Genomic DNA, 55,518 nt, shown 5'->3' with positions numbered 1-55,518 from the left:
ATCTCGACGGCACACTGCGCGGCGCTGCACGTCCGCGTTCCTTCCCCGACCTCGACAAGACCGAGTTCGGCTTGATGCCACTCGATCTGGAAGTCTGGATGGGCTTCATCTTCATCCGCTTCCGCAATGGCGGGCCGCAGCCCTCGGTCGCCGAGCTGATGAAGCCGATCGAGCCCGAATTCGCGCATTACAACGCCGCCGACATGGTGCCCTCCTGGGGCATCTGGAACCAGAAGACCCCGGTGAACTGGAAGTCGGTGCGCGACGTCGACAATGAGGGCTATCACGTCGCCATGGCGCATCCTGCCTTGCAGGATCTTTATGGCGCGACCTATTTCGACGAGCCCTTCATCAACGGCGTGTCGCGCTCATTCGCCACCTACAACCCGCATGCCGGCCGGCGCTGGAGCGTCAAGAACTACGTCAAGATCGCACCCGAGCCGACACATCTGCCCGGCTATCTGAAGAAGGCCTGGGTCTATTACGGCATCTTCCCCAATGCGGTCATTTCGGTGATGCCGGAATCGGTGCAGTTCTATCAGGAGTTTCCGCTGTCGACGGGTGAGACGCTGCTGCGCGGCGCCATCTACCGCTACCGCGACGAAAGCCGCGAACAGGCCGCCGCCCGCTACCTCTCCTTCCGCATCGACCGCGACACCATGTCGGAAGATGTGCAGCTCTCGGTATGGTCGAACGAATCCATGCTGTCCGAAGCCTTCGAGGGCTTTTATCTCTCCGACCTCGAATATGGCGTGCGCACCCACCACGATCATCTGCGCAAGATGCTGCCAGTGCTGGGCCTGGAGACCGCGCCCGAGGAGAAGGACATGTGGAATTTGAACGACGCGCTCAGGTCGCGGTCTTAGAAGGCTTGGTTCAAAACAGATGCGGGTGTGGTGCCAGGCGGACACCACTAGCTTCAGGGTTTTGTTCGGCGAGCTAGATGTTCATATGTGATTTTCCAAGGGTCGCTCTCGGAAGATCTTTCCTCGCCGATCCAATGGAAGCTGTTGGCGGTGATCTCAGTGAAACGCCATCGCGTTTTCAGACCGCGCGAGTCATTGCCGAGCTGGACGATGTCCTTGCCTTCGGCCCGCCCTATCTGGCGCGAGTGGTCCTGGTTGAGCGGGTCGTTCCATATGATGTGCCAGCCATCGATCTCAGGATCGAAGATGCGCAAGGTCGTACCATACATCGTCGACGGCGCGGGGCGTTTGGGCCTGATCCAAATATCCTGAATCGCGCGGCCTTCGAGCACCCAGCCAAAATGGCATTCTCCATCCCATTTCTGGATTGTGCCGTCGTCGAGGTGGTGGACCGAATCCATTTCCCAGTTTCCAATCAGCCATCCATAAAGGGCCATGTCTTTCGCCCGATCGGCTGGCGGACCTTCGGATCCGAGAGCGGTGAGAAACGAAGAAATCGTCATCGTCATTACTGCCCTTCGTTTCCAGGCAGATGAACTCAACTGCCTAGCGCAGCCCCGGCGGTCCATGTCGCGTCCGGCAAGCGCGCCTTGTGGAACTTTGCGACGGAAGCCCCTTTCGGCGTCGGAACATCGCCGCCACAACCTGCAGCATTGCGATGTCCCGGGCTTGGGGAAAATTGCTATAATCGCTGGCTTCAACGTCGTTCTGAGGGACAACATTCTTGACTCGATCTATGAGATCGTGCCGCCGGCACCGATGTCGGGTCGCTCCGAAATGGCCTACAACCCGGCGATCCTGAAGGCGGACCTGCACCGCCGGCCGCTCGCCAGGCGAGCAGCTGGCTGATCGGACGGAATCGCCCGCCGCCGCCCCTCATCCGCCTGCCGGCACCTTCTCCCCGTGAAACGGGGAGAAGGGAGAAAATCACCCCCGCCACACGCCCTCTTTCCTCAAATCATCCATCGTCCTTGAAATGCCTTCGTGCAGGATGCCAACCATGTCGTCGATCTGCTCGCGGGTGATGACCAGCGGCGGCGACATCACGCACATGTTGATCAGTGGCCGCACCAGCAGGCCGAGTTCATGGCAATGGGCGTCGATGCGTTTTCCGACATCCTTGTCGAGCTGCAGCGGGTCCTTGCTTTCGCGGTCCGCCACACATTCGACGCAGCCCATCAACCCCATCCCGCGCACCTCGCCGACGAGCGGCAATTCTTCCAGCGTCTTCAGCTGCGCCTGGAAATAGGGCGCGACCGCCTGCGTGTGGGCAAGCACGCCCTCTTCCAGCAGGTCGAGGTTTTTCAGCGCCACCGCGCAGCCGACGGGATGGCTGGTGTAGGTCAGGCCATGGCCGAACATCGCGTCGGGATGGTTCGACCTGCGCAGCTCTTCCAGCAGCCGTTCCGAAATGATGACGCCGCCGAGCGGGAAATAGCCCGAGGTGACGCCCTTGGCGAAGGTGATCATATCCGGATCGATGCCGAACACATCGCCGGAGGCAAAGACATGGCCAAGCCGGCCGAACGCCGTGACCACCTCGTCGGATACATAGAGGATGTCGTTGTCGCGGCAGATCTCGCGGATACGCTTGAGGTAGCCATCGGGCGGCACGACGACGCCACCTGATGCCTGCACCGGTTCGCCGACGAATGCACCGATCTTGTCGGCGCCGACACGAGCGATCATGTCGCGGAACTGATCGACGAGGAAATCGGTGAAGGCTGTAAGGCTCATGCCGCGCGGGCGGCGGAACGGATCGGGCGAAGACAGCTTGATGACCAGCTCGTCGGCACCGTCCATCCAGTCGCGGTCGCGCGGGCGGCCGTTGAGCGAGGCCGACAGGTAGGTCGAGCCGTGATAGGCGCCTCCGCGGCTCAGGATCAGCTTCTTTTCCGGTCGGCCGCGCACATTGTTATAGAACTGCATGAAGCGCAGCGCCGTCTCGACGGCCGAAGAGCCGCCGGTGGTATAGAAGACATGGCTGAGGTCGCCCGGCGCGTGGCCGGCGATGCGCATGGCGAGTTCCGCCGACGGCGCGTTCATCGTGTACCACGGCGTGTTGTAGGACAGCGCCATCGCCTGGTCGTACATCACCTTGGCGAGCTCCTCGCGGCGGTGGCCGACATTGACGCACCACATGCCGGCCGGCCCGTCGATCAGCCGCTTGCCGGTGCTGTCGGTGATGTAGATGCCGTCGCCTTCGCCGATCAGCGCGCGTGCTTCCGCGCCGACCGAACCGGCGAACGGCCAAGGCTGGATAAGATGGCGCTTGGCCAGTTCGATGGCATCGTCACCGGGTTCCGCGCCAGCCATCTCGGTCGCCTTCAGGTCTCTTGCCGCAGCCATCATCGCCTCACATTGCTTCACAGAATTTCATCGGACATGAAGTGAGATGCCAAGCATTGGAAACAGCGGCTTTCTTCACTTCATTTTGAATGTCCGTTCAATCAATATTGCAGAAATAGCGCTTGATTTCAATCCAAGGATGCGCGCATGATGAAAGAAAGCCGGCAAGGGGAACAAGCAGCCGGCGCCAGCACAATGGGATGCCGCATGGCGGGACAGTCCAGGCCAGCAACCGAGATCACACCCGGAGCCCTGCCCCCCGGAGTCTGGCAATGACGGCGGCCGCGGAAGGGTCGCCCCCGTTGCGGATGACGCGGGCCAGACGAAATGCCCTTCTGCAGTCAGAACCCGTACAGGGCCTCGCCCTGATCAGCCCGACCTTCATCTACGCGCTCATCCTTCTGGTGCTGCCGATCCTGGTGGTCATCGCGCATTCCTTCTGGACGCAGCACTACCTGACCATCGACCGCACCTTCACGCTGGAAAACTACCGCGTCGCGCTGACCGAGCCGATCTACCGTGATCTGTTGTGGCGCTCACTCTACATTTCGCTGACGGTCAGCCTGCTCACCGTCCTTCTGGCCTATCCGATCGCCTATTTCATTTCTTTCCACGGCGGCCGCCACAAGAGCCTGTGGCTGTTCCTCATCACCATCCCGTTCTGGACCAGCTACCTGCTGCGGGTGATGTCGTGGAAGGTCATCCTCGGCTATAACGGCGTCCTCAATTCCGGCCTGATGGGCCTCGGCATCATCGACGAACCGTCGACCGCGCTGCTCTACAATTCGAGCGCCGTCATCATCACGCTCACCCATGCCTGGGCGGCCTTCGCCATCCTGCCGATCTTCGTCTCGCTGGAAAAGGTCGACCGCACGCTGGTCGAAGCAGCCACCGATCTCGGTGATGGTCCGCTGCGCTCGTTCCTGCGCGTGACCTTGCCGCTGTCGGCGCCTGGCGTCATCTCGGCAGCACTGATCGTGATGATCCCGACCGTCGGCGACTACGTCACGCCGAAGCTGGTCGGCGGCAAGGACGGCGTCATGATCGCCAACGCCATCCAGGCGCAGTTCGGCAAGGCCTCCAACTGGCCGCTGGGTGCCGCCCTTTCCGTCACCACCATGCTGATCGTTACGCTGATGGCGGGCGCCACGGTGCTGATCATCCGCGCCGTGCAGAGGCTGGCGCGATGATGGCGGTGCGGCGTTTCCTGTCCGGCGGCTGGCTGGCGACCTATGCGTTTCTCTACGTCGTGTTCCTCTATCTGCCGGTGATCTTCCTGCCGATCTTCTCGGTCAACACAGCGGCGACACCAAAATTTCCGCTCACTGGCTTCACTTTGCATTGGTATGAGGATCTGCCCCGCACGCCGGCCCTGCTCGACGCCGCCTGGAACAGCATGATCGTCGGCGTGTCGGCCGCGGTCCTGTCAACTGTGCTCGGCATCCTCGCCGCCCGCTCGATCACCCGCTATCGCTATCCCGGCCGCAGCACCATCCACGGGCTGATCATGGCGCCGCTGGTACTGCCGGAGGTGATCGTCGCCATCTCCATGCTGTTGGTGATGCTGCAGCTGGGTCTCAGCCTGTCGCTGTTCACCGTCGTGCTCGGCCATGTGCTGGTCTGCATTCCCTATTCGATGACGGTGCTGACTTCCGGCTTCGAGGGCTTCGACCGCAGCCTGGAAGAGGCCTCCGCCGACCTCGGCGAAAGCGCCTTCGGCACCTTCCGGCGGGTGACGCTGCCGATGGTGGCGCCGGCCATCATCTCCAGCCTGCTGGTCTGCTTCACCATTTCGCTCGACGAATTCATCATCGCCTTCTTCCTGACCGGCACTGAAGCGACGCTGCCTATCTACATCTGGGGCCAATTGCGCTTCGCGGCCAAGCTGCCCGGCGTGCTGGCGCTGGGCACGCTGCTTCTGGTTGCCTCCTTCCTGCTGATGACCGTCGCTGAAATCCTGCGTCGCCGCGCCGCCAGACGCACCCAGAACGAGGGAGGCCTCTATGCCTGAGCAGCAGCAACGATCCATGATCGAGATCAAGAACGTTACCCGCAGCTATGGGGCGTTCAAGGCGCTCGATGACGCCTCGCTGACCATCCGGGAAGGCGAGTTCTTCTCGTTGCTCGGCCCATCCGGTTGCGGCAAGACCACGCTGTTGCGCATGATCGCCGGTTTCGACAATCCGACCAGCGGGTCGATCTCTGTCGGCGGTCAGCCGATGGAGGGCATCCCTGCCAACCGCCGGCCGACCAACATGGTCTTCCAGAGCTATGCGATCTTCCCGCACCTCAATGTCGAACAAAACGTCGCCTATGGGCTGAAGCGGCTGAAGCTGCAGGGCGGCGAGGAGAAGCGCCGGGTCGAGGAGGCGCTGGCGCAGGTCTCGCTGACCGGCCTCGGCAAGCGCCTGGCGACAGAACTTTCCGGCGGCCAACGGCAGCGCGTGGCGCTGGCACGCGCACTGGTGATGCGGCCCAAGGTGCTGCTGCTCGACGAACCGCTGTCGGCGCTCGACAAGAAGCTGCGTGAGCAGATGCAGGTCGAACTGCGCCGCCTGCAGCAGGCGGTCGGCATCACCTTCGTGCTCGTCACCCACGACCAATATGAGGCGCTGGCCATGTCCGACCGCATCGCCGTGATGTTCGGCGGCAGGATTGCGCAGGTCGCCTCGCCCAAGGAAATCTACCAGCGGCCGGTCACCCGCCAGGTCGCCGACTTCCTTGGCGGCATGAACTTCGTCAAGGCGCAGATCGTCGAGGAGAGTGGCGCCTCACTGGTTGTCGACACGCTGGGCTTTGGTCGCATCAAGACCGACAAGCCCAAGGCCTTTGTCCGCAATGGTGGCGGCGCGACACTCGGCATCCGGCCGGAGCGGCTGCGCGTGCTGTGGGACAATGCGACGGCCAAGTTCGAGGTCGCCGGCAAGGTGGTCGAACGCCATTATTTTGGCGAGATCACCCATCTGATCGTCGAGATACCGGGACTGGAAAAGCCGCTGTCGGTGACCGAGACCAACGATTTCGGCGCCGACGACATCCCTGTCGGCACCTCGATCCGCCTCGCCTACGATCCCGAGGCTTTGGTGGCGATGGCCGATTGAAGCTCGGCGATCATCTTGCGCGCCGCGATGCGCCCGGCGACGATGGCGCCTTCGACATAGCCCGGAAATGACGGCGACAGTTCCGAACTGGCGAAATGCAGGGATGGTGAGCCAGCCAGGATTGTCGACTCGGCATCGACAGCCGTCACATCGACGATGAGGTCGCTGTAAGCGCCGCCACTCCAGCGATCATCCGTCCAGTCCCGATAGCTGAAATCCAGGACGTCCGCCGCCTCCTGGCCAAGGGCGTCCTTCAGCCTTGCCGTCACTTCGGTGCGCAGCGCCGTTTCGCCGAGCGTATGCCAACGCAGCGCCAGCGGCCCGCCGACGAAGACGACAAGCGCGGCATGGTCCGCATCCTTGCTGGCATCGCAGGCAAACAGGCCAGGCAGATCGCGCCACATCACCATGCCGCACAAGTCGCGATCACGCCAGAACGGCCTGGCATAGCGCACCTGGATCTTGATCACCGCTCCGCTTTCCCACACGCCAAGTGCTTTCCTAAGCAACTCCGGCAAGGCAGGTGCGAAATCGAGTTTCGCGGCCGTTGCCGGTGGCACGGCAATCAACGCCGCCCGTGCTTCGACAATGCCGTTGGGCGAGACGGTGCGAACACCATACAGTCCATGTTCGATGCGCGTGACCGGTTCGTTCGGCCGCACCCGGCCAACGAGATCCCCGGCCAGATCCTCGGCCAGCGACTGCATGGTGTCGCGCAGGAAGTATTGCAGCTCCGGCACCTCGTTGGTGATGCGCCGGTCATTGTCGATCAGGTGCCACAGCGGCACCTTGTCGAGCGCCAGGCACCACAGGCCCTCGATCATCGACCGGAACGCCGCCTTGGCATCGGTTGCGTCCTTCTGACGATCGAGCCAGACGTTGACGGTCAGCCCTGCTATCGAGGGATCGTTCGGCTCAATCCTGTTCATGCGCTCGCGGATTGCCATCGCGCCATGATAGGTCCGCTCGGCCTGTTCGACCGACATCGATGGATGGGTGATGAAATCGCCATTCACATAGGTCTCAACGAAGGTCTTGCCTCGCGCCTCGGCCAGCGCCATCACCTCGAGCATGTCTTCGCAGAAGAACTGACCGCCGCTATCGAGCCGCTTACCAAGCCCGTCGAGAACGGCTTCCACTCGCCCGCCGACGCGGTCGCGCGCTTCGAGCAACAGAAAGCCGATGCCGGCTGCCTTCAGCTCAAGCGCCGCCGACAGGCCGGTGAAGCCGGCGCCGACGATAACGACATCGGTTCTTTCCGGTTCGCCCGTCAATAGCCGGCCTTGATCTTCTCGAATTCGGCGACCATGCGCTGCTTGAGCTCTGGCGCCACCGGCTGCTGGAACAGCGTCTTGTCGAGGAACTTGTCGAGATTGTCGAAGCCGCGATCGACCAGCACCTTGTGGTCGATCGCTGCCATGCCGGCGCCATTGCCATGGCCATAGCCGAAGGTCTTGACCATGTAGTCCGACACGCCGGGTGCGTTGACGGCGCTGAGGAATTCATAGGCTTCATCGAGCTTACCAGGCGCGTCCTTCATCAGCACATAGCCGCACACCCAGGTCGAAATCCCTTCCCTGGTGTCGCGGTTCATGGCGATCGGCATGCCTTGCCCCTTGAGCGTGACAAAGGTCTCGTTCCAGCCCCAGACCAGATCGACCTCATTGCCGATAAAGGCCTGGTTGAGGTCAGTGTCGTCGGTCCAGTAGAAGCGGATGTTCTTGTGCACGTCGCGCAGGAAGGCGGACGCCTCCTGGAACTGCGCGTCAGTCATCTTGGTCCAGTCCTTGAGACCGATCACCAGGCTCGCCAGCGCATAGGCGTCATCGACATTGTCGCCGATCGTGACACGGCCCTTGTATTTCGGATCGGCGAAGACCCTTAGCGACTGCGCCTCCTCAGCCGTCACCTTGTCGGTGCGGTAGAGCAGCGAGGTGTTGCCCCAGTCGAACGGCATGAACCAGGCCTTGCCGTCGGCGGTGACGGCGAGATCCTTCATCGCCATGATGCCGGGATTGAGGTCCTTCCAGCCTGATATCCTGGAGGTGTCGAGCGGCTGCAGCATGCCGGCCTCGCGCCATTTGACCACGCTTTGCGAGCAGGGGTGGGCGATGTCGGCCTTGAAGCCGGCCCGCATCTTCTCGAACGCTTCGTCCTCGTCGCCGAAGAAGGCGAAGGTCGGCTCGGCGCCGTATTTGGCGGTGTAGGCTGGGTGCAGCAGCGGATCCTCATAGCCCGACCAGTCGAACACGACGAGATCGCCGCCGCCTTCGGCGAGGGCATAGACCGCACCGGCGCCAATCATGCACGCGGAGGCAAGGGCAAGGCGGCGTAGCATCGATTTCATGGCTGAGAATCCCCCCGGGATCGCGCAAACGTCCCCTAAAGGTTAGGAGAATTCCCAGACTTTGGCGAGCCCGTCTGCCGCCCTATCGACGCGCAGACAGGACGCCCGGAACAAGGGCTCAGTACCCGGCTTTGATCTTCTCGAATTCGGCGATCATCTTGAGCTTGAGGTCGGAAGGCACCGGCGACTGGAACAGCGTCTTGTCGATGAATTTCTGCACGTCGTCATAGCCCTTTTCCTTCAAGACCGCCTGGTCGACGCCGGCCATGCCCTTGGCATTGGCCTGGCCGTAGCCCCAGTCCTTGACCAGCACCTTGGCGGTCTCCGGGTCGTTGACGGCGTTCAGATAGTCATAGGCCTTGTCGACATTGCCGGGCGCTTCCTTGAACAGCACATAGCCGCAGACCCAGGTCGAGATGCCTTCGTCGGTGTCCTTCTTCGCCATGATCGGCACGCCGGCGGCGACCGACTGCACTGTTGCGTCATTCCAGGCCCAGGCGAGATCGACCTCGCCGCCGCTCAGCAGCTGCACGACGTCGGTCGTGTCGGTCCAGTAGGAGCGGACGTTCTTGTGCACCTGGCGTAGGAAATCCGATGCCTGCTTGAACTGGTCGTCGGTCATCTTGGTCCAGTCCTTGAGGCCTATGGCGAGGCTCGCCAGCGCATAGGCATCGTCGACATTGTCGCCGATGGACACCCTGCCCTTGAACTTGGGATCGGCAAAAGCCTTCAGCGACTGCACGTCCTTGGCATCGATCTTGGAGGTGTTGTAGGTGAGCTGGGTATTGCCCCAGTCCCAGGGCATGAACCAGGCCTTGCCGTCCGATGTCGTGGCAAGATCCTTCATCGCCATGATGCCGGGATTGAGGTCTTTCCAGCCCGTGATCTTAGACGGGTCGAGCGGCTGCAGCAGGCCGGCCTCGCGCCATTTTACCACGCTCTGCGAGCAGGGGTGGCCGAGATCGGCCTTGAAGCCGGAGCGCACCTTCTCGAACGCCTCGTCCTCGTCGCCGAAGAAGGCGAAGGTCGGCGAGTCGCCGTTCTTCTCGACATATTTCGGGTGGAAGCTGGGGTCTTCATAACCTGACCAGTCGAACACGATCAGGTCCTTGTCGGCGGCGACCGCAAGTGCCGCGGCCGAAGCCGCCAGCGCACCAGTCAGCGCCAGGGTCAATGTCAGGCGTCGGGTTAGTTTCTTCATTGTTCCATCCTCTGTCTGTTCTGGTGTTCTTATGGTTTTGTCGCGCCGGCGGCCTTCGACGGATAGTGCTTCGGGAAGGCCACCGACAGGAATTCATTGGCCGCCTGCAAGGCGGTCTCGCGCGTGGTGTCCTCGGTCCCCATCATCAACCGCAGCCACAACCCTTCCAGCATCGCACTAAGCGCCAGCGCCATGACCTGCGGCTCATAGGCATAGGAGCCGCTTTGCTTCAGCGTCGCGCACAGGTCGATGAAGATGGTCTGGTAGACGGCATCGCGCGCACTGCTCAGCGCCTGGTAGGTCGGCCGCGACTTGGCCTCGCCCCAGAAGGCACACCAGGCGGCGAGCTTGCGCTTGTTGCAGATCGACCGGTCGAAATCGGCGGAGACCAACGCGTGAAGCTGATCGGCGGGGTCATCGCCCGCCTTCTGCAGGGCGTTGCGCCAATGCGACGAATACTCGTCATACATATGCTGCAAGGTCGCGATGAGCAGCTTTTCCTTGCTCTCGAAATGGAAATTGACGATGCCGCGCGACAGGCCCGCGCCGTCGGCAACATCGGCCATCGTCGTTTCCGAATAGCCGCGCTTGGCCAGCGAATCGATCGTCGCCTCGATGAGCTGAAGCTGCCTGACCTCCTTCGAGGCCTTGCGTCCGCGCTTTTCGGCCTCGCTTTTCCGCGCCGATTCAAGGAGGGCTTCCCTGGCGACTGAAGTCTTCATGGGTCTGATGGTCTCCAGCATCGCCGGCTATCCAACCGGCTTTCGACCGCGAAGATGAGTGGGACGGTGCTCACCACTGTCAAGCACCTTCTGCATGGCTTCCCAGGTTCGTATGTTCTTGTCGACATAGGCTGCGCCAACCTCGGCGGCGACCATCGGGTAGAGCGGCCCTTTCAGCTTTTCCAGCTCACCGCGCGCGACGTCGCGATACCAGGGATTGCGATCCCTGGCAGTGACATCGGCAAAGCCGGCGCTACGCATCGCCTGCGCATAGCGCGCCGGCGATGCCATGGCGAAGGACAGCCCTTCCGCCGCGATATAGGCCCTCATCTCGGGTGACGGTTCGCCGTCATGTGAGATCATCCAGTTGGAGGCGGCAAAGACGCCGCCCGGCCTGAGAACCCGGAAGATTTCTGCAAACAGCGCGTCCTTGTCTAGCACGTGCAGCAACGCATCCTTGGAGAAGACGACATCGAAGGAGCAATCGGCGAAAGGCAGCGGTCCCGGTGGCGCCTGGATAAAGCTGACACGATCCGCGAGCCCACGCGCGGCGGCTCGCTGCCTCGCCGTTTCGATCACCGGCTGTTCGACATCGAAGCCGGTAGCGTGAGCGGCGCCGTGGCGCTCGACCAGATGCAGCGTGATGCCGCCGGAGCCGCAGCCGATATCGAGGATCGTCTTGTCCTTGAGCGAAAGCCCTTCAACCACCCGGTCGACCTCGTCCGGGCCTCCCGGCGACAGATAGCCGTCGCCCCACAGCAACTCGAGGAAGCGGATGGTAGTGTCGTCATACTCCGGCTCGGCATCTGCCGTCTCAATCATCGGATGTCGTCCCCGTCAGCCGATTTAAGCACTTTGGAAAGCCCGCAAAGCGTATCTCAAGGCTGAGAAAACGCAACACCATTTGTTGAACATTCATTCAGTATGACTGGACAGAATGGCTGATACCGTGCCAAATTCCGCGCATTCGGGAACAGATCACGCAAAAATGAAGAGCGGGTCGCGCGGGAAGACTGGGCCAAAATGAAAGCTTGGGATGCGATCATCATCGGCGGCGGGCACAACGGACTGGTCAACGCCTGCTACCTGCAGCGCGCCGGCCTCGACGTGCTGGTGGTCGAGAAGAACGACTGGGTCGGCGGTGCCGCCACGAGCAGGGAACTGACACCGGGCTTCCTCTACTCCAACTGCTCCTATGTCTGCTCGCTGTTTCGCCCTGAGATCATGCGCGACCTCGAACTGCCTCGCTTCGGCCTGCAGGTCATCTCATACGAGGGCGGCGCGGTGTTCACCCGGGATGGCGACTACCTCGCCAACTACCGCGACCGCGATGCGCACCGGCGCGAATTCGCCCGCTTCTCCAAGCGCGATGCGGAAGCCTATGACCGCTATGCCCGCGACGTGACGCGGCAGTGCCGCTTCATCCAGCCGCTGTTGATGCGTACCGCGCCCGACCCGACCAGCCTGCGGCCGCGCGACCTCGGCGAACTGCTCTATCTCGGCAAGAAATTCGCCGGCCTGTCGGCGCAGGAAATGGCGCTGACGCTGCGCTTCTGGACCATGTCGATCTCGGAGTTCCTCGACGAGTATTTCGAGACCGATGTCATCAAGGCGAACTTCGCTTTGTCCGGCATCATCGGCACCGCGCTCGGGCCGATGTCGCCCGGCACGGCTTACGTGCTTTTGCACCACTATATGGGCGAGGTCGACGGCTCGGTCGGTGCCTGGGGCTATGCGCGCGGCGGCATGGGCGCCGTCACCAAGGCACTCGCGGCATCCTTCAAGGCGTCGGGCGGAACCATCCGCACCGGCGCCGAGGTCGACCGTGTGCTGGTCAAGCGCGGCAAGGTCAAAGGCGTGGTGCTGGCCGGCGGCGAGGAGATTTACGGCAAGCTCGTCGTCTCCAACGCCGACGTGAAGCGCACCTTCCTCAAGCTGGTCGAGGAAAAGGAACTGCCCGAGATCTTCCTGCGCCGGGTGAGGAACTTCAAGATCCGCGGCTCGTCCGGCAAGGTCAACATCGCGCTCGATTCGCTGCCGGAATTCCCAGCGCTGCCGAAGGATTCGCCGGTCTATCGCGGCGACATGCATTTCACCGATTCGATGGAGCGAATGGAGCGCGCCTATGACGACTGGAAGGCCGGGCGCTGGTCGGTCGATCCCTTCCTCGACATGGTCATCCCGACGACACTCGACCCGACCATGGCGCCGCCCGGCAAGCATTTCATGAGCTGCTTCGTGCAATACGCCCCGCCCAAGATCGGCGGCCGCGAGTGGACCGATGCCGATCGCGACGGCTTCGCCGAAAGCGTGATTGCCCAGATCGCTGAATACTCGCCTAGCTTCCGCGACCGCATCGTCCACATGGAGGTGCGCACGCCGCGCGAGATCGAGGCGGAAGTCGGCCTCACCGAGGGCAACATCTTCCAGGGCGAATTGACCTTCGACCAGCTTTTGTTCAACCGTCCGGTTCCGGGCTACGCGCAGTACCGTTCGCCGGTCGATGGGCTCTATATGTGCGGCTCCTCGACCCATCCCGGCGGCGGCGTCATGGGTGCGCCCGGCCGCAATGCCGCGGCGGAAATCCTGCGCGATCTCGCCAAGTCGACCTCCCACATGAGCCCGGCCCATGACGTCATTTGACGCAATCATCATTGGCGGCGGCCACAATGGCCTCGTCGCTGCTGCCACGCTGGCCAAAGCCGGCCGCAAGGTGCTGGTGCTGGAAGCCGGAAGCGAAGTCGGCGGCGCCGCGCGCACCGAAGAATTCGCGCCCGGCTTTCGCGCATCCTCCATTGCCCATCTGCTGAACCGGCTGCATCCCGACGTGGTGAAGACGCTGGAGCTGGAAAAGCACGGGCTGCAATTTGGTCGCGCCGACTTCATGCCGTCGGTGGCGCTGTCGAAAGACGGCCCGCCGCTTGTCCTGCATGGCGCCTATGGCGAGGTGCTGACTGGCGCCAGTTCGTCCGAGCAATCGGCCTGGAAGGGACTGCGCGCGCAGCTGCTGCGCTATGCCGGCATCCTGAAGCCGTTCCTCTACCGCCGGCCGCCCGATCTCGCCGGCATGTCGCTGCTGGAAACCGTTTCACTCGGCCAGACCGCGCTGGCGTTGAAGAAACTTGGCAAGGAAGACATGCGCGACTTCCTGCGCGTGCTGTTGATGAACGTTGCCGACCTGCTGGATGAACAGCTCACCGACATCAGGCTGAAGGGCCTGCTGGCTTTCGACGCAACGCTGGGCAGCCATCTCGGTCCGCGCTCGCCAACCTCATTGCTCGGCCTCTACTATCGGCTGGCCGGCGAGACCGATGGTGCGGCCGGCGCGCAGGTCCTGCCGCAAGGCGGCATGGGCGCGGTCGTCACTGCCATCCGTGCCTCGGCGGAGAAGGCCGGCGTCGAAATCCGCACATTGGCGCCCGTGGCAAAAATCATCGTCGAGAAAGGCCGCGCCGCCGGTGTCGCGCTCGACAATGGCGAGGTGATGCACGCGAGCACGATCGTCTCCGCCATCAATCCGGCGACGACTTTCCTCGACCTCGTCGGACCGCGCGAGATCGACACTGGTTTCGTGCGCAAGGTGAAGAACATTCGCATGAAGGGCGATACGGCCAAGCTCAATCTGGCGCTCGACCGGCCGCCGCAATTCACCGGTGTCGATGCCGCCGGCCACAAGGGCCGGCTGGTCATCGCCCCCTCGCCCGATCACGTGGAGCGCGCCTTCAATCCCTCCAAATATGGCGAGTTCTCGCCGGAGCCGGTGATGGAGATCACGCTGCCAAGCCTCGCCGACCCGTCACTCGCACCCAGCGGCGCCTGCGTGCTGTCGGCGGTCCTGCAATACGCTCCCTATGCGCTGAAGGAGGGTTGGGATGCCGGCAAGCCGAAATTCCTCAAGGCTGTTATGGCGCAGCTCGAGTCCTACGCGCCCGGCATCGGCAAGAGCGTGATCCACGCCGAGCTTTTGACGCCGGCCGATATCGAGACGCGCTATCGCATGCCGGGCGGCCATTGGCATCATGGCGAATTGCAGGCTGACCAGATGCTGGTCTCGCGCCCCGTCTCCGGCTGGTCCGGCTACGACACGCCGATCGATGGGCTGTTCCTGGCCGGCGCTGGCTCGCATCCCGGCGGCGGCGTCTCCGGCGCACCTGGCCTCAACGCCGCACGACGCATCATCGCGATGAAGGGATAGGCCATGGCCCAGGCAACCAAGAAGAAACCCGTCGCAAAGGCAGCCGGCGCGCCCGTTTCCGCCCGCATCGCAGCACAGGCTCATTTCCACACGCTGCGTCTGGGCACGCCATTCCAGCCGCGCATCGACGCGCTGGCCAGAACCCAGGACTGGTACAATTGGGCCGGTTACCGCGCCCCCCACTCGCTGTGGGACGAGGAGCTTGAATACTTCGCCATCCGCAGCCAGGCGGCCCTGTTCGACATTTCGCCGATGACCAAATACCGGATCGAGGGGCCGGAGGCCGAAGCCTTGCTCAACCGCGTGACGCTGCGCGATGTCACCAAGCTCAGGCCCGGCCGCGTCCACTACACAGCCTGGTGCGACGACGAGGGTTTCGTCCTCGATGACGGCACACTGTTCCGTCTGTCGCCGACCCGCTTCCGGCTGTGTTCGCAAGAGCGGCATCTGCCTTGGCTGCTCGACAGCGCCGTCGGTTTCGATGTGATCGTTGAGGAAGAGACTGAGGCGGTGGCCGGCCTCGCCTTGCAAGGCCCGACCTCCTTTGCGGTGCTGCGCGATGCTGGCTTTGCCGGCGTCGAGAGGCTGAAAATATTCGACCTCGCCGACTTCCCGCATGATGGCGGCCCCCAAGGAAACACCCAGGTCACCATCTCGCGCACCGGCTTCACCGGCGATCTCGGCTACGAGCTGTTCGTTTCAGCCGACATGGCGCTGAGCCTGTGGGACCGGCTGATGACATCGGGCGACCTGCGCGGCATCCGCGCCATCGGCTACACCGCGCTCAACCGCGCCCGTCTGGAGGCAGGGCTGATCGTTGCCAATGCGGATTTCACAACCGCCGAGCACGCCATCCGCGCCGACCGCCTGCGCATGCCCGACGAGATCGGGCTCGGCTTCATGATCGATCTGGAAAAGGGCCATTTCAATGGCCGCCGTGCCATCCTCGAGGCGAGAGCGAAACGCAAATTGCGCTATGTGCTGGTCGGGCTGGAGATCGAAGGCAACATCCCTGCCGAACACGCCATCGTCTACCACAAGAAAGCCCACGAGGTTGGCCTGGTCAGCGCCGCCATGTGGTCGCCGATGGCCAAGCGCAACATCGCCATCGCCTCGCTGGCGCGGCCATACGGTGATACCATGGTCGAGGACCTCTGGGTCGAGATCTACGCCATGCGCGAGCTGCAGTATCAGAAGCTGATGAAGCGAGCCAAGGTGGTGGCGCGTCCGTTCATCAAGCTCGACCGCCGCACTGCCAATCCGCCGGCGGACTTCTGATCATGACCGACGAAGCCGACAAGCAGCAAGAAGATGGGGAAGCCGCCGAACAGTGGGAGCTGGTCAACACACCGCTCGGCGAGAAGTGGTCCGGCCGCACGCGCTATGCCGCCGCCATGTTCTTCTACAAGCGCGACGAGATGACCTCCGAGACGCTCGAAGTCTACCGCATCTGCGCGCGGCTCGATTCGGAAGATCCGCTGCCGATCATCCGCGATCGCGGTGTCGGCAAGGACTGGCTGAAGCGCATGGGCTTCCAATAAGTCGTTCTAACCTATCGTTTTCTCGAGCATGCCAAGCCAGTTGCGATAGGCGATCTTTTCGATCAGCGCGCGGCCGAAGCCACGTGCCGCCAAGGCATCGATCAGCTTCGGCAGGCCGGCGACGTCGCCGATGACGGCCGGGATCATGGCGCCGTCGAAATCGGAGCCGAGGCCGACGCCGTCTTCACCCAGAGCCTGCAGCAACGAATCGACATGGCGCACCATGATGTCGAGGCTGGTGTCGGCATTCATGCGCCCGTCCTCGCGCAGGAAGCCTGTGGCGAAGTTCAGTCCGACCATGCCGCCGGACTCGCGGATCGCGCCGAGCTGCCAGTCGGTGAGATTGCGCGAATGGCCGCAGATCGCATGCACGTTGGAATGGGTGGCGACCAGCGGCGCATCGCTGAGCGCGGCGACATCGCGAAAACCCTTCTCGTTGAGATGCGAGAGGTCGATCATGATCTTCAGCTGGTTGCAGGCCTTGACCAGCGCCTTGCCCGCATCGGTCAGGCCGGGCCCGGTGTCGGGCGAGGACGGAAAGCGGAACGGCACGCCGTGGCCGAAAGCATTCGGCCGGCTCCAGACGATGCCAAGCGAGCGCAGGCCGGCTGCGTGCAGCACGTCGAGCATGGTGAGCTCGGGATCGATCGCCTCGACCCCTTCGATGTGGAACACCGCAGCGATCGAACCCTGCGTCATGGCATTGCGCACATCGCCGGCACTGCGGCAGACGGTGAGCGCTCCGGCCCGTTCCAGCCTAAACAGGATCGAGGCCATCGCGATCGTCGAGGCCAGCGCATCATTGCGCGGAACCTCGGGCGGCAGCGGCTCGGCAGCGCTCGGCGCCAGGGGAACGGCGCTGCGCCTGGATTTCTCGACTGGCGGCGGGAAGATGGCGAACATGCCGCCGGCAAAGCCACCGGCCTTGGCACGCGGCAGGTCGATATGACCGCCCGATTTCCCCTCGATGAACAGCTTTTCGACGTCCGTGTCTTTCGACTGGTAGAGTCTGAGCAACGTATCGTTGTGGCCGTCGAAGACGGGAACGAGGTCGGTTTCGGTCATACGGGGATCATTCGGTTCGTTTGTCGGCAAGGGGGCTGAGATACACCATATCTACTTAGGCAGGATGTGCCACCCGCGCAAATGCCAAAGCCATCCCGGTGGGATGGCAGCCACTTGCCGCGCCGTTTCCCGGTGACGAAAATCCTACCGCTTCAGCACGTCGGCCCACTCCTGATGGCGGCGGAACTGGGCGTTGGCGAAGGGGCAGAGCGGGATGATCTTCTTGCCTGCCGCCCGCGCATCCTCGACGGCGCGGGTGACGAGCCGAAGCCCGGCACCCTGGCCACGAAATGCGTCCGGCACCTCGGTATGGTCGATGATGATCTGGTGCTCGCCGATCTTGGTGAAGGTCATCTCGGCCTCGGCGCCACCGGGCCCGCGCAGGACATAGCGACCCTTGGAACCGCGATCCTCAAGCTCGATCTCAGGCAGTTGGTCAGGCATCGCTATACTCCTTGGGCAGCATCGGCAAAGAACCGCCGCGCCGCCTCGATCTCGTTTGGCCGCACCTCGTGCCCGCCTTCATGCCACTCCACTGTGACATCGGCGCCGTCGGCACGCAAATAGGCTTCGAGCCGCGTCGTCAGGTTCGGCGGGCAGATCGGATCGCGCTTGCCGGCGGTCAGCAGAATATGGCGGCCGGCGAGACTGCCCTTCACCTCCGGTTCGAACGGGATCAGCGGATGCATCAGCACCGCGGCGTCGAACAGCGCCGGTGCCGCAAACACCACCGAGGCCAGGACGTTGGCGCCGTTGGAGTAGCCGAGACCAAGCACGATCGACGGCTTTGCCGCCCCGACATGGGCCGCCTCGACATGCGCCTTGACGAAGCCCGCCATCTTGTCCGTCGCCCGTGCCAGATCGTCCATGTCGTAGACGCCCTCGCCGGTACGGCGAAAGAAGCGCGCAGCACCTTGTTCGGACACATCGCCGCGCGGCGAGATGATGGTTGCCTGGGGCGCGAGATCGCGCCCCAGCGACAGAAGCTGGTTCTCATCGGCTCCCGTGCCATGGAAGACGAACAGCAGTGGACCGCCCGGCGAACCGGGCAGCAACTTGTGGATGTAAGCGTCCTTGCTCATGACCTCAGCCTTCCAGCTTCTGCAGATGCTGTTCGAGATAGGGCCGCAGGTGCTGGTGCTGCGTCGGCAGCTTCAGCGCCTCGCCGAGATGAGCGGTGTCCTCATCGCGATCGAAACCCGGCTCGTTGGTGGCCACTTCGAACAGCACGCCACCCGGCGTGCGAAAATAGATCGCCCAGAAATAGTCGCGGTCGATCACCGGCGTCACGCCATAGCCGGTATCCATCAACGCCTTGCGCACTTCGAGCTGCTTGGCGCGATTCTCGACGGCGAAGGCGACGTGATGGACGGAGCCGGCGCCGAGATCGGCGAAGGCAGCAGCCGGCAGCGATTCGATATCGACGACATCGGCGCCATTGCCGTTCTTCACCGCCAGCCGCCTGACGTTGCCGGACCTGTCGACTTCCTCATAGCCCATGAACTTCAGCAGCTCCTCAGTGGCGTCGCCATCCTTCAACCGGAGCGACACCGAGTGGAAGCCTCTGATGGCCTCGTCCGTGGGAACACCACCTTTCGCCCATGGCGCTCTGCTGTCAGCCTTGTCCTCGACCAGCGCGAAGCCGTCGCCGTCCGGTCCGGCAAAGGCCAGACGCTTCTCGCCGAATGTCTCTTCGTGCGACAGGCCGGTGACGCCCTCATCGGCAAAACGCTTTTCCCAGTAGGTGAGCGTGCCTTCCGGCACCGAGTAGACCGTGGTGCCGACTTCGCCGACGCCATGCCGGCCCTTGCCGATGTCGGGGAACGGAAAATAGGTCATCACCGAACCGGGCGTCCCGGCCTCGTCGCCGTAATAAAGGTGGTAGACATCAGGCGCGTCGAAATTGACGGTCTTCTTGACCCGGCGCTGGCCGAGCTTTTTGGTGAAGAACTCATTGTTCTGGCGGGCATCCCTGGCCATCGATGTGACGTGATGCAGGCCTTTGATCTGGTCGAGCATTGTCTTGCTCCTTCCCTTGGTGCTTGTGCGGCCCTCGCCGCTGTCCACGCCAATATGAGGACGCGGCCGCTCTGGGCAAAGGCGGCAAACACAGAATGGACTGTGCTGTAAAAGTGAACAATACAAAGAGTTCTGTTCACCAATTGACTCACGTGACAGGCTTGCGCCAGCGCCAGAATTCGGTTCCATGAGCGGCGTTCGACCATCCCAGGACAGAGTATCGCGCGTGATTGGAAAAACCAGGCGGCCTAACATTCTGCTGATCACATGCGACCAGTGGCGCGGCGATTGTCTGTCGTCTGCGGGCCATCCGGTTGTGAAGACGCCGAATGCCGACGCACTGGCCGCAGAGGGTGTGCTGTTCAAGCGGCACTATGGCGGTGCGGCGCCCTGCTCGCCGGCCCGCGCCTGCCTCTACACCGGCCTCTACCAGATGAACAACCGCGTCTGCCGCAACGGCACGCCGCTCGACGCCCGACACGGCAACATAGCGCTGCATGCGCGCGCCCTCGGCTATGATCCGACGCTGTTCGGCTACACCGATGTCTCGCTCGATCCGCGCCTGCTGGCGCCGGGCGACCCGGGGCTGCAAAGTTATGAAGGCGTGCTGCCAGGCTTTACGGTGCGCCAGTTGCTGCCCGAACATCAGAAACAGTGGCTGTCCTGGCTGAAGCAGCGGGGTATCGACACCAGCGCCGGGTCTCCCGACATCCATCGACCGGTGAACGGCGACAAGACCGGCGCTGTCAGCAACGCCCCGCCCGTCTACTCAAGGGACGAAACCCCGGCCGCCTTCCTGACCGGCGAATTCACGCGCTGGCTTGGCGAGCAGGACGACGCCGCGCCGTGGTTCGCGCATCTTTCCTTCATCAGCCCGCACCCGCCCTTCATCGTGCCGGAACCCTACAACACGATGTATCAACCTGCCGATGGCCCGGCCTTCCGGCGCGCGGCAAGCTGGCAGGAAGAGGCGCAGAGCCATCCCTACCTCGCCTATGACATTGGCCGACAGAAGCAGGCCAGGTTCCGTGCCGACGCCAATGGCAAGGTGCACGACTGGAGCGATGACGACTTCCGCCGCATCCGGGCGATCTATTACGGCATGATCTCGGAGGTCGACGCGCAGCTCGGCCGCATCTGGCAAGCAGTCAAGGCCGCAGGCGCGTGGGACGACACCATCATCGTGCTCACCTCAGATCATGCCGAGATGATGGGCGACCATTTCATGCTGGGCAAGGGAGGCTACTTCGACGGCAGCTACCACATTCCGCTGATCATCCGCGATCCGCGCCACGGCCAGGCGGGCGGCGACAGCGTCGATCGCTTCACCGAGGCGGTGGACGTTGGGCCGACGCTCCTCGACCTGCTCGGCGAGGATCCCGCGCCGCACCTCGACGGCACCTCGCTGAAGCCGTTCCTGAGCGGCGGGAGCCCAGCAGCCTGGCGCGATGCGGCGCATTGGGAGTTCGATTTCCGCTCGATTGCCGAAGGCGAGGCCGAACGCCATTTCGGCATCGCCTCACGTCAATGCAACCTCGCCGTCATCCGCACCGAAAAATTCAAATATGTGCATTTCGGCGGCGGCTTGCCGCCGCTGCTATTCGACCTGGAAACAGATCCGGGTGAATTGAACAATCTGGCCAAGCACCCGGCTTATCTGGCCGTGCGGCTGGAGTTCGCCGAACGGCTTCTCGCCTGGCGGGCTGAACATCTTGACCAGTCGCTAGCGCTGGCTGAACTGACGGAACACGGCGTTGTCGGCCACGTCGCCCGGGGCAGTACGCGAATAAGGCAGTAGGGAACCGAACCGGTACGACGACGGTCCTGCCCTACTGCCCTACTGCCCTACTGCCTATTCCTATTTCACAATCATCCGCTGCTGATCCCGCTTCTCGGCATAACTGCCCTTGTCATAGGCGGTTTGCGCCTTGAGCTGTTCCTTGGTGAAGGTCGTGTACAGATACTTCTTGCCGTCCTTGTCGGTCATGAGTTTGAGGTTGTCCACGCCGACCGCAACCTCCTTCTCGCCGATGCCGAGGAAGCCGCCGACATCGACGATCACCGCGTCGGTCTTGTTGTCGGGCGCGAGCACGACATCGCCGATTTCGCCGACCTTGGCGTCGTTGGCGCCGTAGACGGTGGTGCCCTTCAGATCGTCGGCGCGGATCTCACCAACCGGCAGTTCCGTCAGCGTGGTCTTGTCGATGGCCGCCGTCTGCGTCTGGTCGGGAGTCGAAGCATCAGGGGTGGTCGTTGCCGGAGCCTCGGCCGTCTTGTCTGCGGGGGCGGCAGCAGGAGCCGTGGCGTCGGACGGCACAGCGGCCGGGGCGGTTGCAGCCGGCTCGTTGGATGCCGTGGTCGCGGGTACCGGATCATAGGCCTTGCGGTTGAAATCCGGCTGCGCCTGCAACTCTTCCTTGGTGGTCTGGGCCACCAGCCAGCGGTCGCCATTCTTCTCGGCCCACTGCGCCTTGGAGAAATCATAGGTGACATTCTTGGCGCCGAGGCCAAGGAAACCACCGACGCCGATGACAAGCGACTCGGCCTTGCCTTCCCTGGTCAGAACGATGTCGTTGACGCTGCCGATGTTCTGCGCGTCATCGCCGGTGCCGTTGTAAACGGTTTCGCCGATGATGTTGGTGGCAAGGTTGCCGTCGGCCCGCTTCACGGGTTCCGCCGGAGCCGCATTCAGGTCGACAGGCTTCTGCGCCGTATCCGTCGTCGCGGGTGCCGTCGGTGCTGTTGCGTCAGTCGATGCAGCAGGTGCTGGTGCCGGAGCGTAGGGCTTGCTGTCGAACTCCGGATGCGCCGTCAGCTCGTCCTTGCTCGTCTGGGCAACCAGCCAGCGATCGCCGTTCTTTTCGGCCCATTGCAGCTTATCGTAATCGAAAGCGACGTTCTTCGCTCCGACACCCAGAAAGCCGCCGACGCCGATGACGACGGATTTCGCCTGGCCATCTTTGTCGAAGACGACGTCGCTGACCTTGCCGATGCTCTCGGCATCGTCGCCGGTGCCGTTGTAGACGGATTCACCGATGATGTTGGTGACAATGCTGCCCTCGGCGCGCGGCAGGGGAGCGGCGGCAGCCGGCTCCTGAACGGCAGGCGCCTCCGCTGGTGCCGGCGTTGTCGCGCTCTGCGCATGAGCGCCGGTCGCGATCAGCGTTGCGAGTGCGGTCGTGGCTAGAAGATTGCGGATCATGATCGTCTCTCCTGGTGCGTGATTTCGTGCACGCCGCGCCCGGTTGAACCCGTCGCTGGGGAGATCTGACGCGGCAACTTCTACAGTTCACAACGTCGTGAGCATGCTGTTGTTCCGACAAAAAGCGCGCGGAGTCCGTGGCAAGAAATCGACAAGCGTCTCCGTCACAGCCTTAAGCCCGATCGCGGATTTCGCCACACACGGAACCTTTCCCACCTCGCCGCGTTGCAGCCTATGGCTGGGTTTGTCTTTGTCCCGGTCCGACCATGGTCGAATAACGGAGTGGGGCATGAAATTCGCAGCGGTGCTGAACCGGGACGGCGGCACCTTGCGGACCATTGACCTTGCCGCTTTCTCCGACAGGATGCGCCAGGCGCTGGAGACGGCAGGCCACTCTCTCAGCATCGAGATTGTCGACGGCAAGGATGTGGTGGAAACGCTCGACAGCGCGGCCTCACGCCGCTCTGTCGATGTCGTGCTGGCCGGTGGCGGCGACGGGACCATTTCTGCCGCAGCCGCCCGGTTGATGGGGACGAAGAAGGCGCTTGCCATATTGCCGGCCGGCACCATGAACCTGTTCGCGCGCGGGCTGGGCATTCCGCAGTCCCTGGATGCCGCGCTCAAATCCTTCACGGACGGCGAAATCATCGCGGTTGACATAGCGACCGCCAACGGCCGGCCGTTCGTTCACCAGTTCTCGATCGGCATGCATGCGAAGATGGTGCAACTGCGCCAGAAAATGGAGTTCGGTTCTCGCCTGGGAAAGATCCGTGCCTCGGCCAAGGCGGCTTGGGCGACGATCAACAATCCACCGGCGATGAACGTGACGCTCAGCATCGGCGAAGCCGAGATGGCGGCCCGCATTACCGGCATCGGCATCACCAACAATTTGTTCGGCGAAGGCCACTTGCCTTACGCCGACAACCCGGCGGGCGGCGTGCTTGGCGTCTATGTCACGGTGGCGCAGCAGCGCGCCGAACTGGTCAAGTTCTTCTTCAACATGGCGCGCGGCAAATGGCGCGACAACGAACATGTCGAAATCCATCAGGCGGGTAGGACGGTCCTGAAAATCCACTCGGGGAGCCGGAAGTTTCGTGCCGTGATGGACGGAGAACTGATCAGGCTTGAGCGTGAAACGACGATCGAAATCCAGCCCGGCGCGCTCAATGTCCTGGTGCCGGCCAGCGTCGCCGAGGCAAAGGCCGCCTGATGCGATTCATACCCATTGCCGCCGACAAGCTAGCCGCTGGGAGCACTGCCCTGTTGGGTCGTGTCCTTCTTGATCAATTCGCCATAAATCTCGGCGGCCCCCCAAGCAACAAAGGCCAGCAGCAACGCAGCGATCAGAATGCGCAGGCCATGCCGGCCCCAGCGCCCCTGACGGGCTTTGTCCTCAGGAATGATCTTGATCATGGTCGGCCCTCGGATCGGTTTGCGCCAATTGGCGCGTCCGGCAAAACAACATGGTCGGGTAACGGTTCCTCGCTAGGATGGTTCCGGCCGGCCGGCTGGTTCTGGATCGACAGACCGGCGAAGCGACGACGAAGACCAAAACAGGGCAACGGGGACCTGGGTGAATAACAAGGCGGAAAAAGTGCCGGATCTGCCGGCTGACGTTGCGCTGGCGGTCAGTGCCGAAGACCGGCTGGCCGTGCTGCACGGGCTGGAGATGCTGGATACGGCGGCCGACCCGGATTTCGACCGCATCAGCAGCCTTGCCGCGGCGGTAATGCAGGCGCCGATAGCCTTGGTCACGCTCGTCGACCACGAGCGGCAGTGGTTCAAATCCTGCTTCGGCCTGGACCAGACCGAAACCGCGACCGACATCTCCTTTTGCGCTCATGCGATTGCCGCCGGCGAAGAGCCGATGGTGGTGGCGGATGCAACGACGGACCCACGTTTCAACGCCAACCCGCTGGTCACCGGCAAGCATCATGTCCGCTTCTATGCCGGCGCGCCGATGGTCGTGGCAGGTGCCCGCATCGGCACGCTCTGCGTTCTCGACCGCAAGCGGCATGCCTTTCCATCCCGCGCCGAGCTCGACCAGTTGAAGGCGCTCGCCGGCCTCGCCGCCAGCCTGTTCACCTTGAAGGACGCGACCCGCAGCGGCGCCATCGCCGAGGCCGCACTGGTGCGTGAGGAAAAACGACGCGCCATCGCGCTCGATGCGGCGTCGCTCGCCAGCTGGGCGTGGGACATCCGCACCGACATCATCGAATGCGACACCTTGCTGTCGGAGCTGTTCAACCTGCCGCGCTCGAACCGGCTGCGGGCACGCGACATCCTCACCGCCATCGATCCGCGCGACGTCTACCAGACCGAAACCCGCTTTCGCGACGCCTTGACCGGCAGCGACGACTATTTCGGCGAATACCGGGTGAAGGGCTTTCATCCGCCGCGCTGGCTCGCCACGCGCGGCCGTGTCATCGAGCGTGACGGTGACGGCAAGCCGACGCTGATCTTCGGCGTCAACTACGACATCTCGGAGCGCAAGCTTGGCGACGAGCGGCAACGGCTGCTGCTGCGTGAGCTCAACCATCGCGTCAAGAATACGCTAGCGACCGTCCAGGCGCTGGCGACACAGACCGTGCGCCATGCCCGCCAGCCGAGCCAGTTCCTCGAGGCCTTCGGCGCCCGGCTTCAGGCCCTGGGCATCGCCCACAATCTGTTGTCGGACCGCGAGTGGCGCGGCATCGGCATCCGTGAACTCGTCCAGATCGAGGTCAGGCCATTCGAAACGGCCGAGCAGCCGCGCATGACGATCTCCGGCGACGACTTGCTGCTGTCGCCCGACCAGGCCGTCGGGCTTGGCCTGATCCTGCATGAACTGGGCAGCAATGCACTGCAATATGGATCGCTGTCGGTGGTATCAGGCAAGGTTGATCTCGGGTGGAAGACGCAAGGCAGGAAGGGTGCCCGCCGCCTTGTGCTGACCTGGCGCGAAAGCGGCGGCCCGCAAGTCGCCCCGCCGGAACGGCACGGCTTCGGCTCGATCCTCATCCGCCGCAGCCTTGCCAAGGTCATTTCAAGCGAAGTGACCCATGAGTTCCGGCCGGAAGGGGTGTTTGCTGAAATATCGATGCCGCTGGAAGACCTGTCGAAGTGACCTCCCAGCGCCTTTAGTTACGCCCGCTTTCATCCCCATCGTCTGCGCCCGGCTTCACGTTCTCGCGGTAGATCGCGTAAGCCGCGAGCGCTACGGCTGGACCCAGAATGACGCCGAGACCACCTTTTCCCTTGAGCAGTGTCGGCAGCACGGCGAGTGCGGCGGTGATGCCGATCGCCTTCATGTCGGCATTGCGGCGTTGCGCCCGGCGCCGGGCGCGCGAGCCTGCGGATATCTGGTAAATCAACAGGATCAGCCCGGCAAGCACCAGAAAACCGACGCCAAAGCCCAGTGCGGCGGCAAGCGACCCGTAGCGCATCGCCGACCAGATATAGGCTGCGCCGACCAGAAAGCCGAGACCACAGAGCGCTGCCGATAGGGCGAGCCCATAAACGATTGCCGCCGTGCGCGCCCGGCGCATGGCGGCAACGGTTTCGCCCGAGGCGAGACCCGAAATCAGGGATGCCAGCATTCCCATCTGCAATGCGACTAGCGACGCGCAATGAGCGCGAAGAGGAAGCCAACGCCGGCAGCGATCGCCAGTGACGTCACCGGCTTTTCACGCACGCTCGCCATCATCTGCGCTTCGATGTCCTTGGCGTTGCTGCGCAGACTGTCAAAGGCTGCTTCGCCCTGCGCGCGCAGTTGCTCGACACCTTCCGTGGCCGCGCGACGGGCAGTGCCATAGCCATGCTCGCCGGTCTTGGCCAATTGCTTTGTGAGCTTGTCGATGTCGGCCTTCAATTGCCTGATGTCGGCTTCCAGGTCCGCATTTGCACGGGAGTCGTTTGCGGTCTTTCCTGCGGCAGTTGCCATGGCTTAACTCCTTGTGATTGCTCGATTTCAAACGCGCCGCGCGCCTCAAGGTTCCGGCACTGGGGACAAAGTAGCCGAAAACGCGTCCGCGCGCACCCGATCCGCCGGCTCTGGCAAAAAGGCCTTAGTCAGATCAGCGGCCGGCGCGCCTCGCCCAGCCCTTCCCAGCCAGCGAGCCGCTTGAGCCCTTCAATGTCTGTGACCTCGCAACCGCCGTCGCGCCAGACGATCAGCTTGCGATCCATCAGCTTGCGGATCGTCTTGTTTGTATGAACCAGCGACAGGCCGAGCGTGTCGGCGATGTGTTGTTGCGTGATCGGTATCTGGATGGACTGCTTGCCGTTCAGCCCGACGACCTTGGCCCGGCTGGCGATGAAGGCGATAAGATAGGCAGCGCGCTCGATCGCGCTGCGACGCCCGAGGCTGAGCAGATTTTCATCCAGCATGCGCTCTTCGCGCGATGCGATCCAGGTGATGTCGTAGGCGAGCCCTGGATGATTGCGGTAGAGCTCGTGCAGATACTCGCGTTCGAAAACACACAGCAGCATCGGCGACAGGGCCTCGACGGAATGCTGCATCTCGCCCATTACACTGCCCTGCAGGCCGATCAGATCGCCGGGCATGAGATAGTTGAGGATCTGGCGGCGGCCGTCTCGCAACAGCTTGTAGCGGAACGCCCACCCGGAGAGCACGGTGTAGAGATGGGCGCTGTGGCTACCCTCGACCAACACGGTAGCCGCCTTGTCGACGGCGAGTTCGCCCTTCTTAAATGTACTGATGAAGGCCAGCTCCTGTTTTTCGAAGTCGCGAAAAATCGGCAACGGCCGCAACGGGCAGTTCTCGCAAGGGTACTGGAGGTTGGAAAAGGCGCGATTGTTCTGGGCTGACATTTCGACCCCTCTTCGAAAGCCCGCTCTTTGGAAGAGCTGCATTTCAACGCGTTGCAAGGATTGAGGTTCCGCCGCCGGCCACATGTCTTTTTTAAATGACAGCAGGCCAATTAGCGATCATGACTCCATGCGTTTCAAGGAGTCGTTGCCTGTGCCCACATTGCTTGACGGATTGCGGATTCTCGTCCTGGAGGACGAATTTCTCATCGCCATGGATGTCGAGCAGCTTTGCCGTGACCATGGCGCCGGTGATGTGGTCATCGCCCGCGATCTGACAGAGGTCGATGGCCAGGAGGTCGCCACGCAATTCGACGCGGCCATTGTCGACCTCATGCTGGGTGGCGCCTCGACACTCGATTTCGCCTCGGGGCTGCGCGCGGCAGGCGTACCTTTCGTGTTTGCGTCGGGCTATTCGGATGCCGATGAAATCAAGGCATCCTTTCCAGGCGTCAGGCTGGTCGGCAAACCCTATTCGGGTGAAGACCTCGTGCAAGCGGTGGCGGCAGCCTGCGGACGCGCCTCTCTAGGTTGAGACGCGCCCCCCTACCCGCCTGGCGATCGCAGGTCAGCTGGCCGGCGAGCCCGTTACCTGGGTCGAAATCGCATCCGGGCCATACTCGTCTTCGCCTGATATTTTCAGGATCTCCTGCAAGCGCGTGCGGGCTCGGCTGACGCGGCTCTTGATCGTCCCGACCGCGCAACCGCAAATCTCGGCGGCCTCCTCGTAGGAGAAACCCGACGCGCCGATGAGGATGATGGCTTCGCGCTGGTCCTCCGGCAATTGCTCCAGCGCCCCGCGAAAATCCTTCAGGTCGAGCTGGCCATGCTGAGCGGGATGAACAGCAAGCCTGGCCGTCATGATGCCGTCGCTATCTTGCACTTCACGTCCACGCTTGCGCATCTGCGAATAGAATTCATTGCGCAGGATGGTGAAAAGCCACGCCTTGAGATTGGTGCCGGGTTGGAAGCTTTCGTGCTTGTCCCACGCCTTGACCAGCGTTTCCTGGACGAGGTCGTCGGCCTTGTCGGCGTTTTGCGTCAGCGACACCGCAAAGGCACGCAGGCTTGGGATTGCCCCAAGCAGATCTGTCTTGAAGCCTTGGGAGACCGCAGCCATGCCTCAGTCCTTTTTCTGTGCGGGTTCGGCCTGTTCCAGCTGGCTAAGCAACTGGGAAAAGCGATCCGGCACATCGTCGGAGACCAGCTCGTCGTAATATTGTTTGAGTTTGCGTCCGATTTCGGAATTCGGCCCAAGAGCGTCACCGGAACCGTTCCGGCGCCTGCTTTCGGCGCCAGCCAGAATATCTTTCGTCATATCCTTCATTTTGCCCTTGTATTCCCAGCGCCCAAGCCGCTCATAATATTACTCAACACAACGCAAGCGACACCCTCGTCTGGTTGCCCATCCCGACCTCAAACGCCGTCCCGACGCATTAGTTCCATCAAGGCCGGAACTTTTTCTCAAGATCGGCGTTGTTTGACCGGGCTTGCAATCAGCTTGACCTGCAATCTATGCAATCACGTCATTCTGAGGGAGACGTCTTACCATGAGCTTATCCGCCACCATCGCGCCAAACCTGCCATTCCTGCGCCGCTTCTCGCGAGCCGTTTCCGGATCGCAGGAGAGTGGCGATGCGCTGGTCGCCGCGATGCTCGAAGCCATCATCGCCGATGTTGAAATCTTTCCCGAGGCATCGAGCGACCGCATCGCTCTGTACAAGGTTTTTGCCAAGCTGTTCACATCGGTCGCCATCCGCGTTCCACAGGAACACGCGCAATCAGCATGGGAACAGCGCGCCGCCGCCAATCTGAATGCAATTGCGCCGCGCCCGCGCCAAGCCTTCCTGCTTGTTGCCGTCGAAGGCTTCAGCGAGGATGAGGCGGCCGAGATCCTCGATGTCGGCGACCAGGAGTTTTCAGAGTTGCTTGCCCAGGCAAGCAACGAGATATCCCGTCAGGTGGCAACCGATGTGCTGATCATCGAGGATGAACCGCTGATCGCCATGGATATAGAAGAAATGGTCGAGAGCCTCGGGCACCGCGTCGTTGGAACGGCTCGCACCCATGCCGAGGCGGTGACGATGTTCGGCAGGACACGGCCGAAGATGGTGCTGGCCGACATCCAGCTTGCCGACGGCAGTTCGGGCATCGAGGCCGTGAACGAGATCCTGTCGTCGACGTCGGTGCCGGTCATCTTCATCACCGCCTTTCCCGAGCGTCTGTTGACTGGCGAGCGCCCCGAGCCGGCCTTCCTGGTCACCAAGCCGTTCAATCCCGACATGGTCAAGGCGCTGATCAGCCAGGCGCTGTTCTTCGACCGTCAGGCGAAAGCCGCCGCATAGGCTCGCAGCCCCTGACAGCACGGCACGACATTGAAGGCCGCTCGATGCGATGCATCGGGCGGCCTTTTTACAAGCCGGAACCGTCGTCAGCGAAATTCCTACGCCTCCTGCTCCGAACGATTTGCAAGCAGCGCCTTTTTCGGCAAAGGGTGGAACAAACCGCATCTACCCACGTTTTCATTACACCATTCGAAGGAGATGGATCATGCTCTACTGGGCGCTCGTATTTCTCGTCGTGGCGATCATCGCCGGCGCGCTTGGTTTCGGCGGCATCGCCGGTACGTCTGCCGGCATTGCGCAGATATTGTTTTTCATCTTTCTCGCCTTTCTGGTCATTTCGCTTCTTGCGGGCCTGTTCAAACGGGCATCGTGAGGACGAACGGCGACCGAACACTGGAAGCCGCACCCCTCAAACGGTTTCCAGCCACCGCCGGGCGGTATCCTGCAAAGGACACCGTCCGGCGGACCGTTTTTGGCGGCTGATTTTCGGGAGACCTCTTTTGGAACCCATTCAACCGTGAGCCGTTCAGCCTGAGTTGGGGTGGACAGATTGGCCGATGCGTTCCAGAACCGGAGATAGGAAGGACGACGTGCAAAGCGATGAAGTCATCGCCCTGCATCCTGCCGAAAGCGGCATGCAGCTTGGACGGGCTCTTCTCCATGCGTTGCACAATGCCGGTATTTCCGTTCTCTACCAGGATCGGGAGATGAAAACCGTATGGGCGCGCAACATGCGCGCGCCCTGGGTTTCCGACACCGCCGACAGCAACGGCATCCTGCCGGCGGCGCAGGCCGACCGCATTGGCGCGGCCAAGCGCGACGTCATCGCATCCGGCAACCCGCAACGTCTGGAGATCAGCGTTCCCGTCGAGGATGGCATCCGCTGGTTTCAAGTCTGGATCGATGCCGACCACGGCGATGGCGGCACGGTGCAAGGCGTCGTCACCACGATGGTCGAAACGACCGAGCAGAAGCGCCGTGAGCAAACCCTGACAACACTGCTGCGCGAAGTCAGTCATCGCTCGAAGAACCTGCTGGCGATCATTCAAAGCATAGCCACCCAGACCGGGCGCTACTCCGATGGCATCGGTGATTTCCTGACACGCTTTCGCGGCCGGCTGCAGTCGTTGGCTTCGTCTCAGGATCTCGTCACCTCTTCCAACTGGCGGGGTGCTGCACTTCGCGAACTGGTATCGGGGCAGGTTGGTCGCTACGGCGGGGATCCGGTTCGCAGCCTGCGTTTTCAGGGAGCAAACCCTTATCTCAATCCGAATGCTGCCCTGCATATCGGCCTTGCCATGCATGAGCTCGCGGTCAACTCGGTGAGCTATGGCGCCCTGTCGCAGCCCGACGGATTCGTAGAGGTTACAGCCAACCTGACCGCCGACGACACTGGGACCTCCCTATCTCTGACATGGGCCGAAGCAATCGGAGCCAATGACAACAGGCGTAGCGAGAAGCGCTTCGGAAGTGTCGCACTCGAACGGGTCGTGCCGGCGTCGCTGAATGGTACGGCGACGCTTGAAATCGCGGCCGGTCGCCTCGAATACCGCCTTGTCGTTCCGCACGGCAATTTCGAGACGGATTGAGCGACCCGCACCTGCGCCAAGTCCTTAACCGACTGTTCACCATAAAAGCCGATGCTGTATTTCCCAGATACCGCTGGAACCTGTTGCATCTTCGAACATTTCCGCAGCAGGACTTGCAGCATGGTGCGGGAGGAATGCCTTGACGGTTGCGGACATGAACAGACTGGAACAGGCCGCTCGGATCTCCATGGGCGAGTTTGAAGACTCCGAGGCATCCGCGCCGCCGCCGCCTCCTGTTCCTCACGCTTCGTTGCGCCTTGTCGTTCTCGGTCTTGCCGCGCTGATCGTCGCGGCCGTCCTCTTCCAGCTGGCTTACTGACCTCCGCGCAACCTGCGGCCTTGGTCGATCCATGTTAATTCGCTGGCCATGTTAATTCGCTGGTAGGTCTTGCAGTGCAGGAACTTTGCGGAATGTGGACCGTTACTGTGGCGAGAGGACGTTTTCGCCATGGAACACATCGCCGCATTGCTGCTGGTCATCGGCTGCTCGAACACGATGGCCGATTGCCGTGAGCTTCAAGTCCCTGTCAGTGTTTTCGAAACCGCCGACCAATGTGTCGCCGAACGCCCGTTCGCCATGGGCGACGTGCAGGGGCAGGCCGAACACATCGTCGCCAAATGCCTTACGGTCGACCCGGCGCTCGAAGACGACTACGATCAGGTGGTGTGGAAGGTCGGCCCGGACGGCAGTCTTGACGCATCCTTGGAGATCTCAAATATCGTCGTTGCGTCAAACACGGCGCGCCCCGAAAAAGACTATCTTAGCCAACAATAAATTCGAGCGGGCAACGGGCGCCATTTCATGCTAAATGGCGGTTGGAGCTTATTAAAGTGAGGACACAAAGTGAGGAGTGACTCTATGCGGAAGATGCTTATTGCCATGGTTGCTGTGGTCGCGGTCAGTGGCTGCACCTCTACCGAGCAGGACGTGGTTGGCGGCGGCTTGATCGGCGCCGGTGTCGGCGGCTTGGTCGGCGGCGGCAAGGGCGCGCTGATCGGCGCGGCCGTGGGTGCCGGTTCCGGCCTGCTGGTGCGCAATCTGCGCAATGGCTATTGCCAGTATCGCGATCATCGCGGCCGGATCTACACCGCGCGCTGCAACTAGTTCGGCGATACCGAGACCTGATCCGGAGACCGGTTCGCCGGCCTCCGGATTTTCATTGTTTAGTGCTTGATCCTGGCCGCCTGACGATCACCGTCAGTTTGCCAGAGGGATTTTGATTTCCACGTTCAGCCCATTGGCCCGGAAATCACGCTTGATCGTGCCGCGCAATTCGCGCGTGACGTTGAGATCGATCAGCTTGGTGCCGAATCCGGTATTGGCGGGTGCTTCGAGTTTCTTCTGCCCGGTTTCGCGCCAGTTGAGAGCCAGCGTCCTGTCGCGCCCGCGCCCTTCGAGCGACCAGTCCACCTTCAGCGCCCAGTCGCCCTTCAGGGTATTGGCCGAATTGCCGGCTTCGCCGTATTTCAGCGCGTTCGTCGCCAGTTCGTGGAAGGTGAGGCCGAGCGCTTGCGTCGTGGTTTCGTCGAGCAGCACCTGTGGCCCCGACAACAGCTCATCGGGCAGATCCTTGCCGAACACCTGACCCAGTTCGATGCGCAGGAGATCGCCAAGATCGGCCTTCTGCCAGCGCGAGCGCGTCAGCATGTCCTGGGATGCCGCCATCGCCTGCAGCCTGGCCGAGAAGGATGCGGAAAACTCGTTGACGTCGGTGGCCCGCGATGCCGTCTGGCGCGCGATCGCCAGCACCCTGGTGATCGAATTTTTGATGCGATGCTTCATCTCCTGCAGCATCAGGTCTTTTTCGAGCAGGCTCTTTTCCGTCGTTTCGTGCAAGCGCGACGCCGCCTCATAGGCCCGCTCCTGATACCGCGCCACCAGCGCGATGGCGCCCGCCAGCAACAGGCCGAACAGCCCCAGCATAACCGGAATGGCGCGCGACGACGGCTGCGAGAAGGCGCTCGTCGGCCGGAACAGGACAGTCCATGGCCGGCCGGCCACCATTATCTTGCGGGTGACCAGCAGCCTGTCCCCAAAGGTCGAAGCCGGTGGCGTCTCCGACCGGAACAACAGATTGTCGCCGTTCACCGCGCCGTCGCCATCGTAAATTTCGGTGTTGACCGGCAGCAGCGGCGACCGGCTGAGCGCGGTCTGGAACAGGTCGCGAGCCCGAAAAGCCGCATAGAGAAAACCGGCCGTGGAGGACCTGGACGCATTGATGACATCGGGTGCGGTTTCGACATTGAGCCGCACGAAGACGAGGAAGCCGGTGAACGTCTGCGCGGCACCTGTGTCCTGGCCCAGTTGGACCAGCCCGCTGGCGTGCTGGTGGTCATCCGACATCGCCTTTTCGATCGCCGCGCGCCGCACCGGTTCACTGAACATGTCATAGCCGATGCTGCCCTGGTTGGACGGGTCGAGCGGCTCGAACAGCACGATGGGGGTGCGCCAAGGCTGCGTGGTGTCAGGATAGATTGGATGGTTGACGCCATGGTCGCGCAGCATATCGCGTTCGACCGCCGCCTCGTCTCCAGCCTTCGCCAACCTGACATAGCCGATGCCGCGCAAGCCGGCAAAATTGTTGTCGGCATCGAGCGCTTTGAAGAACGCCTTGAACTCGTTGCCGGAAATATCGCCGTTGCGGGCGTCGAACAGGGCCTGCGTCGAGCGCAACAGCGACAAATGCAGGTCGATGCGGCTCTCGATTCGGTTGAGCGCGTCGTCGGCCGTCGCTTCGAACTTGATGCGGGCGGCTTCTTGCGTCGCGAAATAGGCAAACCCCGCCATCGTCATGCTGATCAGCGCAACGGCGATGAACGCGACGATTGGAAAAAGCTTCTTCAACGGATGATGTGGTCCCTGAGCGAATAGGGACCTTTATGGGCAAGTCGCCGTGCCAACACAATGGCAGGGCCAAGCCATGCTGACGGCTAGCATATCACGAGTCTGGCAACCCGCGACCTGGTCTGACCTCAGGCAGCGATCTTCAGCGCCCCCGGTCCGGGAATGGCACCGGGCGGGCATTTGCCCAGAATGATCATGCCGAGCACCTCGTCCTGGGTCACATCGGTGGTGCGGGCTGTGCCGACGACCTGGCCGTTCTTCATGACGCAGACCCGGTCGGCAAGCTCGAACACGTCGTGGATATCGTGGCTGATCAGGAAGATGCCGATGCCGTCGGACTTGAGCTGCTTGACCAGTTCGCCGACCTGCGCCGTTTCCTGCGGACCAAGCGCTGCCGTCGGCTCGTCCATGATCAGGATGCGTGCGTTGAACAGGATGGCGCGCGCGATCGCCACCGATTGCCGCTGGCCGCCCGACAGTTTGATCACCGGCTCCTTGAAGCGCTGGAAGCGGGGATTGAGCCTCCCCATCACCTTGCGCGCCTCCGCCTCCATGGCAACGTCGTCGAGCGTGCCCCAGGCGGTCATCAGCTCGCGGCCGAGGAACAGATTGGCGGCGGCATCGACATTGTCGGCCAGCGCCAGCGTCTGGTAAATCGTCTCGATGCCGTATTTCTTGGCGTCGCGCGGGTTGGAGATCGACGCTTCCTCGCCATTGACGAAGATCTGCCCGGCATCGCGCTTGTAGGCGCCGGACAGGATCTTGATCAGCGTCGACTTGCCGGCGCCGTTGTGGCCGAGCAGCGCCACGACCTCGCCGGGGAAGAGATCGATCGAGGCGTCGTCGACGGCGCGGATGCCGCCAAACGCGATCGAGATGTTGCGCATGTCGATCAGCGCTGTGGCCGCAGGAGCAATCTTGTCAGTCATGGCCATGCCTCCTAGACGCGCTTGCGATAGACGGTGTCGAGCCAGACGGCGATGACCAGCACGGCGCCGACGACAATGCTCTGCAGCGGCGAGTCGACGCCGAGCAGCACCATGCCGGACTGCAGCGACTGCATCAGCAGCGCGCCGAGCATGGCGCCGATGATCGTTCCCGAACCACCGGCGAGCGACGTGCCGCCAATGACGGCGGCGGCAATGACCAGCAGCTCGTCTAGCGTTCCAAGCACGTTGGTCGCCGAATTCTGCCGGGCCGAGGAGATCGCGGCGGCGATCGTCGCCAGCACGCCCATGATCATGAACACCTTCATGGTGATCCAGCGCGTGTTGATGCCGGCGAGATTGGCAGCCTCGGGATTGCCGCCGATGGCAAAGACATAGCGGCCGAAACGCGTGCGGTTGGTGATGAAGGTCATGACCAGCCCGACGGCGATCGCCATCAGCACCGGTATGGCGATGCCGTGAGCGATGAACAGGCCGCCTTCGGGCACGGTAATGTTGTTGGCGGCCGCATACCGGTTCACGATGCCGATCGGCCACGGATAGGAGTTGGCGAGCCAGACCGCACCCATGATGACGGCGCAGGTGACGACGCCGAGCAGCGTCTCGGCCCAGATCGGACGCAGCGGAAACCGGAAACGCTTGCGCTGCACCCGCCCGTTGAAAAGCGCAAACACCACGGCGAGGCAGGCCACGATCCCAACGACCCAGCTCCAGGTCGCGCCGATCGATCCCGACGGCCCGCCGCCCATGAGCTGGAAGGTGGCGTCAAGCGGTGCCACCGTCTGGCCTGATGTGACCCACCAGGCAGCACCGCGCCAGACCAGCAGTCCGCCCAGCGTGACGATGAACGCCGGCACTTCGAGATAGGCGATGACGAAGCCTTGAAAGGCCCCGATCAGCAGGCCGAGCGCCAGGCCGATGACCAGCGCCAGGACCCAGATCCACGGATTGCCGAGTTCGAGCCCGACAAACCGGACCAGGAAATGCACCTGGGCAAATCCCATCACCATGCCGATCAGGCCCTCGGCGGAACCGACGGACAGGTCGATGTTGCGCATGACAATGACCAGCACCATGCCGCAGGCCATGATGGCGACCGCCGATGTCTGCACCGACAGGTTCCACAGATTGCGCGGCGTCAGAAAGGTGCGGCTGTCGAAATCGAGCGGATTGACGCCGAGGCGCAGGCTGGAAATGACATGCAGCCCGATCCAGATGATCAGCAGGGCGCCGACCATGCCGAGCATGCGGGTGTCGATCTCGGTCGCCTTCAGGAACCGGGCGACCACGCCGAGCTCCGACGCACGCGCGGTGTCGGCCTGCGGGTTGGACGTCGTGTCGGTCATGATTTCCTCCCACCGGCTGGCCGTCTGACGCGGATGCCGGAACTCAGCCTAGAACGGTTCACCGATTCCCAGAAACGCCGAACCGTTCTATCTCTTTGTTTTGACGCAATTCCGGACGGAAAACCGCTACGCACTTTTCCTGGAATTGCTCCCGAAGCTATCCGCGTGATGCGGAAATACAAATTTTTTGAGAAAACGCCGCGGCTTTTGGGCCGCGGCGTTCAGATATTTCGACGTGATCCAGATCAGTTACAGGCCGCGACGGTGCCGGCGGCGACGCCCGCGCAGACTTCGTCCTTCTTGATCCAGCCGGCGTCGATGACGACGTTGAGATTGTCCTTGGTGATGGCAACCGGGGTCAGGAACAGCGACTTGACGGTGTTGCCGCCCGGTGTCGTGAAGTCCTTGGCGCCGGCAATGTCGCTCGTCTTCTTGCCGTCGGCGAGCTGCGAGGCGATCTCGGCGGCGTTCTTGCCGAGTTCGCGCGCGTCCTTCCACACCGACACGGTCTGCGTGCCGAGTGCGATGCGGTTCAGCGCGGCGTGGTCGCCGTCCTGACCCGAGACCGGCACGGTGCCGGCAAGGCCCTGCGCCGTCAGTGCCGCGACGACGCCGCCGGCGGTGCCGTCATTGGCCGCGACCACGGCGTCGACCTTGTTGTCGTTGGCGGTGAGGAACTGTTCCATGTTCTTCTGGGCGTTGGCGGGCAGCCAGCCGTCCGTATAGGCCTCGCCGACATTCTTGATCTTGCCGCTGTCGATGGCTTCCTTGAGCACTTCCATCGAGCCCGAGAACAGGAAGTCGGCATTCGGATCGGCACCCGAACCCTTGATGAAGACATAGTTGCCTTCCGGCTTGACCTTGAACACTTCGCGGGCCTGCATGCGGCCGACTTCCTTGTTGTCGAAGGTCAGGTAGAAGACGTCCTTGTTCTCGATCAGACGGTCATAGCCGACGACCGGAATGCCTTCGTCCAGCGCCTTCTGCACCGCTGGGCCGATGGCCGAGGCATCCTGCGCCAGGATGATCAGCGAATTGGCGCCCTGCGAGATCAGGCTTTCGACATCGGTAAGCTGCTTGCCGGGATTGGACTGCGCATCGGCGGAGATGTACTTGTCGCCGGCAGCCTCGATCGCCGTCTTCATGGCGGCCTCGTCGGTCTTCCAGCGCTCTTCCTGGAAGTTGGACCACGAAACGCCGATGACCTTGTCCTTCGCCTGCGCGACCGACGCGAGCGTCAGCGACATGGCGACACCCGCCAGGATGGCGGCTGTGAATCTTTTCATAATATCCTCCCTGCGCCGCGTATGGCGCGACCAAACTGACCCGAAGGCCGGCACAGAGGCCCTATTTTTTCGAGCCTCGAAAAAATACTGGTCCAACACCCGAACGCTGTCAACATCGATTCTGATGGATTTTGATGTGCTCGCGAATTTTTTTCGAGCCCCGGAATAAATAAATGACAGAGTGGGCGGCTTCTGCCAGTATTTGACTGCGTTGCCGACAGCGTTCGAGGGGCACGGAGAACCGCGGCGACCGGGAGGACTTGAAGAAACATGTCGGTCGGAATCCGCCACGACGATTTGCGCCGGCGCAACCGGGCGATGGTGATTGCGGCCGTGCGCCGCGCCGGACAGCCGTCCCGCACCGAGATCGCAGCGACAACCGGCCTTAGCCACTCAACCATATCGGCTATCTCTTCCGACCTGATCGGCGAAGGCATCCTGACCGAAAGCAAACCAAGCGAGGCCGGCTCGCTCAAACGCGGCCGGCCGCAGGTTGGCCTCAGCCTCAATCCGGAAGCGGCGGCGGTGATGACCGTGGTGCTGTCGCTGAATTTTCTCTCCGTCGCCGTCATCGACTATGCCGGCCAGGTGATATCAGAGGAACAGCGCCGGCTGGACACGCTGACCATGTCGCGGGACGCGCTGATCGGCGAATGCACGGCAATCGTGCGGCGCCGTCTCGAGGACCCTGATCTCGACGTCCGCAGCATCGCCCGCATCGCGCTGGCAATCCAGGGCATCACCGACACCCGCTCCCGCGCCATGCTGTGGTCGCCGATCACGCCGCACACCGACATCGCCTTCGCCGACATACTCGAGGACGAGTTCGGCATCCCCGCCACCATGGAGAATGACTGCAACATGATGGCGATAGCGCTACGCTGGCGCGATCCTGATCGCTACCGCGACGATTTCATCGCCATCCTTTTGTCGCATGGCATCGGCATGGGCCTGGTGCTGAAGGGCGAGCTGTTCACCGGCACCCATTCCTCGGGCGGCGAGTTCGGCCACATGATCCATCAGCCGAAAGGTGCGCTCTGCCGCTGCGGGCGGCGCGGCTGCGTCGAGGCCTATGCCGGCAACTACGCCATCTGGCGCAACGCCAGGCAGCTGGGCGAGGACGCAGAACCCGTCGCCGATGTCAGCGACGCCGACATGCGCGCGCTGGCGACCGCGGCCCGCGAAAGGGATGGCCCCGAGCGCGAGGCCTATCGCAAGGCCGGCGAAGCGCTCGGCTACGGTCTCGGCAGCCTGTTCGCACTGATCGATCCGGCGCCCGTCGCCATGGTCGGCGTCAGCGCCGCTGCCTTCGACCTGATCGAGCCGGCATTGCGCGAGGCGATTGCCCAGACCGCCGGCGGCCAGCACTCGAAATCGATTTCCTTCGACACCGAGCCGAACGAACTGCCGCTGATCCGCGAAGGCTGCGCCATGCGCGCACTGACCTTCGTCGACCAGGAGATTTTCGCACCGGGCGTGCAGGCGAGAGCTGGCCTCGTCGGCAAGAACGTGGCGTGAGTTCAAACGAGGGAGCTCAGTCTTCCCTGATCGCGTAGCCCGCGCCTCGGATCGTGCGGATGACATCGGGCATGCGGCCGTTGTTGACCGCCTTGCGCAGCCGGCCGACATGAACGTCCACCGTGCGCTCGTCGATATAGATTGTCTCGCCCCAGACATTGTCGAGCAGCTGGCTGCGCGAGAACACACGGCCGGGATGACGCATCATGAACTCTAGCAGGCGGAATTCTGTCGGTCCGAGCCGGATCTCGCTCTTCTTACGATAGACCCGGTGCGACTCACGATCGAGCACGATGTCGCCGACCTTGAGCACGCTGGACAGCACTTCCGGCTTGGCACGGCGCAGCAGCGCCTTGACCCTGGCCATGAATTCCGGCGTCGAGAACGGCTTGACCAGATAGTCGTCGGCGCCGGTCGACAGGCCACGCACGCGGTCGCTTTCCTCGCCGCGCGCGGTCAGCATGATGATTGGCAGCCGCTCGGTCTCGGGACGCATTCTTAGCCGACGACAGAGTTCGATACCCGAAACCGCAGGCACCATCCAGTCGAGCACCAGAAGGTCGGGAACGTTCTCCTGCAGCCGGATCTCGGCCTCGTCGCCGCGCGTCACCACCTCGACTTGGTAACCCTCGGATTCCAGATTGTAGCGGAGCAGCACGCCTAGCGGCTCCTCATCCTCCACCACCATGATGCGTGGCGCGATCATCGACTGGTCACCCCTGTCGTCATGCCGCCGGCGCGGACATTGCCGTCTCGTCCTGCTTCGGGCGATTGGCGGGCAACTGCGTGCCGGTCAAAACATAATAGGCATTTTCAGCGATGTTGGTCACATGGTCGCCGATGCGCTCGAGGTTCTTGGCGCAGAACAACAGATGCGTGCAGGCAGTGATGTTGCGCGGGTCTTCCATCATGTAGGTCAGCAGTTCGCGGAACACCGAGGTGTATTTGACGTCGATGCGCTCGTCGGCGGCGCGCAGTTTCGCCAGGGCCGCGGCGTCGCGCGCCGCATACTCCTCGATCACGCCCTGCACCTGGATCAGCACCAGCTGAGCCATTGCGTCGATGGAATGCGACAGGTCACGCGGTGTGACGCTGAGGCCGACGGTGCCGACGCGCTTGGCGATGTTCTTGGCAAGGTCGCCGATGCGTTCGAGATCGCCGGCCATGCGGATCGAACCGACGACATGGCGTAGATCGTCGGCCATCGGCTGCCGCTTGGCGATCAACGTGATGGCGCGGTCGTCGAGCTCGCGCTGGCGCGCGTCCATGATCGCATCGTCGGAGACGACGCGCTGTGCGAGGGCGTTATCGGAATTCAAAAGCGCCTTGGTGGCACCACCGACCATCGAGCCGGCGAGATCGCCCATATCGCTGATGAGCCTGCTGATTTGTCCGAGATCCTCGTCGAAAGAAGCGACTGTGTGTTCGCCCATGATCTTGTCCCTCGTATGCCTGAACTCAGCCGAAGCGGCCGGTGATGTAGTCCTGCGTGCGCTTCTCGCGGGGCGACGTGAAGATCTTCTCGGTGCGGTCGAACTCGACCAGTTCGCCCAGATACATGAAGGCCGTCTGCTTCGACACGCGCGCCGCCTGCTGCATGTTGTGGGTGACGATGACGATCGTGTAGTCGGCTTGCAACTCGTCGATCAGCTCCTCGATCTTGGCGGTCGACAGCGGGTCAAGCGCCGAGGCCGGCTCATCGAGCAGGATGACTTCCGGCTTCACCGCCACGGTGCGGGCGATGCAGAGCCGCTGCTGCTGACCACCGGAGAGGCTGAGGCCGCTGGCGTTGAGCTTGTCCTTGACCTCGTTCCAGAGTGCTGCGCGCTTCAGCGCCTGCTCGACGCGGCCGTCCATCTCGGACTTGCTGAGCTTCTCATAGAGCCTGACGCCGAAAGCGATGTTTTCGTAGATCGACATCGGAAATGGCGTCGGCTTCTGGAACACCATGCCGATCTTGGTCCGCAGCAGGTTGAGATCCTGCGAGCGGTCGAGAACGTTCTGGCCGTCGAGCAGCACCTGACCTTCGGCGGTCTGCTTGGGATAGAGTTCGTAGATGCGGTTGAAGACGCGCAGCAGCGTCGACTTCCCGCAGCCCGAAGGCCCGATGAAGGCGGTGACGCTGCGCTCGGGCAAGGACAGCGTGATGTCCTTCAGCGCCTTGCTCTGGCCGTAGTAGAAGTTGAGGTTCTTGACCTCGATCTTGGCCTTGGCGGTGGCCTCGGCGGCGATCGTCATGTCTGGAGACAACATCTGGCTCATTTGTCCTCTCTGCGTCCGGTCAGGCTGCGAGCAACGATGCTGAGCGCGAGAACCGTCAATGTGATGATGAGTGCACCGGTCCAGGCCAGTTGCTGCCATTCCTCGTAAGGGCTGAGAGCGAACTGGAAGATGGTGACAGGCAGGCTGGCCATCGGCGCGTTGAGATTGCTCGACCAGAACTGGTTGTTGAGCGCCGTGAAGAGCAGTGGCGCCGTCTCGCCGGAGATACGGGCGATCGACAGCAATATGCCGGTGACGATGCCGGAAAGCGCGGCGCGGTAGGCGACCGACTTGATGACCACCCAGCGCGGCGCGCCGATCGCGGTGCCGGCTTCGCGCAAGGCGTTCGGCACCAAATTGAGCATGTCTTCGGTGGTGCGCACGACAACCGGGATGACGAGGATGGCGAGCGCGACAGCACCGGCGATCGCCGAGAAATGCCCCATCGGCCGCACCATCAGTTCGTAGACGAACAGGCCGATGATGATCGACGGCGCCGATAACAGGATGTCGTTGATGAACCGCACCACGGTGGTCAGCTTGGAAAAGCGACCGTACTCGGCCATGTAGGTTCCGGCCAGCACGCCGATCGGTGTGCCGACGATGACGGCGATGACGGTCATCACCACGCTGCCATAGATGGCGTTGAGCAGGCCGCCGGCGTCGCCGGGCGGCGGCGTCATCTGCGTGAAGACGTCAAAGGACAAGCCGGCGCCGCCCTTGTAGACCAGCGCGCCGAGGATGAGCGCCAGCCAGGCTAGGCCGATGCCCGCCGCGGTGACGCACAGCGTCATCATCACGGCATTCTTCCTCTTGCGGCTCTGGTGAAGCGATGTGGCTGTCGACATCGGTCAGGCTCCGGTGCGGGCGTCGATGCGCATCAGCATGTAGCGGGCGATGGCAAGGATCAGGAAGGTGATGACGAACAGGATCAGGCCGAGCGCCACCAGCGAAGAAGTGTAGAGATCGCCGACGGCTTCGGTGAATTCATTGGCGATGGTCGCCGAGATCGTCGTCGCCGGCGCGAACAGCGACGTCGAGATGCGGTGCGCGTTGCCGATGACGAAGGTCACCGCCATGGTTTCGCCGAGCGCGCGGCCAAGGCCGAGCATGACGCCGCCCATGATGCCGATCCTGGTGTAGGGGATAACCACGCGGCGGGTCACTTCCCAGGTCGTGCAGCCGATACCGTAGGCCGACTCCTTCAGCACCGGCGGCACTGTGTCGAAGACGTCCTTGGTGATCGAGGTGATGAAGGGCAGCACCATGATGGCCAGGATCAGCGACGAGGTCAGCAGGCCGATACCGTAGGGCGGACCGGCAAACAGGCTGTTAAGGCCGGGAATGCCGTGGAACACGCCGATGATGAAGGGCTGCACGGTCGTCTGCAGGAACGGCGCCAGCACGAACAGGCCCCAGATGCCGTAGATGATCGAGGGGATGCCGGCGAGCAGCTCGACCGCCATGCCGATCGGCCGCCGCAGCGGGCGCGGGCAAAGCTCGGTGAGAAAGATGGCGATGCCGATGCCGAGCGGCACGGCAATCAGGATGGCGATGGCGGACGTGATGATGGTGCCGTAGATCGGCGCCAGCGCACCGAATTTCTCCGTCACCGGGTTCCAGCTTTCGCTGGTCAGGAAGGAGAAGCCGAAGGTCGACAGGGCTTGCCAGGACCCGGCAAACAGCGAGATCGCAACGCCGCCGAGCAGGACCAGCACCAATATGGCAGCGGCCCGGGTCATCCCGTGGAAAATCGAGTCCGTCAGCGCGAACCGTCTGACAATCGCGTCGCGCGAACCTCGAATGGCTGGCAAGGCTTCCTGGACAGCGCTCATGTGAAGCTCGGCTCTTTGTGTTGAGGGACGAATAAGGAGCGCCGCGGCGCGGCGCTCCTTTGGAGGATGTTATTCGCCAGCGTAGACGGGCTTGCCGTCGGCTTGGATGTCAGCCTTCCAGGAGGTCTTGATCAGGTCGACGACGCTATCGGGGATCGAGACATAGTCGAGCGCCTTGGCGGTTTCCTTGCCGTCCTTGTAGGCCCAGGCAAAGAATTTCAGCGCTTCACCGGTTGCGGCAGCATCGTCCGGAACCTTGTGGATCAGCACCCAGGTCGAGGCAGCGATCGGCCAGGTGGTGTCGCCGGGCTCGTTGGTGATGATGACGTTGAAGTTTTTCGCGCCCTTGAAGTCGGCATTCGAAGCAGCCGCGCCGAAGGATTCGAGCGACGGCTCGACGACCTTGCCGGCGGCATTCACCAACTTGGAGTAGGACAGGTTGTTTTGCTTGGCATAGGCATACTCGACGTAGCCGATGCCGCCGTCGGTCTGCTTGACGGTGTTGGCAACGCCTTCACTGCCCTTGGCGCCGACGCCGGTCGGCCATTCGACCGCCGTGTCCGAACCGATCTTGTCCTTCCAGTCGGGCGACAGCTTGACCAGGTAGTTGGTGAAGTTGAAGGTCGTGCCCGAGCCGTCCGAGCGATGGACAACGGCGATCGCCGTCGATGGCAGGGTCAGGGTCGGGTTCAGTGCCTTGATCGCGGCGTCGTCCCAGGTGGTGATGGCGCCGAGGTAGATCTGAGCGATCGTCTTGCCGTCAAGGACGAGTTCGCCCGGCTTGACGCCGGTCAGGTTGACGATCGGCACGATGCCGCCCATCACCATTGGAAACTGCACGAGGCCGTTCTTTTCCAGGTCGGCGTCGGACATCGGCTTGTCGGTGGCGCCGAAGGTCACGGTCTTGGCGATGACCTGCTTGATGCCGCCGCCTGAACCGATCGACTGGTAGTTGAGGCCGATGCCGGTGTCTTTCTTGTAGGTGTCGGCCCACTTGGCGAACACCGGATAAATGAAGGTCGAGCCGGCGCCGGAAAGATCAGCTGCCATTGCCGCGGAAAGGGTGAAAGTAGACGCCGTAGCCATTGCGATCGCAACGGCCGCCGAGCGGATGAAATGTCTCATGTGGCCTGCTCCTGTTCGGAAGATGGTCTCTCGGCGCCATTCCTCTCGGCGCCCGCTGAGGCCAATAGCCTTCGATTATTACAGTCGCATGACAGTTTGATGTCACCCCGGTAACGCGTCATTGGGGTGAGGAAAACGCCGGCCAGCCGGCACTCCCGATTGAGCCCGGCTTTGCTCCCGGAATCAGGCACTTGCGCCGTTTCAGGCCGAGACCGGCCCGCAGTTTCGGGACTGCCGCCTCGGCAAAGAAAATCCGGACGGGAGCGCGTTGCTCTCGGCCAGACGGTGTCGTGGCCGGGCCATCGCCGAAAACAGGTCCGTTGGGGTAGGTTGACGCTGTCTCATGCCGGCGGTCGCTGCTCCCGCCCGTAACTGGGAAGAGCGGAATTCGAATATGGTTATTGTCTCGATTAGGCACAGTTTTGATATGGTGCGATCGCACCATGGTGCTGCGCACGGGACGCGTCGCGAATCTCCGCATAGTTTCTCGCCAACAGGTGCGACGAGAGCCCCTTACCCGGCGTTGCGCTGAGCCTGGCGGCTGGCGCCGACCCAGCGCTCGACCTTCTCGAGCAGGGCTCGGGGACTGATCGGCTTGGGCAGATAGTCGTCCATGCCGGCCTCCAGGCAGCGCTCGCGATCGCCCTTCAGCGCATGCGCGGTGACGCCGACGATCGGCACATGCGCGCCGGTTTCTTCCTCCAGCCGGCGAATGGCGGCGGTTGCCTCGAGCCCGTTCATCTCCGGCATCGAGACATCCATCAGGATCATGCACGGATTGAGCCGGCCGAAGGCGTCGAGCGCCTTGCGGCCATTGCCGACGATCTCGAAACCATAACCGGTCTCACCGAGAATCTGGGTGAACACCATCTGGTTCACCTCATTGTCCTCGGCCACCAGGATGTCCAACCTGTCGCCGCCACCCGCCACGGGTGGCCGGGGGCGAATCAAAGGCGGCTGCAGCAGCGCCCGCTGTTCAGACGGCGCCGAGGGCTGTGGCCGCACCACATTGCTCGCAGCGACGTCCGCTGCGAGCGGCAGCGCGTCGCTGCCGCTCGTGTTGTGGCGATGCCGCTGGATGGTGGCGACCAGCGTTTCCAGCAGCACCGAAGAGCGCGCGGGCTTGATCAGCTGGGCATCGATGCCAAGATCGCGATAGCTGGTGTTGGCGAGCGACTGGTCGACCGAGGTCAGCATGATGATCGGCGTGCCGGCAAGGCCGGCAGTGTTGCGCACGATCCGCGCCATTTCGGCGCCGCTCATCTCAGGCATCTGGTAGTCGAGCACGACGCAATCGACCGGCACGCCATAGGCGGCGGCGGCGATCAGCACCTTGAGGCCCTCGGCGCCGCTTTCGGCCGCGCAGGAATCGAACGTCCACGATGTCATCTGCTCCGTCAGGATGGCCCTGTTGACGGCATTGTCGTCGACGATCAGCACACGCGCGCCGGTCACGTCGATCGGCGTTATACGCTGCCCGTTCTGCTGTCCGGCCCTCGGCAGCGTCACCGTGAACCAGAAGGTCGAACCCTTGCCTTCGGCGCTCTCGACACCGATGTCGCCGCCCATCAGCTCGACGAGCCGCGAGGTGATGGCGAGACCGAGGCCGGTTCCCTCGTGGCGCCTCGTCGACGAGGTGTCGACCTGGCTGAACTTCTCGAACACCAGTTTCAACTTTTCCTCGGGGATACCGATGCCGGTATCGGTGACCGAGATGGTGAGCTTCGTTCCGGTCGGAACCCGGTCGCCGGTGACGTCGACCAGCACATGGCCTTCATCGGTGAATTTCACCGCGTTGCCGAGCAGGTTGGTGACGATCTGCCTGATGCGGCCGACATCGCCGACGAACAGGCTTTCGAGACGAGGCTCGATGCGCACGATCAGCTCGAGGTCCTTCTCCTTGGCGCGTGTCGACACCAGCGTCGCCACGTCCTCGATCGCCTCGGCAAGATTGAAGGGCGCCGGATCGAGCACCAGCTGACCGGCATCGATCTTGGAGAAGTCCAGGATGTCGTTGATGATGGTGAGCAGCGCGTTGCCCGATTTCACGATGATGTCGGTAAACGTCTTCTGCTTCGGGTCGAGGTCCGATTTGGCCAGGAGTTCGGCCATGCCGAGCACGCCGTTCATCGGGGTGCGGATCTCGTGGCTCATATTGGCGAGGAATTCCGACTTGGCGCGGTCGGCGAGCACGGCGCGCTGCCGGGCCTCGCGCAGTTCGGCCTCGCGCGTCTTCAACTCGGTGATGTCGGTGGTCGAGCCGATCAGGTAGAGCGACCCATCGGAGGCGATCATCGCCCCCTTGCGGGCAAACTGATGCCTGACGCTGCCGTTGACCGCCGTCACGGTCTCTTCGACCTCTTGCGTTTCACCAGTGCGCAGCACCGCAAGGTCGCTGTCGACGAAGGCCTGGCCATCCGGCCCGAAGATCTCGATGTCGGTCTTGCCGGTAGCCTCTTCCTTGCTGAAGCCAGTGAGATCGCACCAGCCCTTGTTGACGTAGAACTGCCTGAGGTCGGAACGCTTGGCGTAGATCGACACCGGCACATTGTCGATCAGGCTGCGGAACACCTCGTTCTCGCGCATGCTTTCTTCCAGCGCGCGCTCGCGCGCCTTGACGTCGGTGATGTCGGTGCTGGAGCCGACCAGATGCACCGATCCGTCCAGCGCCACCAGGCGGCTCTTGCGCGTCATCAATTGCCTAACCGTGCCGTCGCGATGGGTGACGGGTTCCTCGACCTCCCTGACGGCACCGGTCACGGCGACTTGCGTGTCGTCATGGCTGTAGCTGTCGGCGTCCTGGGCACCGAACAGCTGGCGGTCGGTGCGGCCGATGACATCCTCCTTGGTCAAGCCTGTGATCGCGCACCAGGCCTTGTTGACGAATTCGATGCTCAGGTCCTGCGCCTTGATGAAGGCGGCCACCGGCAGTTCGTCCAGCACGTGGCGGAACAGGTCGATCTGGCGCATCGAGTCGCGCAACGCCGCCTCGCGGCTCTTTAAATCCGTGATGTCGACGCGCACGCCGATGAACGTGCCGTCATCGGTGCGCATGTCGTAGACCTGGTACCAGCGCCCATCGGCATTGAGGCGCTCGTAGGACGAATTTGGCAGACGGTAGCGCGCCAGCACGCCGTCCGACCAACGTTCGGTATCGACCTCGTAAAGCTTGTCGAGCTCGGTATCGCCACACGAGCGGAAATAGCCGACCGAATGGCCGAACTCCAATGCTTCGCGGAAGGTGCGGCCGGGCTGCCAGAACGGCTTTAGCGCCGGCAGCGTGTCCTGCAGCTTGCGGTTGGCGAAGACGAACTTATCGTCGCGGTCGTAGATGATGACGGCGGCCGGCAAGGATTCCAGCACGCTGGCGAGATGCTTGCGCGCATCTTCAGCTTCGGTCTCGCGGCGCTTCATGTCGGAAATGTCGAACAGGAAGCCGGCAACGTAGTTGCGGCCACTGGCCATGCCGACGCGGCTCTTCCTGACGATGCGCGAGCGGCTGGCGCCATCGGCCTCGAAGTTCTCTTCCACTTCGTAGGCGCGTCCCGTGGCAAGCACGTCCCGTTCGCTCTGTTCGAAAAGCGCGGCGTCGTTCGTTGTGAGGAAATCGCCTCCAGGCTTGCCGAGCATGGCTTGCGGCGTCTGGCCAAACAGAGCGGCGAACGCCTCGTTGACGAAGACGAAGCGCAGATGGTCGTCCTTGACGAAGATCGGATCCTTGACGGCATTGATCACCGCTTCCGCCAGTCGCGCTTTCTCCAGCGCCTCGGCAAGTTCGGCCTCGCGGTCTTTCATGTCGGTGACGTCGACATAGGAGATCAGACGCTTGCCGCCGGCCAACGGTGCCGTCGACGATATCAGCGTGCGGCCGTCATTGCGCGGGAACTGCCGCGATCCAGCGGTCCCGGCCCTGATTTCCGCTTCGCGCTCGGCCATGTGCTGCTGCCATGTCGCGTCGTCGGTGCCATATGGATCGACATCACGGCTGGCGCCCATAAGATCGCGGAAGCTGCAGCCGATCTCGGCGCGCCGGGCATCGATCTGCCAGAAATCGTAAAAGGCACGGTTGATGACTTCGGCGCGCATATCGGCATCGAGGACGAGGACACCGATCGGCATCTGGTCGACCATGGTGTGGAGATTGGCGAAGGTCTCGGCGATCTTGGCGTTGGCGCTCTCGATCTCGGCATCGCGGTTCTTGATCTCGGTGACCTCATAATAGGTCAACAACCGCTTGCCGCCGGACAGCGCCGTCACCGAGAACATCATCGTCCGGCCGTCGGCATGGGGAAACTCGCGTGGCGCGACGGAGCCGGCGCGAATCTCCTCGATGCGGGTGGCGAGGTAGCGCTGCCATTGCTGTTCGTCGATGTCGCCATAGATGCCGTTACGGCGGTTAAGTTCCATCAACAGGCTGAACGGAGCGCCGACGGTGACAGCGCCGTCCGGGATCCTGGAGAGGTCGCGATAGGCCTTGTTGACGATCAGCGTGTCGAGCCTGGCGTCGAGGAGCACGACGCCCATGTGCATGGCGTCCATCGTCCGCTCGAGATCGACCAGATGCCGGTCGGGTTCGCCGACCGTCGACGGTCCCTGCCCCGGACTTTTGAAGGCGCTGGCCAGTGCCGTAACGTTGCGGCCGATGCCGCGATAGCCGGCAAATCTTCCCTCGCCGTCGAACCTTGGAAAGCCTGATGTCAAAACCCAGCGGCAATCGGCGCGGCCACCCTTGAGCTCATAGACGAAGTCGCGAAAAGGCCGGTGCGCCTGCAGATCCTCCAGATGCGCGGCGCCACTGCGGTCGCCGTTCAGGACCTGGTTGAGGAAATCGAAGCGGAACCGGCCAAGCACGTTTGCCGGATCGATGCCGGTGGCTGCCTGATAGTTTTGCGAAAGCCAGGAGAAGCGCAGCTCGGCGTCGGTCTCCCAGACCCAGTCCGAACCGGCTTCGACGAGTTGGCGAAGCGCATCGTTCGAATCCATGCAAGCGGCGGACGACGACGCATCATCGCCATGCGCTGTGGGTTTGCGAGGCCCGCGCTTGCCGCGCGCGCCAACTGTTTCATCCGCTTCCGCCATGCCGTCCCCACCCCGAAAACCAAGGCCGAACCCTCCTCCGCGGTTCGTCGGCGGAATGTGCCCGAGAAGCATTAACGATCCGCTAACCTTAACGCCCGGTTAGACATATCGGCCGACACGGCCTGCGTTGTTCCGCCCCGGTTGTCGGCGGGGTCGAAGCCGCTATATAAGCACCGGCAGGGGTATTGCTGATGCTTGGACGGATTGTGCCTTTTTTCATGGGGCTAGCGCTGCTTTTCGGCAGCGGCTGCTCGCGCAGTTATGACGGGACCGTCGTCATCCCGAGACCGCTCGATGTCCGGCGTTTCTGGGATCGTCCGCCAGCGAATGTCAACTATGGGCCATCCGAGGTCGAAAACGGCGCCTTTCCGGTAGCGCCGCAGCCGCCGAGGCGGTTTTCAGAGCGCCGGGTCATGACGCATGCCGCGCCGCCCAGACGGCACCAGACGAGGCTACCCGCGTCAACGTCCCTGTCTGCCCCGGCAAAACCACTCACATGCAGGAACGTCAGCGAACCCGGCAAGAGGGCTCGCATGCTCTGCGACTAGAGCAGGATCCCTGGAAGGGGAACTGGTTTCGGATAAGAAGAAAACGATTGGCAAATAGCTTTCGGTGGGCCTGCGTTCACAGCGAGGCGGCGCCCTTTTTCGGCTCTTTCGCACCGAGCTTGTCGAGTGCAAGACGAACCTGGCGCAGATCGTCCTGCCAGCCATCATCGTCGCCCATCGGGCTCTCCGAGGCGGCCCGCTGAAGCCCGCGCGCCTCGGATTCAATCCCGCGGAGTTCAGCGATTTTCTGTTCGGCGGTCAGGGAGCCGTCTTCGACGATCTCCAGCACCCGCATTTCCCTGAACGTGGCCATGGCGTTTCTCCTGGCTGATGTCGATCACAACGCCGTGAGCGCCCCTCTGTTCCAGGCAGATTTCAGGATCCAGCCGGATCGCAACAGGCTTGCGGCAGCCGGTCATCCGCAAATGGTGCTCAGTCGGCAGGGAAGAAGGCCGGGCCGACCACACGCACCGCCCGCTTGCTGGCCTCGATCGACTGGTGCTGGGCGGCGCCCTGGGCTTCGGCATCGGGCACCGGAACGGCTGCAACGGTGCTAAGATCCGGGGTGCCAAGATCCGGCTTTACCGTCGGCAGCGGAATCATGGCGTTGCTCATGTCGGCGGGGGTCACCGTCCTGGCTCGCAGTTCGGTGACCCGCTGGTAGTAGCGCTTGACGTCGCATGCCTTGAAACTCGCGTCATCGCGGTATCTGAAGGCCGCCGGCAGCTCGGTATACGGCTTGCGCGTATCGAGCGCGACCATCTGGTCGGTTTCGAGGCTGGCGTCGCTCAACGTGTAGAGGTCGACGCTGGGATCATCACAGATGTAACGGCACTGATCGGCCGTCTCCTTCAGATCGCCGCTGGCCGCGAATTGCGACTTTGGCGCCGGGAAGAAATACCCGTCCGACAGGCGCACGCAAAACAGCATCGCATTGCCGCCGAGCGTGGCCCCCGCCGATTGGGTGCCGGGCGCGGCGCGCGCCGGCCGTTGCTTTGCAGAAGGCGCGCAGCCAAGCGCGACGAAGCGCGCCTGCAGGCCCGATGTGTCCCGGTCCGAATTCGCCGCGGCAGCGATCCGGCGCTGCACATCCGCGCGGCTCCTGGCAAGATCGGCGCAAGCGTTGAAGAGGCCACCGAGCGAACTTTTCGCCGAGCACTGTCGCTGTCTCTCGATAGTCTGGATGGCGGCAAGTTGCCGGCGCAGCTGGCCAAGCTCCGGGCTCGCCCCGCCGCTGCGGCCGGCCGAAAGCAACTGGCTTCTGATCGCGCCGCAGCTGTCCGCGTAGGACGAAAGCGTACCGAACAAAACCACCGCCAGCGATATCAGCACGATCATCATGAGAGGCCAGAAACGGATCATCGGGACGACTTGGTCCTTGTTGCAGAGAACCTGGAATTACAATCCTTGACTTCGGCAAGCTTCGGCTAAATAAGTAACACCTAATTTCTACAAGCCTTTAACCTGAAGAGACTTTCGCCTAGTGTATTATGTCGCCCCATGTAAATTCGATATTACATTTTTATTTCAAGATTGAGACGAACTCCAAAACAATGTGGCAAGCCCCACGATCGCCGAGAGCCACGGCGCAAACGGGCCGGAGTCAATCCGGCGTTACCGCCATGTGCTTTTGAAACCTTTGCCCGGTCTCCGGCGTTGAATGGCCAAAGGAGAACGCAGATGTCGATCCACTTCACTGTCTCCGACCTGACAAGAAACCTGTTTCACTCGCTGGGGCTGGATCACGAGCGCGCACCAAGGCCTCTCAACCCCGAGCAAAGCCTGTTGCTGGAGTGCTATCTGGCCGGCCAGGTTCCGGAATCGGCCTGGAACGACTACGTCTTCGAGACACCCGATCTTGCCCGGCACGCCAAGGCAAGGCGCAGTCACCACTGAGCCGTGCAGCACGGGCCAAGCGCATCTTGGCAATGCGACTTGCGCCGCTCGTGAGCTACTTGGGAGAGGCGAATTGCAACGTGAACACGTTGCCGGCGATCCCTTGCGCCAGCTTCGCTGAGAAGGTCAGGGGCAGGCAATTCTGCAAGGCCGTAGTTGCGGCATCGACAAACGATTTTTTCGCCTTGGCATCGCCATCCACCTTGATGGCTGTCGGCCTCGGTGGGCCGATCAGCGTGCCGTCCCGCTTGAAGCTGAAGCTCAAGGTGACGCTGGCAGTTCCGGCATCCGCCGGCGGCGTCCAGCATGCCTGGATGGCAGCCCCGACATCGTTCATGGTGTTCAGTTCAGCCGCATCTGAAGAATGAATGGCGCTCGCCAGCATCACGCCCGCAACCGCAACCCGCCTCACAACGCTTTTCATCGCCAGCCCTCATCTCGCGCCTGACCGACAATCCATGCCGGACTGCCAAAATGGATGGTAGGGCCAACGCCGGCAATGACAATATCTCTCCGCAAAAGTTGACGCCAAAAAAGCGACAGCAGACGAGGCTTGCGTGGCCCGATCGCTGCTCGACCACGCCCCGGCAATAGAGCAATTCCAGGAAAAGTATGAAACGGTTTTCCGTCCCGGAATTGCGTCAACAAAGAGATGGCGTGCGAAAGCAAAAAAGGCCGGCATTGCGCCGACCTTTCCTATCGCTACGACGTTCTGCGCCAGTACATCCGTGGTCGCGGGCCGAAAGCGAATTGCCTCCAGTAGACAGGGCTTTGGTTAACGAATCCTTAAGCTGAGGCCTTGGCCTGCGACTTCACATAGGCGATGTAGCCGCGCACGTCGCCGGCCGGCTCGCTATAGGCCTTGCCGAGCTTCTTCTCGACCGCTGCCACATAGTCTTTCGCCCATTTGGGCAGAGGATAGTCGATGACGGCCAGGAATTCGAGCGTCGCCGCCAGGCGAATATCGGCAATGGACGGGTTCTTGCCGCCGATGAACGGCTTGCCATCCCTGAAGAAGGAGTGAAAGACCTCCAGCGGCTCGGCGATCGCGGCCATCGCCGCCTTCTGGGCTTCGGACTTCCTGTCGGGGTGGGCGTCGCTGTGGCCGACCTCGCCGGCATATTGCGGAAAGCCGAGGAACGGATAGGTGGCGCGCGCCACATAGGGGTAGAGCGTACCGACCAGGTAGAACATGGCGCTGTCGATCATCGCCCGCTTGGCCGGCGCCTTGGGATAGAATTTCTCCAGCCCGTGCTTGTTGGAGAGGTATTGCATGATGGCGCAGCTTTCCCACAACACGCCTCTGGGAAGGCCCTTGTCCTCGATCATCGGCGTCAAATGGGCGGGGTTCCGCGCCATGAATTCCGGCGAACGGGTGTGGCCCCAGGCATCGGTCTCGGCGGTGTCCAGCCCGGCCGCGCGCGCGAACACCCGGACAGTCATGTTGTTGACGCTGGGCTTCAGCATGCTGAGCTTCACGGCCGGTTTCTTCGCCGGCTTCGCCTTGGCCTTGGGCGCGGCTTTTGCCGTCGCCTTCACGGCGGGCTTGGCGGCTGCCGGCTTTGCCGCAGCTTTCGCCGCCGGCTTGGCGGCTGCCTTGGCGGCTGTTTTCTTCGCACTCTTCGTCGCTGTCTTGGCCATCTTGTTCCTCCCTCTGGTTTGTTCAGTATGGGTTCTTCGCTGCCCGGTCGTCAGACAAGGTTGCGCGCGAACGCTCGACGAGCGCCTGGATCGCATCGGCCAGATGCACTTCCGCGATATTGTAGTCGCCGCGCGCGACCCGCAGCCTGTGTGCTTCCATCAGCACGTCGGCATGGGTGAAGCCCGCCGGCGGCTCGAAGCGGTAGGAGGCGAGCTCGATCAGCAGGCCGAGCGGATCCTCGAAATAAATCGAATCCATGAAGCCGCGATCCTTGACGCCGCTGTGCTTGATGCCGCGCTCGTCAAGCCGGGCGACCGCCTGCAGGAAGGTCACGCGCGACACCGAAAAGGCGATGTGGTGGACACAACCCGGATCGGTAGGCGTGCGCCGCTTCTCCGGCGTGCGACTCTCATCGGTGAAGATGGTGATCAGCCGGCCGTCGCCCGGATCGAAATAAAGATGGCTTTCCCTCGGCTTGTCGAGGTTGGGCTGCTCGAAGATGAACGGCATGCCGAGCACGCCTTCCCAGAAATCGATCGAGGTCTGGCGCCCGGCGCCGACCAGCGTGATGTGATGGACGCCCTGCGATTGCAGTTTCTGCATTGGCCTTCTCCCCCGTGGCATCAACTGCCCGTCCGGATCTTGCCGGCACCCGGCGTTCTGCGCACCGCTGGAGCCTCAGGATCCCTGACGTGATGCTAATGCAATCGGCCCCGCTGCGCCAGAAGCCACGAACGCGGTCAGGATCGGGCGATTGAGGGAGAGATCTAAGAGATTCGTGGTCTAGGATCGAAAGCGAATTGCGTCCAATGCCGGCACGCTAATCGAGAAATCTGATCTTTGTGAAAGACATCATCTCTCCCATGACGTTGCCGCTGTCATCGACCTGCTGCCCCTGCCCGACTGTAACCGTCACGCGTTTTCCCTTGTAGTGGGACGGCATCACGGTTTGCTCGTTCCAGCTTTCGCACTCGGGCGCGGAACACAGGCCGACTTGCTCGGCCTTCTTGCGGTCGACAAGGGTCAGGTAACAATTGTCGCCGCATTCAAAACCTCGAATGGTGCCCGTGATCTTGCTGTCCTTGGAGAAGGACGGGCCACACTGGGCAATCAGGGACACGGAGACGAGGAGGGCCAAGGCCAGTTGTTTCATGCAGCCAACTTGCTGCAACATGCCGTGCCGCGCAAGCACTGCACGCCGGAATACGCTTTGTGGTTATGAACGTTCAGGGCCCGTAGATTTCCAAAACGCCAGTGGCTATATGGATCACATGCTGAAATTTCCCGCCGACCAAGTCTATGTGCGTATTTGCCACGTCAAGAAGGGCTATGAGGACCGAGAACAGCACATCGCGAGGCAGATCGGACGCCATGGTATTCCCGCCACTTGGTACCTTCACTGGGATGTTTCGGACATTACTGATGAAGACGTCAAAAGACTTACCACGCCAGGCGCTCTCAAAATGGCGGAACTGTCCTGCTCCTTGAAACACATCGGGATCTGGCGTGATTTTCTGAAGACCGACAAGCACTATTGTCTGGTCTTAGAGGACGACGTGTTCCTGGCGGCCAATTTCAATACAAAATTCAACGCGGCTCTGGCAGAGCTCGGCGATCCAAACCGCAAAGCCGTTATCTATATCGGCAATGCCGGCACCTACTACATTTCGGCGTTCAAGTTGAAGCGCGGACAACATCTCTATCCAGCCCCCCACGGCAAAGCCACCGATTCCTACATCATCACCCGCTCCGTGGCAGCGGAGAGGTGCGCCTGGTTT

General features: G+C 62.5%; 56 protein-coding genes (2 of these 56 running past the window's edge). 21 read left to right on the top strand and 35 right to left on the bottom strand.

The window, feature by feature from the left end:
• A protein-coding gene (locus C8D77_RS16830; RefSeq protein ID WP_109665232.1) for an aromatic ring-hydroxylating oxygenase subunit alpha crosses the window boundary here: on the top strand, positions 1-866 show its 3' portion. Its footprint begins 337 nt before the window's first position; only the last 866 of its 1,203 coding nucleotides appear in the window; its start codon lies off the left edge, out of view; the stop codon is at positions 864-866.
• Between the two features lie 53 nt (positions 867-919).
• Here the strand turns inward: C8D77_RS16830 and C8D77_RS16825 are convergent, their stop codons facing one another.
• Both C8D77_RS16825 and C8D77_RS16815 read right to left on the bottom strand, forming a co-directional pair.
• The gene (locus C8D77_RS16825; RefSeq protein WP_245468628.1) at positions 920-1,435 is read right to left on the bottom strand and encodes a hypothetical protein; all 516 of its coding nucleotides are present in this window, start codon (positions 1,433-1,435) and stop codon (positions 920-922) included.
• Positions 1,436-1,853: 418 nt separating this feature from the next.
• Complete coding sequence (locus tag C8D77_RS16815) at positions 1,854-3,275, bottom strand: aminotransferase (protein ID WP_109665497.1); 1,422 nt, start codon at positions 3,273-3,275, stop codon at positions 1,854-1,856.
• A gap of 272 nt (positions 3,276-3,547) precedes the next feature.
• Between C8D77_RS16815 and C8D77_RS16810 the strand changes: the two genes are divergently transcribed.
• From C8D77_RS16810 to C8D77_RS16800, 3 genes are read left to right on the top strand one after another with little or no spacing between them, the layout of a single operon-like run.
• Positions 3,548-4,465, top strand: coding sequence for an ABC transporter permease (locus C8D77_RS16810; RefSeq protein ID WP_109665225.1), 918 nt, complete (start codon positions 3,548-3,550; stop codon positions 4,463-4,465).
• Complete coding sequence (locus C8D77_RS16805; RefSeq protein WP_109665222.1) at positions 4,462-5,286, top strand: ABC transporter permease; 825 nt, start codon at positions 4,462-4,464, stop codon at positions 5,284-5,286. Before C8D77_RS16810 ends, C8D77_RS16805 begins: the two co-directional genes overlap by 4 nt.
• 16 nt (positions 5,287-5,302) lie before the next feature.
• Positions 5,303-6,376: an ABC transporter ATP-binding protein gene (locus C8D77_RS16800; RefSeq protein ID WP_109665219.1), complete on the top strand. Its 1,074-nt coding sequence runs from the start codon at positions 5,303-5,305 to the stop codon at positions 6,374-6,376.
• Here C8D77_RS16800 and C8D77_RS16795 read toward each other — a convergent pair.
• From C8D77_RS16795 to C8D77_RS16775, 5 genes are all read right to left on the bottom strand, one after another.
• Positions 6,340-7,650 carry a flavin monoamine oxidase family protein gene (locus tag C8D77_RS16795; protein WP_109665217.1) on the bottom strand — a complete coding sequence of 437 codons (1,311 nt, stop codon included), beginning with the start codon at positions 7,648-7,650 and terminating at the stop codon, positions 6,340-6,342. The genes C8D77_RS16800 and C8D77_RS16795 overlap by 37 nt on opposite strands.
• Positions 7,647-8,723 carry an extracellular solute-binding protein gene (locus C8D77_RS16790; protein WP_109665214.1) on the bottom strand — a complete coding sequence of 359 codons (1,077 nt, stop codon included), beginning with the start codon at positions 8,721-8,723 and terminating at the stop codon, positions 7,647-7,649. Before C8D77_RS16790 ends, C8D77_RS16795 begins: the two co-directional genes overlap by 4 nt.
• A 118-nt stretch (positions 8,724-8,841) precedes the next feature.
• The gene (locus C8D77_RS16785; RefSeq protein ID WP_109665211.1) at positions 8,842-9,924 is read right to left on the bottom strand and encodes an ABC transporter substrate-binding protein; all 1,083 of its coding nucleotides are present in this window, start codon (positions 9,922-9,924) and stop codon (positions 8,842-8,844) included.
• Between the two features lie 29 nt (positions 9,925-9,953).
• Positions 9,954-10,667, bottom strand: coding sequence for a transcriptional regulator BetI (betI, locus tag C8D77_RS16780; protein WP_109665208.1), 714 nt, complete (start codon positions 10,665-10,667; stop codon positions 9,954-9,956).
• A 6-nt stretch (positions 10,668-10,673) separates the two neighbouring features.
• Positions 10,674-11,468 carry a methyltransferase domain-containing protein gene (locus C8D77_RS16775; RefSeq protein ID WP_109665205.1) on the bottom strand — a complete coding sequence of 265 codons (795 nt, stop codon included), beginning with the start codon at positions 11,466-11,468 and terminating at the stop codon, positions 10,674-10,676.
• A 201-nt stretch (positions 11,469-11,669) separates the two neighbouring features.
• On the opposite strand from C8D77_RS16775, the gene C8D77_RS16770 reads away from it, so the two are divergent.
• From C8D77_RS16770 to C8D77_RS16755, 4 genes are read left to right on the top strand one after another with little or no spacing between them, the layout of a single operon-like run.
• A complete protein-coding gene (locus C8D77_RS16770) occupies positions 11,670-13,289 on the top strand; it encodes a phytoene desaturase family protein (RefSeq protein WP_109665202.1) in 1,620 nt (539 codons plus the stop codon).
• The gene (locus C8D77_RS16765) at positions 13,276-14,841 is read left to right on the top strand and encodes a phytoene desaturase family protein (protein WP_109665199.1); all 1,566 of its coding nucleotides are present in this window, start codon (positions 13,276-13,278) and stop codon (positions 14,839-14,841) included. The genes C8D77_RS16770 and C8D77_RS16765 overlap by 14 nt, the downstream gene beginning before the upstream one ends.
• Positions 14,842-14,844: 3 nt before the next feature.
• Complete coding sequence (locus C8D77_RS16760; protein ID WP_109665196.1) at positions 14,845-16,119, top strand: aminomethyl transferase family protein; 1,275 nt, start codon at positions 14,845-14,847, stop codon at positions 16,117-16,119.
• A gap of 2 nt (positions 16,120-16,121) precedes the next feature.
• On the top strand, positions 16,122-16,382 hold the full coding sequence (locus C8D77_RS16755) for a hypothetical protein (RefSeq protein WP_109665191.1): 261 nt from the start codon (positions 16,122-16,124) through the stop codon (positions 16,380-16,382).
• 6 nt (positions 16,383-16,388) lie between these two features.
• Here C8D77_RS16755 and C8D77_RS16750 read toward each other — a convergent pair whose 3' ends face one another.
• The 4 genes from C8D77_RS16750 to C8D77_RS16735 form a co-directional block, all read right to left on the bottom strand.
• Entirely contained in the window at positions 16,389-17,447 is a 1,059-nt protein-coding gene (locus tag C8D77_RS16750; RefSeq protein ID WP_109665187.1) for a dipeptidase, read from the bottom strand.
• 144 nt (positions 17,448-17,591) lie between these two features.
• On the bottom strand, positions 17,592-17,891 hold the full coding sequence (locus tag C8D77_RS16745; protein WP_109665182.1) for a GNAT family N-acetyltransferase: 300 nt from the start codon (positions 17,889-17,891) through the stop codon (positions 17,592-17,594).
• 2 nt (positions 17,892-17,893) lie between these two features.
• On the bottom strand, positions 17,894-18,529 hold the full coding sequence (locus C8D77_RS16740; RefSeq protein ID WP_109665179.1) for an alpha/beta hydrolase: 636 nt from the start codon (positions 18,527-18,529) through the stop codon (positions 17,894-17,896).
• A 4-nt stretch (positions 18,530-18,533) separates the two neighbouring features.
• Complete coding sequence (locus C8D77_RS16735; protein WP_109665493.1) at positions 18,534-19,466, bottom strand: VOC family protein; 933 nt, start codon at positions 19,464-19,466, stop codon at positions 18,534-18,536.
• 226 nt (positions 19,467-19,692) lie between these two features.
• On the opposite strand from C8D77_RS16735, the gene C8D77_RS16730 reads away from it, so the two are divergent.
• Entirely contained in the window at positions 19,693-21,264 is a 1,572-nt protein-coding gene (locus C8D77_RS16730) for an alkaline phosphatase family protein (protein ID WP_109665174.1), read from the top strand.
• A 60-nt stretch (positions 21,265-21,324) separates the two neighbouring features.
• On the opposite strand, the gene C8D77_RS16725 is transcribed toward C8D77_RS16730, so the two are convergent.
• Complete coding sequence (locus C8D77_RS16725; protein ID WP_109665171.1) at positions 21,325-22,668, bottom strand: PRC-barrel domain-containing protein; 1,344 nt, start codon at positions 22,666-22,668, stop codon at positions 21,325-21,327.
• A 289-nt stretch (positions 22,669-22,957) separates the two neighbouring features.
• Here C8D77_RS16725 and C8D77_RS16720 point away from each other — a divergent pair, with 289 nt between their 5' ends.
• Entirely contained in the window at positions 22,958-23,878 is a 921-nt protein-coding gene (locus C8D77_RS16720; protein ID WP_109665166.1) for a diacylglycerol/lipid kinase family protein, read from the top strand.
• 29 nt (positions 23,879-23,907) lie between these two features.
• On the opposite strand, the gene C8D77_RS37635 is transcribed toward C8D77_RS16720, so the two are convergent.
• A complete protein-coding gene (locus C8D77_RS37635) occupies positions 23,908-24,081 on the bottom strand; it encodes a hypothetical protein (RefSeq protein WP_164548799.1) in 174 nt (57 codons plus the stop codon).
• Positions 24,082-24,241: 160 nt separating this feature from the next.
• Here C8D77_RS37635 and C8D77_RS16715 point away from each other — a divergent pair, with 160 nt between their 5' ends.
• Positions 24,242-25,774 carry a sensor histidine kinase gene (locus tag C8D77_RS16715; RefSeq protein ID WP_215732064.1) on the top strand — a complete coding sequence of 511 codons (1,533 nt, stop codon included), beginning with the start codon at positions 24,242-24,244 and terminating at the stop codon, positions 25,772-25,774.
• A 13-nt stretch (positions 25,775-25,787) separates the two neighbouring features.
• Here the strand turns inward: C8D77_RS16715 and C8D77_RS16710 are convergent, their stop codons facing one another.
• From C8D77_RS16710 to C8D77_RS16700, 3 genes are all read right to left on the bottom strand, one after another.
• Positions 25,788-26,252 carry a hypothetical protein gene (locus C8D77_RS16710; RefSeq protein ID WP_109665163.1) on the bottom strand — a complete coding sequence of 155 codons (465 nt, stop codon included), beginning with the start codon at positions 26,250-26,252 and terminating at the stop codon, positions 25,788-25,790.
• Positions 26,253-26,263: 11 nt separating this feature from the next.
• A complete protein-coding gene (locus C8D77_RS16705; protein ID WP_109665160.1) occupies positions 26,264-26,590 on the bottom strand; it encodes an ElaB/YgaM/YqjD family protein in 327 nt (108 codons plus the stop codon).
• A gap of 128 nt (positions 26,591-26,718) precedes the next feature.
• Positions 26,719-27,480, bottom strand: coding sequence for a Crp/Fnr family transcriptional regulator (locus C8D77_RS16700; RefSeq protein ID WP_109665157.1), 762 nt, complete (start codon positions 27,478-27,480; stop codon positions 26,719-26,721).
• A 127-nt stretch (positions 27,481-27,607) separates the two neighbouring features.
• Here C8D77_RS16700 and C8D77_RS16695 point away from each other — a divergent pair, with 127 nt between their 5' ends.
• Positions 27,608-28,012, top strand: a complete 405-nt coding sequence (locus C8D77_RS16695) for a response regulator (protein WP_164548800.1) — start codon at positions 27,608-27,610, stop codon at positions 28,010-28,012.
• A gap of 33 nt (positions 28,013-28,045) precedes the next feature.
• Here the strand turns inward: C8D77_RS16695 and C8D77_RS16690 are convergent, their stop codons facing one another.
• Positions 28,046-28,597, bottom strand: coding sequence for a sigma-70 family RNA polymerase sigma factor (locus C8D77_RS16690; RefSeq protein WP_056587392.1), 552 nt, complete (start codon positions 28,595-28,597; stop codon positions 28,046-28,048).
• Between the two features lie 3 nt (positions 28,598-28,600).
• On the bottom strand, positions 28,601-28,804 hold the full coding sequence (locus tag C8D77_RS16685; protein ID WP_109665148.1) for a NepR family anti-sigma factor: 204 nt from the start codon (positions 28,802-28,804) through the stop codon (positions 28,601-28,603).
• Positions 28,805-29,027: 223 nt separating this feature from the next.
• On the opposite strand from C8D77_RS16685, the gene C8D77_RS16680 reads away from it, so the two are divergent.
• The 6 genes from C8D77_RS16680 to C8D77_RS16655 all read left to right on the top strand — a co-directional run bounded on the left by C8D77_RS16680 (position 29,028) and on the right by C8D77_RS16655 (position 32,516).
• Positions 29,028-29,822, top strand: a complete 795-nt coding sequence (locus C8D77_RS16680; RefSeq protein WP_109665145.1) for a response regulator — start codon at positions 29,028-29,030, stop codon at positions 29,820-29,822.
• Positions 29,823-30,027: 205 nt separating this feature from the next.
• Entirely contained in the window at positions 30,028-30,195 is a 168-nt protein-coding gene (locus C8D77_RS16675; protein WP_013529282.1) for a DUF1328 domain-containing protein, read from the top strand.
• Positions 30,196-30,379: 184 nt separating this feature from the next.
• Positions 30,380-31,411: a sensor histidine kinase gene (locus tag C8D77_RS16670; protein ID WP_170136753.1), complete on the top strand. Its 1,032-nt coding sequence runs from the start codon at positions 30,380-30,382 to the stop codon at positions 31,409-31,411.
• A 139-nt stretch (positions 31,412-31,550) separates the two neighbouring features.
• The gene (locus tag C8D77_RS16665) at positions 31,551-31,730 is read left to right on the top strand and encodes a hypothetical protein (RefSeq protein WP_109665137.1); all 180 of its coding nucleotides are present in this window, start codon (positions 31,551-31,553) and stop codon (positions 31,728-31,730) included.
• A gap of 129 nt (positions 31,731-31,859) precedes the next feature.
• Positions 31,860-32,186 (top strand): hypothetical protein, encoded by a 327-nt coding sequence (locus tag C8D77_RS16660; protein ID WP_109665132.1) that lies wholly within the window; start codon positions 31,860-31,862, stop codon positions 32,184-32,186.
• An 84-nt stretch (positions 32,187-32,270) separates the two neighbouring features.
• Positions 32,271-32,516: a YMGG-like glycine zipper-containing protein gene (locus tag C8D77_RS16655; RefSeq protein ID WP_109665127.1), complete on the top strand. Its 246-nt coding sequence runs from the start codon at positions 32,271-32,273 to the stop codon at positions 32,514-32,516.
• Positions 32,517-32,609: 93 nt separating this feature from the next.
• Here C8D77_RS16655 and C8D77_RS16650 read toward each other — a convergent pair whose 3' ends face one another.
• From C8D77_RS16650 to xylF, 4 genes are all read right to left on the bottom strand, one after another.
• Positions 32,610-34,256, bottom strand: coding sequence for a CHASE domain-containing protein (locus C8D77_RS16650; RefSeq protein WP_109665123.1), 1,647 nt, complete (start codon positions 34,254-34,256; stop codon positions 32,610-32,612).
• Positions 34,257-34,384: 128 nt separating this feature from the next.
• Positions 34,385-35,185: an ATP-binding cassette domain-containing protein gene (locus C8D77_RS16645; RefSeq protein ID WP_109665486.1), complete on the bottom strand. Its 801-nt coding sequence runs from the start codon at positions 35,183-35,185 to the stop codon at positions 34,385-34,387.
• Between the two features lie 11 nt (positions 35,186-35,196).
• Positions 35,197-36,549, bottom strand: coding sequence for a sugar ABC transporter permease (locus tag C8D77_RS16640; protein ID WP_109665119.1), 1,353 nt, complete (start codon positions 36,547-36,549; stop codon positions 35,197-35,199).
• 245 nt (positions 36,550-36,794) lie between these two features.
• The gene (gene xylF, locus C8D77_RS16635; RefSeq protein ID WP_109665116.1) at positions 36,795-37,835 is read right to left on the bottom strand and encodes a D-xylose ABC transporter substrate-binding protein; all 1,041 of its coding nucleotides are present in this window, start codon (positions 37,833-37,835) and stop codon (positions 36,795-36,797) included.
• Positions 37,836-38,105: 270 nt separating this feature from the next.
• On the opposite strand from xylF, the gene C8D77_RS16630 reads away from it, so the two are divergent.
• Positions 38,106-39,353 (top strand): ROK family protein, encoded by a 1,248-nt coding sequence (locus C8D77_RS16630; protein ID WP_109665113.1) that lies wholly within the window; start codon positions 38,106-38,108, stop codon positions 39,351-39,353.
• Between the two features lie 16 nt (positions 39,354-39,369).
• Here the strand turns inward: C8D77_RS16630 and phoB are convergent, their stop codons facing one another.
• The 9 genes from phoB to C8D77_RS16580 all read right to left on the bottom strand — a co-directional run bounded on the left by phoB (position 39,370) and on the right by C8D77_RS16580 (position 51,564).
• On the bottom strand, positions 39,370-40,059 hold the full coding sequence (gene phoB, locus C8D77_RS16625; protein WP_010911896.1) for a phosphate regulon transcriptional regulator PhoB: 690 nt from the start codon (positions 40,057-40,059) through the stop codon (positions 39,370-39,372).
• A gap of 19 nt (positions 40,060-40,078) precedes the next feature.
• The gene (phoU, locus tag C8D77_RS16620) at positions 40,079-40,786 is read right to left on the bottom strand and encodes a phosphate signaling complex protein PhoU (protein WP_109665110.1); all 708 of its coding nucleotides are present in this window, start codon (positions 40,784-40,786) and stop codon (positions 40,079-40,081) included.
• Positions 40,787-40,811: 25 nt separating this feature from the next.
• Entirely contained in the window at positions 40,812-41,615 is an 804-nt protein-coding gene (gene pstB / locus C8D77_RS16615; protein WP_109665107.1) for a phosphate ABC transporter ATP-binding protein PstB, read from the bottom strand.
• A complete protein-coding gene (pstA, locus tag C8D77_RS16610) occupies positions 41,612-42,463 on the bottom strand; it encodes a phosphate ABC transporter permease PstA (protein ID WP_109665104.1) in 852 nt (283 codons plus the stop codon). Before pstA ends, pstB begins: the two co-directional genes overlap by 4 nt.
• A 3-nt stretch (positions 42,464-42,466) precedes the next feature.
• Positions 42,467-43,450: a phosphate ABC transporter permease subunit PstC gene (pstC, locus tag C8D77_RS16605; RefSeq protein ID WP_109665101.1), complete on the bottom strand. Its 984-nt coding sequence runs from the start codon at positions 43,448-43,450 to the stop codon at positions 42,467-42,469.
• Positions 43,451-43,519: 69 nt separating this feature from the next.
• Positions 43,520-44,575 (bottom strand): phosphate ABC transporter substrate-binding protein PstS, encoded by a 1,056-nt coding sequence (pstS, locus tag C8D77_RS16600; RefSeq protein ID WP_109665098.1) that lies wholly within the window; start codon positions 44,573-44,575, stop codon positions 43,520-43,522.
• A 513-nt stretch (positions 44,576-45,088) separates the two neighbouring features.
• A complete protein-coding gene (locus C8D77_RS16595; protein WP_245951799.1) occupies positions 45,089-49,654 on the bottom strand; it encodes a PAS domain-containing protein in 4,566 nt (1,521 codons plus the stop codon).
• 624 nt (positions 49,655-50,278) lie between these two features.
• Positions 50,279-50,515: a hypothetical protein gene (locus C8D77_RS16585; protein ID WP_109665088.1), complete on the bottom strand. Its 237-nt coding sequence runs from the start codon at positions 50,513-50,515 to the stop codon at positions 50,279-50,281.
• 119 nt (positions 50,516-50,634) lie between these two features.
• Positions 50,635-51,564 (bottom strand): DUF2865 domain-containing protein, encoded by a 930-nt coding sequence (locus C8D77_RS16580; RefSeq protein WP_109665084.1) that lies wholly within the window; start codon positions 51,562-51,564, stop codon positions 50,635-50,637.
• Between the two features lie 318 nt (positions 51,565-51,882).
• Here C8D77_RS16580 and C8D77_RS16575 point away from each other — a divergent pair, with 318 nt between their 5' ends.
• Positions 51,883-52,098, top strand: a complete 216-nt coding sequence (locus tag C8D77_RS16575) for a hypothetical protein (RefSeq protein WP_109665080.1) — start codon at positions 51,883-51,885, stop codon at positions 52,096-52,098.
• Between the two features lie 55 nt (positions 52,099-52,153).
• Here C8D77_RS16575 and C8D77_RS16570 read toward each other — a convergent pair whose 3' ends face one another.
• The 4 genes from C8D77_RS16570 to C8D77_RS16555 form a co-directional block, all read right to left on the bottom strand.
• On the bottom strand, positions 52,154-52,522 hold the full coding sequence (locus C8D77_RS16570; RefSeq protein ID WP_109665077.1) for a hypothetical protein: 369 nt from the start codon (positions 52,520-52,522) through the stop codon (positions 52,154-52,156).
• Positions 52,523-52,884: 362 nt separating this feature from the next.
• Entirely contained in the window at positions 52,885-53,739 is an 855-nt protein-coding gene (locus tag C8D77_RS16565; RefSeq protein ID WP_109665074.1) for a glutathione S-transferase family protein, read from the bottom strand.
• Between the two features lie 22 nt (positions 53,740-53,761).
• Positions 53,762-54,343 (bottom strand): VOC family protein, encoded by a 582-nt coding sequence (locus C8D77_RS16560; protein ID WP_109665070.1) that lies wholly within the window; start codon positions 54,341-54,343, stop codon positions 53,762-53,764.
• A 217-nt stretch (positions 54,344-54,560) separates the two neighbouring features.
• Positions 54,561-54,893, bottom strand: a complete 333-nt coding sequence (locus tag C8D77_RS16555; RefSeq protein WP_245469010.1) for a hypothetical protein — start codon at positions 54,891-54,893, stop codon at positions 54,561-54,563.
• Positions 54,894-55,002: 109 nt separating this feature from the next.
• Between C8D77_RS16555 and C8D77_RS16550 the strand changes: the two genes are divergently transcribed.
• Positions 55,003-55,518, top strand: partial view of a glycosyltransferase family 25 protein gene (locus tag C8D77_RS16550; RefSeq protein ID WP_245951798.1) — the 5' portion only. Its footprint extends 222 nt past the window's final position; the window shows 516 of its 738 coding nt (coding positions 1-516); it begins with the start codon at positions 55,003-55,005; its stop codon lies off the right edge, out of view.

This window comes from Mesorhizobium loti (assembly GCF_003148495.1).
Taxonomy (GTDB): domain Bacteria; phylum Pseudomonadota; class Alphaproteobacteria; order Rhizobiales; family Rhizobiaceae; genus Mesorhizobium; species Mesorhizobium loti.
This window is presented reverse-complemented; position numbering and strand designations above follow the sequence as displayed.

Coding starts and splice junctions, on each gene's coding strand:
- C8D77_RS16825 (WP_245468628.1), bottom strand. CDS start 1,435: ATGACGATGACGATTTCTTCGTTTCTCACCGCTCTCGGATCCGAAGGT.
- C8D77_RS16815 (WP_109665497.1), bottom strand. CDS start 3,275: ATGGCTGCGGCAAGAGACCTGAAGGCGACCGAGATGGCTGGCGCGGAA.
- C8D77_RS16810 (WP_109665225.1), top strand. CDS start 3,548: ATGACGGCGGCCGCGGAAGGGTCGCCCCCGTTGCGGATGACGCGGGCC.
- C8D77_RS16805 (WP_109665222.1), top strand. CDS start 4,462: ATGATGGCGGTGCGGCGTTTCCTGTCCGGCGGCTGGCTGGCGACCTAT.
- C8D77_RS16800 (WP_109665219.1), top strand. CDS start 5,303: ATGATCGAGATCAAGAACGTTACCCGCAGCTATGGGGCGTTCAAGGCG.
- C8D77_RS16790 (WP_109665214.1), bottom strand. CDS start 8,723: ATGAAATCGATGCTACGCCGCCTTGCCCTTGCCTCCGCGTGCATGATT.
- C8D77_RS16785 (WP_109665211.1), bottom strand. CDS start 9,924: ATGAAGAAACTAACCCGACGCCTGACATTGACCCTGGCGCTGACTGGT.
- betI (WP_109665208.1), bottom strand. CDS start 10,667: ATGCTGGAGACCATCAGACCCATGAAGACTTCAGTCGCCAGGGAAGCC.
- C8D77_RS16775 (WP_109665205.1), bottom strand. CDS start 11,468: ATGATTGAGACGGCAGATGCCGAGCCGGAGTATGACGACACTACCATC.
- C8D77_RS16770 (WP_109665202.1), top strand. CDS start 11,670: ATGAAAGCTTGGGATGCGATCATCATCGGCGGCGGGCACAACGGACTG.
- C8D77_RS16765 (WP_109665199.1), top strand. CDS start 13,276: ATGACGTCATTTGACGCAATCATCATTGGCGGCGGCCACAATGGCCTC.
- C8D77_RS16760 (WP_109665196.1), top strand. CDS start 14,845: ATGGCCCAGGCAACCAAGAAGAAACCCGTCGCAAAGGCAGCCGGCGCG.
- C8D77_RS16755 (WP_109665191.1), top strand. CDS start 16,122: ATGACCGACGAAGCCGACAAGCAGCAAGAAGATGGGGAAGCCGCCGAA.
- C8D77_RS16750 (WP_109665187.1), bottom strand. CDS start 17,447: ATGACCGAAACCGACCTCGTTCCCGTCTTCGACGGCCACAACGATACG.
- C8D77_RS16745 (WP_109665182.1), bottom strand. CDS start 17,891: ATGCCTGACCAACTGCCTGAGATCGAGCTTGAGGATCGCGGTTCCAAG.
- C8D77_RS16740 (WP_109665179.1), bottom strand. CDS start 18,529: ATGAGCAAGGACGCTTACATCCACAAGTTGCTGCCCGGTTCGCCGGGC.
- C8D77_RS16735 (WP_109665493.1), bottom strand. CDS start 19,466: ATGCTCGACCAGATCAAAGGCCTGCATCACGTCACATCGATGGCCAGG.
- C8D77_RS16725 (WP_109665171.1), bottom strand. CDS start 22,668: ATGATCCGCAATCTTCTAGCCACGACCGCACTCGCAACGCTGATCGCG.
- C8D77_RS16720 (WP_109665166.1), top strand. CDS start 22,958: ATGAAATTCGCAGCGGTGCTGAACCGGGACGGCGGCACCTTGCGGACC.
- C8D77_RS37635 (WP_164548799.1), bottom strand. CDS start 24,081: ATGATCAAGATCATTCCTGAGGACAAAGCCCGTCAGGGGCGCTGGGGC.
- C8D77_RS16710 (WP_109665163.1), bottom strand. CDS start 26,252: ATGGGAATGCTGGCATCCCTGATTTCGGGTCTCGCCTCGGGCGAAACC.
- C8D77_RS16705 (WP_109665160.1), bottom strand. CDS start 26,590: ATGGCAACTGCCGCAGGAAAGACCGCAAACGACTCCCGTGCAAATGCG.
- C8D77_RS16700 (WP_109665157.1), bottom strand. CDS start 27,480: ATGTCAGCCCAGAACAATCGCGCCTTTTCCAACCTCCAGTACCCTTGC.
- C8D77_RS16695 (WP_164548800.1), top strand. CDS start 27,608: ATGCGTTTCAAGGAGTCGTTGCCTGTGCCCACATTGCTTGACGGATTG.
- C8D77_RS16690 (WP_056587392.1), bottom strand. CDS start 28,597: ATGGCTGCGGTCTCCCAAGGCTTCAAGACAGATCTGCTTGGGGCAATC.
- C8D77_RS16685 (WP_109665148.1), bottom strand. CDS start 28,804: ATGAAGGATATGACGAAAGATATTCTGGCTGGCGCCGAAAGCAGGCGC.
- C8D77_RS16680 (WP_109665145.1), top strand. CDS start 29,028: ATGAGCTTATCCGCCACCATCGCGCCAAACCTGCCATTCCTGCGCCGC.
- C8D77_RS16675 (WP_013529282.1), top strand. CDS start 30,028: ATGCTCTACTGGGCGCTCGTATTTCTCGTCGTGGCGATCATCGCCGGC.
- C8D77_RS16670 (WP_170136753.1), top strand. CDS start 30,380: ATGCGTTCCAGAACCGGAGATAGGAAGGACGACGTGCAAAGCGATGAA.
- C8D77_RS16660 (WP_109665132.1), top strand. CDS start 31,860: ATGGAACACATCGCCGCATTGCTGCTGGTCATCGGCTGCTCGAACACG.
- C8D77_RS16655 (WP_109665127.1), top strand. CDS start 32,271: ATGCGGAAGATGCTTATTGCCATGGTTGCTGTGGTCGCGGTCAGTGGC.
- C8D77_RS16645 (WP_109665486.1), bottom strand. CDS start 35,185: ATGACTGACAAGATTGCTCCTGCGGCCACAGCGCTGATCGACATGCGC.
- C8D77_RS16640 (WP_109665119.1), bottom strand. CDS start 36,549: ATGACCGACACGACGTCCAACCCGCAGGCCGACACCGCGCGTGCGTCG.
- xylF (WP_109665116.1), bottom strand. CDS start 37,835: ATGAAAAGATTCACAGCCGCCATCCTGGCGGGTGTCGCCATGTCGCTG.
- C8D77_RS16630 (WP_109665113.1), top strand. CDS start 38,106: ATGTCGGTCGGAATCCGCCACGACGATTTGCGCCGGCGCAACCGGGCG.
- phoB (WP_010911896.1), bottom strand. CDS start 40,059: ATGATCGCGCCACGCATCATGGTGGTGGAGGATGAGGAGCCGCTAGGC.
- phoU (WP_109665110.1), bottom strand. CDS start 40,786: ATGGGCGAACACACAGTCGCTTCTTTCGACGAGGATCTCGGACAAATC.
- pstB (WP_109665107.1), bottom strand. CDS start 41,615: ATGAGCCAGATGTTGTCTCCAGACATGACGATCGCCGCCGAGGCCACC.
- pstA (WP_109665104.1), bottom strand. CDS start 42,463: ATGTCGACAGCCACATCGCTTCACCAGAGCCGCAAGAGGAAGAATGCC.
- pstC (WP_109665101.1), bottom strand. CDS start 43,450: ATGAGCGCTGTCCAGGAAGCCTTGCCAGCCATTCGAGGTTCGCGCGAC.
- pstS (WP_109665098.1), bottom strand. CDS start 44,575: ATGAGACATTTCATCCGCTCGGCGGCCGTTGCGATCGCAATGGCTACG.
- C8D77_RS16595 (WP_245951799.1), bottom strand. CDS start 49,654: ATGGCGGAAGCGGATGAAACAGTTGGCGCGCGCGGCAAGCGCGGGCCT.
- C8D77_RS16585 (WP_109665088.1), bottom strand. CDS start 50,515: ATGGCCACGTTCAGGGAAATGCGGGTGCTGGAGATCGTCGAAGACGGC.
- C8D77_RS16580 (WP_109665084.1), bottom strand. CDS start 51,564: ATGATCCGTTTCTGGCCTCTCATGATGATCGTGCTGATATCGCTGGCG.
- C8D77_RS16575 (WP_109665080.1), top strand. CDS start 51,883: ATGTCGATCCACTTCACTGTCTCCGACCTGACAAGAAACCTGTTTCAC.
- C8D77_RS16570 (WP_109665077.1), bottom strand. CDS start 52,522: ATGAAAAGCGTTGTGAGGCGGGTTGCGGTTGCGGGCGTGATGCTGGCG.
- C8D77_RS16565 (WP_109665074.1), bottom strand. CDS start 53,739: ATGGCCAAGACAGCGACGAAGAGTGCGAAGAAAACAGCCGCCAAGGCA.
- C8D77_RS16560 (WP_109665070.1), bottom strand. CDS start 54,343: ATGCAGAAACTGCAATCGCAGGGCGTCCATCACATCACGCTGGTCGGC.
- C8D77_RS16555 (WP_245469010.1), bottom strand. CDS start 54,893: ATGAAACAACTGGCCTTGGCCCTCCTCGTCTCCGTGTCCCTGATTGCC.